At 74.1% G+C, this 49,655-nt stretch carries 36 protein-coding genes and 1 pseudogene (1 of these 37 cut by a window edge); 20 read left to right on the top strand and 17 right to left on the bottom strand.

Annotated features, from left to right (window positions below; all coding sequences use genetic code 11):
* A protein-coding gene (locus ACOBQU_RS32830; RefSeq protein WP_423632199.1) for a PTS sugar transporter subunit IIA crosses the window boundary here: on the top strand, positions 1-42 show its 3' portion. It extends 408 nt beyond the left edge of the window; the window shows 42 of its 450 coding nt (coding positions 409-450); its start codon lies off the left edge, out of view; the stop codon is at positions 40-42.
* A gap of 81 nt (positions 43-123) precedes the next feature.
* Entirely contained in the window at positions 124-1,794 is a 1,671-nt protein-coding gene (ptsP, locus tag ACOBQU_RS32825) for a phosphoenolpyruvate--protein phosphotransferase (RefSeq protein ID WP_423632197.1), read from the top strand.
* Positions 1,795-1,874: 80 nt separating this feature from the next.
* Here ptsP and ACOBQU_RS32820 read toward each other — a convergent pair whose 3' ends face one another.
* Both ACOBQU_RS32820 and ACOBQU_RS32815 read right to left on the bottom strand, forming a co-directional pair.
* Entirely contained in the window at positions 1,875-2,768 is an 894-nt protein-coding gene (locus tag ACOBQU_RS32820; RefSeq protein ID WP_423632195.1) for a hypothetical protein, read from the bottom strand.
* A gap of 78 nt (positions 2,769-2,846) precedes the next feature.
* Complete coding sequence (locus ACOBQU_RS32815) at positions 2,847-4,829, bottom strand: acetoacetate--CoA ligase (RefSeq protein WP_423632193.1); 1,983 nt, start codon at positions 4,827-4,829, stop codon at positions 2,847-2,849.
* A gap of 211 nt (positions 4,830-5,040) precedes the next feature.
* Here ACOBQU_RS32815 and ACOBQU_RS32810 point away from each other — a divergent pair, with 211 nt between their 5' ends.
* Positions 5,041-7,437, top strand: coding sequence for a TIM-barrel domain-containing protein (locus tag ACOBQU_RS32810; protein ID WP_423632191.1), 2,397 nt, complete (start codon positions 5,041-5,043; stop codon positions 7,435-7,437).
* A gap of 37 nt (positions 7,438-7,474) precedes the next feature.
* On the opposite strand, the gene ACOBQU_RS32805 is transcribed toward ACOBQU_RS32810, so the two are convergent.
* Entirely contained in the window at positions 7,475-8,008 is a 534-nt protein-coding gene (locus ACOBQU_RS32805) for an NUDIX domain-containing protein (protein ID WP_423632189.1), read from the bottom strand.
* Positions 8,009-8,079: 71 nt separating this feature from the next.
* Here ACOBQU_RS32805 and ACOBQU_RS32800 point away from each other — a divergent pair, with 71 nt between their 5' ends.
* The 5 genes from ACOBQU_RS32800 (at position 8,080) to glpK (ending at position 13,542) form a co-directional block, all read left to right on the top strand.
* Positions 8,080-8,904 (top strand): M15 family metallopeptidase, encoded by an 825-nt coding sequence (locus ACOBQU_RS32800; RefSeq protein ID WP_423632187.1) that lies wholly within the window; start codon positions 8,080-8,082, stop codon positions 8,902-8,904.
* Positions 8,905-9,022: 118 nt separating this feature from the next.
* Complete coding sequence (locus ACOBQU_RS32795) at positions 9,023-9,448, top strand: Zn-ribbon domain-containing OB-fold protein (protein ID WP_423634866.1); 426 nt, start codon at positions 9,023-9,025, stop codon at positions 9,446-9,448.
* The gene (locus tag ACOBQU_RS32790; protein WP_423632185.1) at positions 9,445-10,635 is read left to right on the top strand and encodes a lipid-transfer protein; all 1,191 of its coding nucleotides are present in this window, start codon (positions 9,445-9,447) and stop codon (positions 10,633-10,635) included. The genes ACOBQU_RS32795 and ACOBQU_RS32790 overlap by 4 nt, the downstream gene beginning before the upstream one ends.
* A 538-nt stretch (positions 10,636-11,173) precedes the next feature.
* Positions 11,174-11,926, top strand: a complete 753-nt coding sequence (locus ACOBQU_RS32785) for an MIP/aquaporin family protein (protein WP_423632183.1) — start codon at positions 11,174-11,176, stop codon at positions 11,924-11,926.
* A 62-nt stretch (positions 11,927-11,988) separates the two neighbouring features.
* Positions 11,989-13,542, top strand: a complete 1,554-nt coding sequence (gene glpK, locus ACOBQU_RS32780; RefSeq protein ID WP_423632181.1) for a glycerol kinase GlpK — start codon at positions 11,989-11,991, stop codon at positions 13,540-13,542.
* Positions 13,543-13,786: 244 nt separating this feature from the next.
* On the opposite strand, the gene ACOBQU_RS32775 is transcribed toward glpK, so the two are convergent.
* The 5 genes and pseudogenes from ACOBQU_RS32775 to ACOBQU_RS32755 all read right to left on the bottom strand — a co-directional run bounded on the left by ACOBQU_RS32775 (position 13,787) and on the right by ACOBQU_RS32755 (position 22,122).
* Positions 13,787-14,392 (bottom strand): GTP-binding protein, encoded by a 606-nt coding sequence (locus tag ACOBQU_RS32775; protein WP_423632179.1) that lies wholly within the window; start codon positions 14,390-14,392, stop codon positions 13,787-13,789.
* Positions 14,389-18,066 carry a hydantoinase B/oxoprolinase family protein gene (locus tag ACOBQU_RS32770; RefSeq protein ID WP_423632177.1) on the bottom strand — a complete coding sequence of 1,226 codons (3,678 nt, stop codon included), beginning with the start codon at positions 18,064-18,066 and terminating at the stop codon, positions 14,389-14,391. The genes ACOBQU_RS32775 and ACOBQU_RS32770 overlap by 4 nt, the downstream gene beginning before the upstream one ends.
* A 45-nt stretch (positions 18,067-18,111) precedes the next feature.
* Positions 18,112-18,452, bottom strand: a pseudogene (locus ACOBQU_RS32765) (DUF742 domain-containing protein).
* Between the two features lie 98 nt (positions 18,453-18,550).
* Entirely contained in the window at positions 18,551-18,991 is a 441-nt protein-coding gene (locus tag ACOBQU_RS32760) for a roadblock/LC7 domain-containing protein (RefSeq protein WP_423632175.1), read from the bottom strand.
* On the bottom strand, positions 18,988-22,122 hold the full coding sequence (locus ACOBQU_RS32755; protein ID WP_423632173.1) for a nitrate- and nitrite sensing domain-containing protein: 3,135 nt from the start codon (positions 22,120-22,122) through the stop codon (positions 18,988-18,990). Before ACOBQU_RS32755 ends, ACOBQU_RS32760 begins: the two co-directional genes overlap by 4 nt.
* Positions 22,123-22,373: 251 nt before the next feature.
* Here ACOBQU_RS32755 and ACOBQU_RS32750 point away from each other — a divergent pair, with 251 nt between their 5' ends.
* Together ACOBQU_RS32750 and ACOBQU_RS32745 are read left to right on the top strand one after the other, a co-directional pair.
* Positions 22,374-22,850 carry a hypothetical protein gene (locus tag ACOBQU_RS32750; protein WP_423632171.1) on the top strand — a complete coding sequence of 159 codons (477 nt, stop codon included), beginning with the start codon at positions 22,374-22,376 and terminating at the stop codon, positions 22,848-22,850.
* Between the two features lie 190 nt (positions 22,851-23,040).
* Positions 23,041-23,706 (top strand): hypothetical protein, encoded by a 666-nt coding sequence (locus ACOBQU_RS32745; protein WP_423634864.1) that lies wholly within the window; start codon positions 23,041-23,043, stop codon positions 23,704-23,706.
* On the opposite strand, the gene ACOBQU_RS32740 is transcribed toward ACOBQU_RS32745, so the two are convergent.
* Both ACOBQU_RS32740 and ACOBQU_RS32735 read right to left on the bottom strand, forming a co-directional pair.
* Positions 23,688-25,403, bottom strand: a complete 1,716-nt coding sequence (locus tag ACOBQU_RS32740; RefSeq protein WP_423632169.1) for an FAD-dependent oxidoreductase — start codon at positions 25,401-25,403, stop codon at positions 23,688-23,690. The genes ACOBQU_RS32745 and ACOBQU_RS32740 overlap by 19 nt on opposite strands.
* A complete protein-coding gene (locus ACOBQU_RS32735) occupies positions 25,400-25,819 on the bottom strand; it encodes a bifunctional 3-phenylpropionate/cinnamic acid dioxygenase ferredoxin subunit (protein WP_423632167.1) in 420 nt (139 codons plus the stop codon). Before ACOBQU_RS32735 ends, ACOBQU_RS32740 begins: the two co-directional genes overlap by 4 nt.
* A gap of 386 nt (positions 25,820-26,205) precedes the next feature.
* Between ACOBQU_RS32735 and ACOBQU_RS32730 the strand changes: the two genes are divergently transcribed.
* The 5 genes from ACOBQU_RS32730 to ACOBQU_RS32710 all read left to right on the top strand — a co-directional run bounded on the left by ACOBQU_RS32730 (position 26,206) and on the right by ACOBQU_RS32710 (position 33,752).
* A complete protein-coding gene (locus ACOBQU_RS32730) occupies positions 26,206-26,949 on the top strand; it encodes an IclR family transcriptional regulator (protein ID WP_423634862.1) in 744 nt (247 codons plus the stop codon).
* A 631-nt stretch (positions 26,950-27,580) separates the two neighbouring features.
* Positions 27,581-28,666, top strand: coding sequence for an S-(hydroxymethyl)mycothiol dehydrogenase (locus tag ACOBQU_RS32725; RefSeq protein ID WP_423632165.1), 1,086 nt, complete (start codon positions 27,581-27,583; stop codon positions 28,664-28,666).
* 116 nt (positions 28,667-28,782) lie between these two features.
* Positions 28,783-31,251: a GcvT family protein gene (locus ACOBQU_RS32720; protein ID WP_423634860.1), complete on the top strand. Its 2,469-nt coding sequence runs from the start codon at positions 28,783-28,785 to the stop codon at positions 31,249-31,251.
* Between the two features lie 129 nt (positions 31,252-31,380).
* Entirely contained in the window at positions 31,381-32,568 is a 1,188-nt protein-coding gene (gene solA, locus ACOBQU_RS32715) for an N-methyl-L-tryptophan oxidase (protein ID WP_423632163.1), read from the top strand.
* Between the two features lie 62 nt (positions 32,569-32,630).
* Positions 32,631-33,752: an aromatic ring-hydroxylating oxygenase subunit alpha gene (locus ACOBQU_RS32710; protein WP_423632161.1), complete on the top strand. Its 1,122-nt coding sequence runs from the start codon at positions 32,631-32,633 to the stop codon at positions 33,750-33,752.
* 103 nt (positions 33,753-33,855) lie between these two features.
* On the opposite strand, the gene ACOBQU_RS32705 is transcribed toward ACOBQU_RS32710, so the two are convergent.
* The 5 genes from ACOBQU_RS32705 to ACOBQU_RS32685 all read right to left on the bottom strand — a co-directional run bounded on the left by ACOBQU_RS32705 (position 33,856) and on the right by ACOBQU_RS32685 (position 42,161).
* Positions 33,856-38,559 (bottom strand): hypothetical protein, encoded by a 4,704-nt coding sequence (locus ACOBQU_RS32705; protein WP_423632159.1) that lies wholly within the window; start codon positions 38,557-38,559, stop codon positions 33,856-33,858.
* 71 nt (positions 38,560-38,630) lie between these two features.
* Positions 38,631-39,524: a hypothetical protein gene (locus tag ACOBQU_RS32700; protein WP_423632157.1), complete on the bottom strand. Its 894-nt coding sequence runs from the start codon at positions 39,522-39,524 to the stop codon at positions 38,631-38,633.
* The gene (locus ACOBQU_RS32695) at positions 39,521-39,715 is read right to left on the bottom strand and encodes a hypothetical protein (RefSeq protein ID WP_423632155.1); all 195 of its coding nucleotides are present in this window, start codon (positions 39,713-39,715) and stop codon (positions 39,521-39,523) included. Before ACOBQU_RS32695 ends, ACOBQU_RS32700 begins: the two co-directional genes overlap by 4 nt.
* Positions 39,715-41,241, bottom strand: coding sequence for a hypothetical protein (locus ACOBQU_RS32690; protein ID WP_423632153.1), 1,527 nt, complete (start codon positions 41,239-41,241; stop codon positions 39,715-39,717). The genes ACOBQU_RS32695 and ACOBQU_RS32690 overlap by 1 nt, the downstream gene beginning before the upstream one ends.
* A 215-nt stretch (positions 41,242-41,456) precedes the next feature.
* A complete protein-coding gene (locus tag ACOBQU_RS32685; RefSeq protein WP_423632151.1) occupies positions 41,457-42,161 on the bottom strand; it encodes a GntR family transcriptional regulator in 705 nt (234 codons plus the stop codon).
* A 310-nt stretch (positions 42,162-42,471) separates the two neighbouring features.
* Between ACOBQU_RS32685 and ACOBQU_RS32680 the strand changes: the two genes are divergently transcribed.
* The 5 genes from ACOBQU_RS32680 (at position 42,472) to ACOBQU_RS32660 (ending at position 46,903) form a co-directional block, all read left to right on the top strand.
* Positions 42,472-43,773, top strand: coding sequence for an MFS transporter (locus tag ACOBQU_RS32680; protein ID WP_423632149.1), 1,302 nt, complete (start codon positions 42,472-42,474; stop codon positions 43,771-43,773).
* Positions 43,770-44,552 carry a putative hydro-lyase gene (locus ACOBQU_RS32675; protein WP_423632147.1) on the top strand — a complete coding sequence of 261 codons (783 nt, stop codon included), beginning with the start codon at positions 43,770-43,772 and terminating at the stop codon, positions 44,550-44,552. The genes ACOBQU_RS32680 and ACOBQU_RS32675 overlap by 4 nt, the downstream gene beginning before the upstream one ends.
* Before the next feature lie 76 nt (positions 44,553-44,628).
* Positions 44,629-45,393 (top strand): LamB/YcsF family protein, encoded by a 765-nt coding sequence (locus ACOBQU_RS32670; RefSeq protein WP_423632145.1) that lies wholly within the window; start codon positions 44,629-44,631, stop codon positions 45,391-45,393.
* Between the two features lie 23 nt (positions 45,394-45,416).
* Positions 45,417-46,040 (top strand): 5-oxoprolinase subunit B family protein, encoded by a 624-nt coding sequence (locus tag ACOBQU_RS32665; RefSeq protein WP_423634858.1) that lies wholly within the window; start codon positions 45,417-45,419, stop codon positions 46,038-46,040.
* Positions 46,037-46,903, top strand: a complete 867-nt coding sequence (locus ACOBQU_RS32660) for a biotin-dependent carboxyltransferase family protein (protein ID WP_423632143.1) — start codon at positions 46,037-46,039, stop codon at positions 46,901-46,903. Before ACOBQU_RS32665 ends, ACOBQU_RS32660 begins: the two co-directional genes overlap by 4 nt.
* A 213-nt stretch (positions 46,904-47,116) precedes the next feature.
* On the opposite strand, the gene ACOBQU_RS32655 is transcribed toward ACOBQU_RS32660, so the two are convergent.
* A complete protein-coding gene (locus ACOBQU_RS32655; protein WP_423632141.1) occupies positions 47,117-47,974 on the bottom strand; it encodes an SGNH/GDSL hydrolase family protein in 858 nt (285 codons plus the stop codon).
* A complete protein-coding gene (locus tag ACOBQU_RS32650; protein ID WP_423632139.1) occupies positions 47,971-49,245 on the bottom strand; it encodes a glycosyltransferase in 1,275 nt (424 codons plus the stop codon). The genes ACOBQU_RS32655 and ACOBQU_RS32650 overlap by 4 nt, the downstream gene beginning before the upstream one ends.
* Positions 49,246-49,655: the final 410 nt, after the last annotated feature.

Raw genomic sequence — 49,655 nt, 5'->3', positions numbered from 1 at the left:
GGCGACGTGAAGGCTGGCGACGCGCTCTTCGCCTGGAAGTGACGTCGGCGCCGTCGGCGGTCGACGGCAGGTAGGACATCCACCGCGACGGCTGGGCCCGTCGCACTATCGGAGACGGGTGAAATGGAGACAACGCTGCGAGGCGTCGGCGTAAGCCACGGTGTGGCGATCGGCGAGGTTCGGCACATGGGAACGGCGGTGCTCGAACCGCCTGCCAAGCAGATTGCGGCGGAGGAGGCCGAGCGCGAACAGGGGCGCGCTCGCCAGGCCGTCGAGGCTGTGGCGGCCGACCTGATGGCGCGCGGCAACCTGGCCGGTGGCGAAGCCCAGGCGGTGCTCGAGGCCCAAGCGATGATCGCGCAGGACCCGGACCTCATCGCGGACGTGGACCGGCGGATCGCCGTCGGCAGCACCGCCGAGCGCGGCATCTACGACGCCTTCTCCCACTACCGCGAGCTGCTCGCGGGCGCGGGCGAGTACATGGCGGGTCGCGTCGCCGACCTCGACGACGTGCGGAATCGTATCGTCGCCCGCCTCCTGGGCGTCCCCATGCCGGGCGTGCCGGACAGCGACGAGCCGTACGTGCTGATCGCCCGTGACCTGGCTCCCGCCGACACCGCCCTGCTGGACCCGGCGCTCGTGCTCGGCTTCGTCACCGAAGAGGGCGGGCCGACCAGCCACAGCGCGATCCTGGCGCGGGCGCTCGGCGTGCCCGCCGTCGTCGCGCTGCCCGGCGCCGGTGAGCTCGCAGAGGGCACCGTCATCGCCGTGGACGGCAGCACCGGTGAGATCTTCGTGGACCCGACCCCGGAGAAGCGGGCCGAGCTGGAGGCCGCGGCCGCCGAGCGCAAGGCCGCGCTGGCCGCGTCGACCGGCCCCGGCGCCACCTCCGACGGGCACAAGGTGCCGCTGCTCGCGAACGTCGGCGGCCCCGCCGACGTACCGGCGGCGGTCGAGGCGGGCGCCGAGGGCGTCGGCCTGTTCCGCACCGAGTTCCTCTTCCTCGACGACAGCACCAAGGCGCCGAGCGAGGAGAAGCAGGTCGAGGCCTACCGCAAGGTTCTTGAGGCCTTCCCGGAGGGCCGGGTCGTCGTGCGCGTGCTCGACGCCGGTGCCGACAAGCCGCTGGACTTCCTCACCCCCGCCGACGAGCCGAACCCCGCCCTGGGCGTGCGGGGCCTGCGGTCGCTGCTTGAGCACCCGGAGGTGCTGCGCACGCAGCTGGCCGCGCTGGCCAAGGCCGCCGAGGGCCTGCCGGTCTACCTTGAGGTCATGGCGCCGATGGTCGCGGACCGCGCCGACGCCAAGGCGTTCGCCGACGCGTGCCGTGAGGCCGGTCTCCAGGCCAAGTTCGGCGCGATGGTGGAGATTCCCTCCGCCGCGCTGCGGGCGCGCTCGATCCTCCAGGAGGTCGAGTTCCTGTCGCTCGGCACCAACGACCTGGCGCAGTACACCTTCGCCGCCGACCGGCAGGTCGGTGCGGTGTCCCGGCTTCAGGACCCGTGGCAGCCGGCGCTGCTCGACCTGGTCGCGCTGTCGGCCGAGGCCGCCAAGGCCGAGGGCAAGAGCTGTGGCGTCTGCGGTGAGGCGGCGTCGGATCCGCTGCTCGCCTGTGTGCTGACCGGTCTGGGCGTCACCTCCCTCTCCATGGGTGCCGCGTCGATTCCTTACGTCCGGGCGACGCTCGGCAAGTACACGCTGGCTCAGTGCGAGCGTGCCGCGGCCGCCGCGCGGGCCGCGGACAGCGCCGAGGAAGCCCGTAAGGCCGCGCAGGCGGTGCTGTCCGGCGAGTGAGCCGGGCGGTGCCCGCGGCCTGAGCGGGCACGGCCGTTTCCGAGGGGCGCTCCACCATGCGTGGGGCGCCCCTCGAGTGTTCAGTGGTGGTGCCCCTGGTGGGGCTCTTCATCGTCGCCCAGGTCGGGTGCCGCGCAGTAGTCGACGCCTGACTCCGGGGCGATGAGGTCGCCTGACTGGGCGTCGGTGCAGTAGGCGTCGAAGACCTCCGCCGCGGTCAGCGGGTGCAGCCGCTCGCCTTCCAGGCGCCAGCCCCGCACGCGCTCCCCTTCGATGTCGCTGGTGCGCATCACGAGGCCGCCGTGGCCCTGGGTGGCGATGCCCACCGCGAGGACCGTGGTGAACTCCAGCGCTGCGCTCTCGTCCAGCTGGAAGCCGCCGTCCGCGTCGCAGGTGACGTGCAGCGCGGCGAGCAGTGTCTGGCCGTCGCTCGGGACGCTGCACACCAGGTGGCAGGTGGCGGAACCGGCCGTCCCGATCACGCGCATGAGCAGGTCCGACGCGCGGGCGAAGGCGGCGCGGCCGATGTCCACGCCGCACTCGGCGCAGGCGCCGATGCGGGCCAGGAGCATGGTCGCGTACTCCCAGGTGCTCTGGCGGACCGTCTGGTCGACGAGGTCGGGGACGAGGTCGGTGAGGTCCTGGCCCTCGTACGCGATGGTCGGGCCGGACGTGGCCAGCTCCGCGGTGAAGCGGGTGCGGCTGGAGGGCGCGTCCGGGTCGAGGCCCGCGTCGGCGCAGAAGTCCTCGTACTCCGTCGGGTCGAAGAGCGCGACGCTGGTGTGCCGTCCTTGTGCGGCGAGGGACTTGAGCAGGCCCTCGACCTGCTGGAGGTAGGTCACGTGGTCGTCGAAGGTGAAGGTGCGGTAGCGGCGCATCGCCGCGAAGTCCTCCTCGTCGGCCAGCAGGCCGATGGTTCCGGCGACTTCGCGGCGCAGGGCGCGTCGCATCGTGTCGTGCTGGTGGTGCCCCATGGTTCCCCCTGCGGTCAGTCGATCAGTGCTCACCCAACGTAACCGACGGCACTGACAACGACCGCGGAGCGTGAGGGGTCAGGCGCGCTCGCGGGCCAGGTTCGCGTAGAAGTGGAGCAGTTCGACGTTGTCGACCGAGCCCGCGTTGACGGCCTTGTCGAGCGGGGTGCCCTGGAGGAGGCGCTTGACGGGGACCTCGATGCGCTTGCCGGTGAGGGTGTGCGGGACGCCGGGGACCTCGATGACCTCGTCGGGCACGTGGCGCGGTGACAGCTGTTCGCGGATGGTGGACTTGATGCGGGCGCGCAGGTCGTCGTCGAGGGTGGCGCCGGGGGCGAGGTGGACGAAGAGCGGCATCCAGTAGCCGCCGTCGGGCTGTTCGACGCCGATGACCAGGGACTCGCGGATCTCGGGGAGGCGCTCGACGGCTTCGTAGATGTCGGCGGACCCCATGCGGACGCCCTGGCGGTTGAGCGTGGAGTCGGAGCGGCCGTGGATGACGACGGAGCCGCGCGCGGTGAGGGTGATCCAGTCGCCGTGGCGCCACACGCCGGGGTAGGTGTCGAAGTAGCTGTCGTGGTAGCGGCTGCCGTTCGGGTCGTTCCAGAAGTGGATCGGCATCGAGGGCATGGGGTTGGTGACGACGAGTTCGCCGACCTCGTCGACGAGGGGCTTGCCCTGGGGGTCCCAGGCCTGGAGGTCGGTGCCGAGGCAGGGGGCCTGGAGTTCCCCGATGTGGACGGGCAGCGTCGGCACGGCTCCCGCGAAACAGGAGCACACGTCGGTGCCGCCGCTGACGGAGGCGATCCACACGGGCCCGGTCGCCTCGGCGAACGCGTCGTGCAGCCAGCGGAATCCGTCGGGCGGCAGCGGTGAGCCGGTGGTGGCGACGCACCGCACGCGGGACAGGTCGAAGTCGCGCGCGGGGTGCACGTCCGCCTTGCGGCAGGCCATGACGTACGCGGCGGACGTCCCGAAGAGCGTGGCTCCGGTGCGTTCGGCGACGCGCCACTGGGCGCCGGTGTCGGGGTGGCCGGGGCTGCCGTCGTACAGGACGATCGTGGTGCCGGTGAGCAGGCCGGAGACGAGGAAGTTCCACATCATCCAGCCGGTCGAGGTGTACCAGAAGAACCGGTCGTCGGGGCCGAGGTCGCAGTGCAGCCCGGCCTGCTTGAGGTGTTCGACGAGGATGCCGCCCTGGGACTGGACGATGGCCTTGGGCAGACCCGTCGTACCGGAGGAGTAGAGCACCCACAGGGGGTGGTCGAAGGGCACCGCTTCGAAGAGGGGGGCCGTGTCCCCGGTGGTGAGGGCGGACCACTCCAGGGCGCCTTCGGGGGCGTCCGTGCCGAGCAGCGGGATGTGGACGACGGCGCGCAGGGTGGGCAGTTCGCGGCGCAGTTCGGCGACGGTGTCGCGGCGGTCGTGTTCCTTGCCTCCGTAGCGGTAGCCGTCGACGGTGAAGAGGACGACGGGTTCGACCTGCTGGAAGCGGTCGAGGACGCTGCGGGCGCCGAAGTCGGGGGCGCAGGACGTCCAGACGGCGCCGACGGCGGCGGTGGCGAGGAGCGCGACGACGGCCTGCGGGATGTTCGGCAGGTAGCCGCTGACGCGGTCTCCGGGGCGGACGCCCAAGTCGCGCAGTTCGGCCGCCAGGGAGCCGACCTGGCGGCGCAGCTCGGCCCAGGTGACGGAGGTGGGCTCGTGCGTCTCGTCGACGTGCAGGAGGGCCGGGTGGTCGGCGCGGGCGGGGTCCTCGGCGGCGCGCAGGGCGTGCTCCGCGTAGTTCAGCGTGGCGCCGGGGAACCACTCGGCGCCCGGCATGGAGCGGTCGCCGAGCACGCGTGTGTACGGGGTGTGGAAGCGCACGTCGAACCATTCGGTGACGGCTTTCCAGAAGGTGTCGAGTTCGTCGACGGACCAGCGGTGCAGCGCCGGGTAGCCGCCGGTGGCGGGGGCCCCGTGGTGCTCGGCCGCCCATGCCTGGAAGCGCGTGACCTGTGCGTCGGCGATCCGCTCCTGGTCCGGCTGCCAGAGCGGCGAGGGATTCGCTGAGGACATGGGGCTGCTCCTGGGCTGTACGCGTCGTGGGCGTCTGTCGTGCGCACGGGCTCGGTGTGCGCGTGACACGGCTGACAGGACGATGCCACGTGATCGACTTCCGCACCAGGGTGTGCCGCGCGGCGGCCGGGTGTGGTGCGGGTGGCCGCCTTGGGTGAACGGCAGTTGAACGCGGTACACCCGTCGCGTCTTCGGTGGCAGGGTGAGCAGCATGAACGGTCGTGACCTGGTGCGTTCGGTGAAGGCGGTCAACTTGTCGGACGCGGCTCTGAGGGTGCGCATGGTGCGTTCCGCGTGGCGTCGGCGGCGGGTCGACGCGGTGGGGCTGGCTCCCCGGGGTGCGGAGCGGGCGCGTACGCCGGGTCCGGTGACGATGGTCGAGCCGGGCCCCGGGGGCGGGGTGGTGCGGTTCGCGCGGTCGGAGCTGAGGGTGCGGGTCACGTCGGGCGGTGCCGTGTTCTGGGGCTGGGACGGGGCCGAGCCGGGGCCGTCGAGCGCGCTTGTGGGTGGCAGCCCCGAGGCGGATCCGCGGGCCGTTCTGGAGCCCGACAAGGAGGGCGGCTGGCGGGTGGTGGCGGAGCGGGCGACGGTGGTCGTCTCGCGGCTCGGGGCGGTGGAGCTGCGCACCCCCGGTGGGGTGATGCTGCGGCGCGACCTGCCGCCGCGCTGGTGGGAGCCGGTGGGGGGCGGTACGGCCCGTTGGGTGCAGCGCTCGCATGTGGCGGCGGACGCGCGGTTCTTCGGGCTGGGCGGGCGCGCCGCGGGACCACGGCTACGGAATGGCACGTACGTGTTGTGGAACACGGATCCGGGCGGTTCGTTCGGCCCCGGGGACGATCCGCTGTACATCACGATGCCGGTGCAGCTCGTGGTCGCCGACGGGGGCACGCACCTGGTGTTCCACGACAACACGTGGGACGGCACGGTGACCTTGCGGGAGGGCGAGGAGGGGGCGGGGTCGGGCCACGACCGGATGGGGTCGTGCGAGGTGCGCATGGAGGGCGGTCCGCTGCGGTGCTGGGCCATGGTGGGCGCCCCGGCGCGGGTCCTGCACTCCTGGGCGTCGCTCACGGGGGCGCCCGCGGTGCCGCCCACGTGGGCGCTGGGGCATCATCACGCGCGGTGGGGCTTCGGCAGCGAGCGGGAGGTGCGCCGGATCGTCGCGGGCTACCAGGAGCGCGGGCTGCCGCTGGACGCCGTCCATCTGGACATCGACCACTTCGACGCGCACCAGGTGTTCACGGTCGACCGGGAGCGGTTCCCCTCGCTGCCCAAGCTGGCGGCCGATCTACGGGGCGACGGGATCCGCCTGGTGTCGATCGTGGACCCGGCGGTGAAGGCGGAGCCGGGCAACGCCGTGTACGACAGCGGGACGGCGGCGGACGCGTTCGTGCGGGATGCGGCGGGTCGGGTCGTACGGGGCGTGGTGTGGCCCGGTGACGCGGTCTTCCCCGACTTCACGGCGGGGCGGGTGCGCAAGTGGTGGAGCGGTCAGTACGACGAGCGGCTCGCGCAGGGCTTCGCGGGCTTCTGGCACGACATGAACGAGCCGGTGTCGTTCGCCGCCTTCGGAGAGACGACGTTGCCCCTGTCGGCCCGGCACGCCCTGGACGGCCGGGGCGGTGACCACCGGGAGGCGCACAACGTGTACGCGCTCGGCATGGCGCGCGCGGGCTACGAGGGGATGCGTGAACTGCGGCCCGGGGAGCGCCCGTTCCTATTCTCGCGCTCCGGCTGGGCGGGAATGCAGCGCTACGGAGGGACGTGGTCGGGTGATGTGGCCACGGGGTGGCCGGGTTTGCGTGCCTCGCTCTCCCTGGTGCTCGGCCTCGGTCTGTGCGGGGTGCCGTACTCGGGTCCCGACGTGGGCGGCTTCGACGGCAGTCCCTCGCCCGAGCTGTATCTGCGCTGGTTCCAACTGGGCGCGTACCTGCCGCTGTTCCGTACGCACGCGGCGCTGCGGGCGGGGCGCAGGGAGCCGTGGGAGTTCGGTCCTGAGGTCCTGGAGCACGCGCGTGCGGCGCTGGTCGAGCGTCGGCGGCTGTTGCCGTACTTCGTGACGCTGGCGCATCTGGCGCGGCGTTCGGGGGCGCCGTACGTGCGGCCGCTGTGGTGGGGCAGTCCCGAGGACCGTGCGCTGCGGGACTGCGAGGACGCCTTCCTGCTCGGCGACTGCCTCCTGGTGGCTCCGGTGCTGTCCCAGGGGGTGACGCGCAGGGAGGTGCGGCTGCCTCCGGGGCGGTGGTACGACACGGTGACGGGCCGCGCCTACGAAGGGCCGGGGCAGGTCAGCGTGGATGCCCCGCTGTCCCGTATCCCCGTACTGGCGCGTGCCGGGTCGGTGCTGCCCGTGCGGGGTGCGGACGGGCGGCTCGCGCTCGACGTGTGGGCGCCCGGGCCGGGGCGCGCCGGTGGCGGCCTGGTGATCCCGGACCCGGGCGACGGATGGGACGAGCCGGAGCTCCAGCGCTTCGCGGTGCGCTGGAGCGACGGCCGGGTGCTGGTGGAGCGGGACGGCGAGGATGAGGCAGCGGTGGAGTACCCAGTGCGGGTGCTCGGGCTCGACGCGCCGGGGGCGCCCCGAGCGCCGGAGCAGGCCTCTCCGTAGTGACCGGGTACGCCCCGGTGACGCCGTCGCGGCGGAGTCAGATGTAGCGACCCTCGAACCAGGCCCGCACCACCGAGGTGTGCAGGGGGAAGGCGAGTTCGGCGGGCCGGTACAGCAGTTCCCAGCCTTCGGTCTCGTCCGTGGGCTGGGACTGGGGCAGGTCGGCAGCGGGGCGCTCGGGGAGCAGCCCGAACAGGAGCAGGTGCCCGTCGGGCGAGCTGAGGGCCTCGACGATGCGCACGTCGCGGCTCGCGGCGCTGATGCCGGTCTCTTCCTTGAGTTCCCTGGCGACGGCGTGCCGCCAGTCCTCCCCGTGGTCCACGTAGCCGCCCGGCAGGGCGGTGCCCCCGCGTGCGGGGGCGATGGAACGGGTCACGATGACGAGGGCGGTGCCCTTCGTGTCGTACACCGGCTGGAGGGCCACGGCTACGGGCAGCGGATTGCGGTAGGCCACGGTCGCGCAGGCGGCGCAGGTGCGGGGCCAGCCGGTCACGTGGTCCGCGTAGCGGGTGCCGCAGGTCGAGCAGTGGGAATCCGGTGCGGAGTTGGTGGAGTGTTCGGTTGGGGACACGCGGCGGACTGTAGCCGATCCGCGGGCGTCGGTCTTCCGCGGAGTGCCCGGTTGCTGATAGACGCACGGACATGACCGCATATGGACCCGCTCTGCGGAAGCTCGCCGTCGCCGCCGTCGCCCTGTTCGCGGTGGCCGCGGCCCCCTCGCCCGCCCAGGCGCGCCCCGAGCCCCGCGCTCCGGACGGCTTCGTCGCGTTGCGGGACGTGGATCCGACGATCATTCAGGAGATCCGGTACTTCACTCCGCACAACTTCGTGGGTGAGCGCGTGACCGGGTACCGCGCACCGATGTGCCTGCTCACCGAACCCGCGGCGAGGGCCCTGCGCAAGGCGCAGCGGACGCTGCTGCGCCGGGGGTACTCGCTGAAGGTGTACGACTGCTATCGGCCGCAGCGGGCGGTGGACCACTTCGTGCGCTGGGCCGAGGACCTGCGGGACGAGCGGATGAAGGAGGAGTTCTATCCGCGAGTCGACAAGTCGAGGCTGTTCGAGGACGGGTACATCGCCGAGAAGTCCGGTCACAGCCGTGGCTCGACGGTCGACTTGACGATCGTGAGGCTTCCGGCCCCGCCCACTCGCCCGTACGTCCCTGGTGAGCCCCTCACGCCGTGCTACGCGCCCCAGGAGGAGCGGTTCCCGGACAACTCCGTGGACATGGGCACGGGGTACGACTGTTTCGACACGCTCTCCCACACCGACGATCCCCGGATCACCGGGGTGCAGCGCGCTCACCGCGATCTCCTGCGCGGCGCACTGGTCAAGTTTGGCTTCGTCAATCTTCCTGAGGAGTGGTGGCACTTCACGTACAAGCCTGAGCCGTTCCCGGACACGTACTTCGACTTCCCTGTGTCGCGGCGCTCCCTGCCCCACTTCCAAGTCGAGGGACTCCGGTAAGTCAAGGGCCTTACGGGGAGCGGCCTGGGGCTGACGCCGTGCCGCTTCCCGTGCCACACTCCTGACGTACCGTCAGATCCAGTGGGCTGGAGGAGCCTTGTCGCGGACGCGTACACCTGTGGTGGCCGACTGGTTCGCCGGGGAGGGAGACGGCTTCCGGCTGCTGGGCACGCGGTGCGCGCGGTGCGCCGCGGTCTTCTTCCCGCGTGAGGACGGCTTCTGCCGCAATCCCGGGTGCGGGGGTGACGAACTCCTGGAGGTGCCCCTGTCGCGGCGTGGGCGGGTGTGGTCCTACACCGACGGTCGCTACCGCCCGCCCCCGCCCTATGTGTCCGACCCGGAACTCCCCTGGCGCCCCTACACGTTGATCGCCGCGGAGCTGGAGGCCGAGCGCATGGTGGTGCTCGGCCAGGCGGCCCCAGGGGTGACCGTCGCCGACCTTGAGGTGGGCATGGAGGTGGAGGTCGTCCCAGGCGTGCTCCATGAGGACGAGAAGACGGTCTGGACGACCTGGCACTGGCGGCCCCTGGGGGTGAGGGCATGACGGACGACGTGGCGGTGCTGGGCGTGGGCCTGCACCCCTGGGGCAAGTGGGGGCGCGGTTTCGTCGCGTACGGGGTGGCGGCGGCCCGCGCCGCGCTGACGGACGCCGGTGTCGACTGGCGGGACGTGGACACGATCGTCGGCGCGGACACGGTCCGCGGCGGCTATCCGGGGTACGTGGCCGGGGCGACGTTCGCGAAGGCCCTGGGCTGGCAGGGCGCGCGCGTGGCGAGCGTGTATGCGGCGTGCGCCTCCGGAGCGCAGGCGATCCAGACGGCCCGCGCGCACCTCCTCGCGGGGCTCGCCGAGGTCGTTCTGGTCGTCGGCGCCGACGCGGCCCCGAAGGGGTTCTTCCGGCCCGCGGGAGGCGATCGCCCGGAAGACCCGGACTGGCTCCGCTTCCGCGTCCTCGGCGCCACGAATCCCGCGTACTTCGCGATCTACGCCCGCCGCCGGATGGCCGTGCACGGGGACACGCTGGAGGACTTCGCCCAGGTCAAGGTGAAGAACGCGGCCGCGGGGGCGCTCAATCCGTACGCGCGCTACCGCACGGCCGTCACCCCCGACGAGGTGGCTGCCTCGGCCGTGGTCGCCGACCCGCTGCGGCTGCTCGACATCTGCGCGACCTCGGACGGCGGGGCGGCGCTCGTGCTGTCCACCGTGGAGTACGCCCGGCGGCACGGAGCCGCCCACCCGGTGCGCATCCGCGCGGTGTCCACCGTCACACCGACGTACCCGAACGCGGTCCTGGACCTCCCGGACATCGCCACCGACTCGGCCGCCGCCGTGTCACCCAGTGACCGGACCTTCCGGGCGTCGGTCCCGCACACCGCGTACGAGGAGGCGGGCATCGGCCCGGACGACCTCTCCTTGGCGGAGGTGTACGACCTGTCGACGGCCCTGGAGCTCCAGTGGTACGAGGACCTGGGCCTGTGCGACGAGGGCGAGGGCGCCAAGCTGCTGCGCTCCGGGGCCACGGCGCTCGGCGGGCGCGTCCCCGTGAACGCCAGCGGCGGACTCGCCTCCTTCGGAGAGGCCGTCCCGGCCCAGGCCCTCGCCCAAGTGTGCGAGCTGACCTGGCAGTTGCGGGGCACGGCGGGCGCGCGCCAGGTCGAGGGGGCGCGCGTCGGCATTACCGCGAACCAGGGGCTCTTCGGACACGGATCCTCGGTGATCGCGGTGCGGTGAGACGGCGGGGGCAGCCCCTCGGCAGGTGAGGTAGGGCGGCACGGCGCACAGTGGCGCTCGGCGGGCGCGTGCGCGGGCGCGCCCTCAGGCAGGGTGGGGCGGCGCGCCTCCAGACGGAGAGAGCGCCCCCAGCCGAGTGCGGCGGCGCGCCCTGAGACGGGTGGGCGGCGTGCCCGAGACGAGTGGGGCGCTCGGCGGGGGAAGGCGTCGCACCGGTTAACCCGTGGTGTCGGCGACCTTGACGCTCCATCACCGCCGGTGAACACTTCCCGGTGTCAGTCGGCATCGCCGCTCGTCGGCTCCCTGCCGCTCAGGGCCCGTGTGCTCCCCAGGCTCTGCCCACAAGGGCCTGTTCAACGGGTCATCCCCCCATGGGCGATGCGACTGTGACGGCACGCTGACCGCCGGGGCCCAACGGGGCGCGGGAGCCCCTCGCCGCCGGTGGACGCCGCCGTCCGTGACCGGGCAGCAGTCGTGGAAACGCACCCTGCACGGAGTTCCGGGGCCGCTCGCCCCGGGCGAGGGCCTAGGAGCCGCCATGCATGCGAACGGGGACATCTTCGTCGGTGAGGTCATCGGCACCGCCATCCTGATTCTCTTCGGCGCCGGAGTGTGCGCCGCCGTCACGCTCAACCACTCGAAGGCCAAGGCGTCCGGGTGGCTCGTCATCGCCTTCGGCTGGGGCTTCGGTGTGATGGCGGGCGCGTACACCGCGGCGCCGCTGTCCGGCGGGCACCTCAACCCCGCCGTCACCCTCGGCATCGCCATCGACACCGGCGAGTGGAGCAAGGTCTGGCTCTACCTGGCGGGCCAGATGGTCGGCGCGATGCTGGGCGCCGTCCTCGCCTACCTCACGTACTTCGCGCAGTTCCACGCCAACGTGCCGGGCGGTGTCAGGGGCGGCGCGGGGACCGGGGAACCCACGCCGACGCTCGGCATCTTCTCCACCATCCCCGAGATCCGGAACCCGGTCGCCAACCTGCTGACCGAGGTCATCGGGACCATCGGCCTGGTGCTGCCCATCCTGGCGTTCGGGCTCACCAAGGGCCTCGGCGAGTCCGGCACCCAGACCCTGATCGTCGCCTTCCTGGTCGTCGGCATCGGCCTGTCGCTCGGCGGCCCGACCGGGTACGCCATCAACCCGGCCCGCGATCTCGGCCCGCGCATCGTGCACCAGTTCCTGCCGATCCCCAACAAGGGCACGTCAGACTGGAGTTACGCCTGGGTGCCGGTGGCCGGACCGCTGATCGGCGGCGCCCTCGCGGGCCTGATCTACAACGCAGCCTTCTGAGCCCCTGCCCCCTTGGGACTCTGCGCCCTGAGCCCTCTGAAGCCTTCCGAGCGGGAGTAGCCATGACGGACAGCTCCGAGAAATTCGTCGCCGCGATCGACCAGGGCACCACTTCGAGCCGCTGCATCATCTTCGACCGGGACGGCGCCGTCGTCGCCGTCGACCAGCGCGAGCACCGGCAGATCTTCCCCAAGCCCGGCTGGGTGGAGCACGACGCCATGGAGATCTGGTCCAAGGTGCAGGCCGTGGTGGCCGGTGCCCTCGCCAAGGCCGGGCTGCGGGCGGACCAGCTCAGCGCCCTCGGCATCACCAACCAGCGGGAGACGACGGTCCTGTGGGACCGCTCCACGGGCAAGCCCGTGCACAACGCCATCGTCTGGCAGGACACGCGTACGTCGGCGCTCTGCACCGAACTGGGCGGTGCCGACGGGAAGGACCGGTTCCGCGAGCGGACGGGCCTGCCCCTGGCGAGCTACTTCTCCGGCCCCAAGGCGGCCTGGCTGCTCGACAACGTCCCCGGACTCAGGGCCCGCGCCGAGCGCGGCGACATCGCCTTCGGCACCATCGACTCCTGGCTCATCTGGAACCTCACCGGCGGCACCGACGGCGGCGTCCACGTCACGGACGTCACCAACGCCGGGCGCACCATGCTGATGAACCTGGAGACCCTCCAGTGGGACCCGTCGATCCTGTCGGTGATGAACGTCCCGGAGGCGGTCCTCCCGGAGATCAGGTCGTCGGCCGAGGTGTACGGCACGGCTGTCGGGCAGCTCTCCGGAGTGCCGGTGGCATCCGCGCTCGGCGACCAGCAGGCCGCGGTCTTCGGCCAGGCCTGCTACGACACGGGCACCGCCAAGAACACCTACGGAACGGGCAGCTTCCTGCTGCTCAACACGGGGAACAGGCCCGTGCCTTCGAAGAGCGGGCTGCTCACCACGATGGGCTACAAGATCGGCACAGAGGCGCCCGTCTACTGCCTGGAGGGGTCCATCGCGATCACCGGAGCCCTGGTGCAGTGGTTCCGCGACCAGCTGGGCATCATCCGCAGCGCCGACGAGATTGAGACGCTCGCGGCCAGCGTGGACGACAACGGCGGCGCGTACATCGTGCCCGCGTTCTCCGGCCTGTTCGCCCCGTACTGGCGCTCCGACGCCCGCGGCGTCGTCACCGGGCTCACGCGGTACGTCACCAAGGCGCACCTGGCGCGTGCCGTCCTGGAGGCGACGAGCTGGCAGACCCGTGAGGTCGTGGACGCCATGTACCAGGACTCCGGGGTGCGGATCACCACCTTGAAGGTGGACGGCGGGATGACCAAGAACAATCTGCTGATGCAGCACCAGGCCGATGTGCTCGGCGTGCCCGTGATCCGCCCGAGGATCGCCGAGACGACGTGCCTGGGCGCCGCGTACGCCGCGGGGCTCGCCACGGGCGTGTGGCACGACCTGGACGAGCTGAAGGGCCACTGGCAGCGCGACGCCGAGTGGACGCCCCGCATGGGGCAGCAGGAGCGCGACCGCGAGTACCGCAACTGGCGCAAGGCGGTGGATCGCAGCTTGGGCTGGCACGAGGAGGAGGGCAGCGCCGCCTCGGACTCCGGCGACGGCGACCCCGGCTGAGCGGGCATGGCGCAGCCGAAGGGCGGCACGCGCGCGTGGTAGTGGCCGATGGCACGTGCGGGTGCGATGAGGCCGCGGCTCGTACCCCGGTCGGCGAGGGTACGGGCCGCGCGCCGCAAACGTGCGGGCCTCGCGCCGCAGGGGCGCGGCCTCGCGCCAACAGTGAAGGACGAACGGACGGCGCTCGCGCGGGTCGCACGCGCCGGGTGGTGCGCGTCGGCTCCGGCGCGGCCGGTCGGGTGCCTCAGGTGGTGACCGGTTCCCGGGCGGCGGAGCCGATCGCCATGGCGTGCTCGACGACGTCGATGAGGACCTCCTTGACGGAGTCCTTCTCCCGGGCGTCGCACAGCACCAAGGGGGTGGCGCTGTCGAGGTCCAGGGCCTGGCGCACCTCGTCTTCGGGGTAGCGGGTCGCGCCTTCGAAGCAGTTGACGCCGACGACGAAGGGTATGGAGCGGCGTTCGAAGTAGTCGACGGCGGCGAAGCAGTCCTCCAGGCGACGGGTGTCGGCGAGGACCACGGCGCCGAGCGCGCCGGTCGCCAGCTCGTCCCACAGGAACCAGAAGCGGTCCTGGCCGGGTGTGCCGAAGAGGTACAGCACCAGGTCGTCGCGGAGCGTGATCCGGCCGAAGTCCATGGCCACGGTGGTGGTGTGCTTGCCCGGCACGGCGTTGATGTCGTCGATCGGACGGCCCGCCTCGCTGAGCGTCTCCTCCGTGCGCAGCGGCCGGATCTCGCTGACCGCGCCGACGAGCGTCGTCTTGCCCACGCCGAAGCCGCCCGCCACCAGGATCTTCAGCGTGACCGGCTCGACGGGGGCCGCTCCGCGCTCAGAACGCTTGAAGATCATTGCTCTCTACTCCTGAGTCCGTCATCTGGGGTATCGCGTGCGTCGGCCGGGCGGCGCCCGTACCCGCCGCCTCCGGGGGTTTCGATCACGAGGACGTCGCCGGGACCCGCGTCTACGGAGTCGCTGCCGTCGAGCCGCGTGACGGTTCCGTCGGCGCGCTCCAGGCGGCCCGAGCCGAGCGCGCCGGGCTCGCCGCCCGCCATGCCGTAGGGCGGCACCCTGCGGTGCTGGGACAGTGTGGAGACGGTCATGGGCTCGCGGAAGCGGATGCGGCGTACCGCGCCGTCCCCGCCGCGCCAGCGGCCGTCGCCGCCGCTGCCGCGCCGTACCGCGAACTCCTCCAGGAGGACGGGCAGCCGCCACTCCAGGACTTCGGGGTCGGTGAGGCGCGAGTTGGTCATGTGGGTCTGGACGACGGACGCCCCGTGGAACCCGTCGCCCGCTCCGGAGCCGGAGGCCACGGTCTCGTAGTACTGGTACCGGTCGTTGCCGAAGGTGACGTTGTTCATCGTGCCGGAGCCCTCCGCCTGCACGCCGAGCGCCGCGTACAGGGCGCCGGTGATGGCCTGCGAGGTCTCCACGTTGCCCGCGACGACGGCCGCGGGCGGCTGGGGCGACAGGAACGTGCCGGGCGGCACGATCACGCGCAGGGGGCGCAGACAGCCGTCGTTCAGGGGGATGTCGTCGTCCACCAGGGTGCGGAAGACGTACAGGACGGCGGCGTTGACCACGGCGAACGGCGCGTTGAAGTTGCTGTCCAGTTGGGCGGAGGTGCCGGTGAAGTCCACGGTGGCGGTGCGCTGTTCGCGGTCCACGGTGACGCGGACGCGGATGGTGGCGCCCGAGTCGGTCTCGTACGCGTACGCCCCGTCCTCCAGGGCGTCGATGACGCGCCGTACCGCGTCCTCGGCGTTGTCCTGGACGTGTCGCATGTAGGCCTGGACGACGTCGAGGCCGAAGGTGTCGATCATGCGGGCGACCTCGTCGACGCCCTTCTGGTTGGCGGCGATCTGGGCGCGCAGGTCGGCGAGGTTGGTGGCGGGGTTGCGGGAGGGGTAGCGGGTCTCGGTCAGCAGCCGCAGGGTCTCGGCCTCGCGGAAGCGGCCCGCCTCCACCAGGAGCCAGTTGTCGAAGAGGATGCCCTCCTCGTCGATGGTGCGGCTGTGCGCGGGCATGGAGCCCGGCGCGATGCCGCCGATCTCCGCGTGGTGGCCGCGCGACGCTACGTAGAACAGGATCCGCTCCCCCGGGGTGTCGAAGACCGGGGTGATGACGGTGACGTCGGGGAGGTGCGTGCCTCCGTGGTAGGGGTCGTTGACCGCGTAGGCGTCGCCGGGTCGCATGGCGTCGCCGCGGCGGCGGATGACCTCCTTGACGCTGGTGCCCATGGACCCCAGGTGGACGGGGATGTGGGGGGCGTTGGCGACGAGGTTGCCGTCCGGGTCGAACAGGGCGCAGGAGAAGTCGAGCCGCTCCTTGATGTTGACCGACTGGGCGGTGGACTCCAGGCGGGCGCCCATCTGTTCGGCGATGGACATGAACAGGTTGTTGAAGACTTCGAGCAGGACCGGGTCGGCCCGGGTGTCCGCGCGGGAACTCGGGGGCTCCTCGACCCGTTCCATGACCAGGTGCCCGTCGTCGGTCATGGCCGCCCGCCAGCCGTCGTCCACGACGGTCGTGGCGCTGGCCTCCGTGATGATCGCGGGCCCGGTGACGGTCTCGCCGGGCGGCAGGTCCTCGCGGCGGTGCAGCGGCACGTCGCGCCAGGCGCCCCCGGTGTGCAGGCGCACGGTCCGCGCGGCGCCACGGGAGGCGGCGCCGCCGAGCACCGACAGGTCGGGGGGCTCGGTGCGGCCGGTGGCCTCCACGGAGAGGGCTTCGACGATGACGGGGCGGTCCAGGGTGAACGAGTAGGTGGCGCGGTGGCGCTCTTCGAAGGCGCGGGTCATGGCGTCCGGCTCGGTGAGCTCCACGGTGAGGGTCGTGTCGGTGCCGTCGTAGCGCAGTTGGGCGCGGCGCGTGACCTCGATGCGGTCGGCGGGCACGTCCTCGTCGAGGAGTTCGGCGGTGGCCGCCGCCTCCAGGTCGTCGGCGGTCTTGCGGACGCGGGCCATCGAGGACGCCTCCAGGGGCGCCTCCACGGACTGCTCGCGCATCGCCGTGGTGTCGGCGAGCCCGATGCCGAGGGCGGAAAGGACCCCGGCCATGGGGGGTACGAGGACGGTGCGGATGCCGAGTGAGTCCGCGACCATGCAGGCGTGCTGCCCGCCCGCGCCGCCGAACGTCGTCAGGGCGTAGCGCGTGACGTCGTGGCCCTTCTGGACGGAGATCCGCTTGACGGCGGCGGCGATGTTGGCGACGGCGATCTGGAGGTAGCCCTCGGCGACCTGCTCCGGGGTGCGGTCGTCGCCGGTGGCGTCGGTGATCTCGCGGGCGAGGGCGGCGAAGCGGTCGCGGACGAGCGCGTCGTCGAGGGGCTGGTCGCCGTCGGGGCCGAACACCGCGGGGAAGTGGGCGGCCTGGATGCGCCCCAGGGCGACGTTGGCGTCGGTGACGGTCAGCGGGCCGCTGCCCCGGTAGCAGGCCGGGCCCGGGTCGGCGCCCGCAGAGTCGGGGCCCACGCGGTAGCGGCTGCCGTCGAAGTGCAGCACGGAGCCGCCGCCCGCGGCGACGGTGTGGATGTCGAGCATCGGGGCGCGCAGCCGCACGCCCGCGATCCGCGTGGTGAAGACCCGCTCGTACTCCCCCGCGTAGTGCGACACGTCGGTGGACGTGCCGCCCATGTCGAAGCCGATGACCCGGTCGAACCCGGCGAGCTTCGACATGCGGGCCATGCCGACGATGCCGCCCGCGGGCCCGGACAGGATGGCGTCCTTGCCGCGGAACTGCCCGGCTTCGGCGAGCCCGCCGTTGGACTGCATGAACATCAGCCGCACGCCCCGGAGTTCGTCGGCGACGTGCTGGACGTAGCGGCGCAGGACGGGCGAGAGGTAGGCGTCGACGACGGCGGTGTCGCCGCGGGGGACGAGCTTCATCAGGGGGCTGACCTCGCTGGACAGCGAGATCTGCGGATAGCCCAGGCGGCGAGCGAGGGCGCCGACGGCCCGCTCGTGGGCGGGGTGGAGATGGCTGTGCAGACAGACGACGGCGACGGCGCGGATCCCGGCGTCATAGGCCTCCCGCAGCGGTCCGGCCAGCGCCTCCAGGTCGGGCGCGCGCAGGACTTCCCCATCCGCGGCGACGCGCTCGTCAACTTCGACTACTCGGGCGTACAGGTCCTCGGGCAGGGTGATGTGGCGGGCGAAGATCCGCGGGCGGTTCTGGTAGGCGATGCGCAGGGCGTCGCGGAAGCCTCGGGTGATGACCAGCACCGTGGGTTCGCCCTTGCGTTCCAGGAGGGCGTTGGTGGCGACGGTGGTGCCCATGCGGACGGCGTCGATGGGGACGGTGCCCAGCTTCGCGCGGAGGTCGTCGCGGTCGCCCGGGTCGAGGTCGTCGGGGTCCAGGGCGCCCGCGTCGGCCAGGAGCTGGGCGATGCCCGCGACCGCCGCGTCGGCGTAGCGCGCGGGGTTGTCCGACAGGAGCTTGTGGGTGAGGAGACGGCCGTCCGGGTGGCGCGCGACGACGTCGGTGAACGTGCCTCCCCTGTCGACCCAGAACTGCCAGCCTGTCACGTCTCAATCCCCGCTTCCGCGCTGTTCAGAGCTGTTGAGAGCTGTCTAGAGCGCCCGGAGGCCGTCGATCACGTCGCGCAGAATACTCTCGTCCGGCAGCTCGGCGGGGGTACGGGACGGGTCACGTGCACCAGTCGGTCGTGGACGAGGTCCCCGATCAGGACGCGGACGACACCGATCGGAAGGTCGAGTTCCGCGGCGAGTTCCGCGACGGACTGCGGGCTGTCCCGGCACAGGTCGACGATGTCCACGTGCTCCGGTGACAGGGTCTGGTCGGCCTCCGTGTCGTCGACGCGGGACTCCGCCACCACGACCGCGATCAGGTCGAGGCGGTGCTGGCCCGGGCTGGTGGTGCGGCCGCGCGTCATGGCGTACGGACGCACCACCGGTCCGGCGTCGTCGTCGAACCAGCGGTGCGCAGACTGGGAAGCCTGGGCGGACTGGGGGGCCTGGGGGACCGACCGTCGTCGCTCATGACCTCCCACTACCCTCCCGTGGGCAGGTCGGTGCGCGGCGCCGAACCCAGGTGCACACCCACCCTCTTGACCAGCAGCGTCATCTCGTACGCCACCAGACCGACGTCGGAGTCCGCGTCCGCGAGGACGGCGAGGCAGCTGCCGTCGCCCGCCGCCGTGACGAACAGGAACGCGTCGTCGAGCTCGACGACCGTCTGCCTGACCTTGCCCGCGTCGAAGTGGCGCCCCACGCCCTTGGCGAGGCTGTGGAAGCCGGACGCGACGGCGGCCAGGTGCTCGCTGTCCTCACGGGTCAGGTTCTTGGACACGCCCGTGGGCAGGCCGTCTCCGGAGAGCACGAGCGCTTTGCGGATGCTGCCGACACGCTCCACCAGGTCGTCGAGGAGCCAGTTCAGCTCGCCCGGCGCCCCGGTCGTGGTGGCGCGTGTGTCGGCCTTCGGTGCGGTCATCGACCGTCCCCCTCAGATGTCGTTCCTGGTGCTGTGCCGTCGGGGGCGCTGTCGCCCGCGGCATTCTCTTCACGTCCCCGCTGCCAGCCGCGCTGGAGCGAGGCCATGCGACTGCGTACCTCGTCGGCGTCGCGCTCCTCGGGCCCGCCGGGCGCGGCCGGGGCTCCGCCGCGCTCCGTGCGGCTCGCGGGGCCCTCCTTGAGCTGCGGGGCGAGGCTCGCCTGCCGGACCCGGCGCGGCAGGCCGCCGAGGGTGGGCGCGGGGTCCTGCGCCGCCGGGCGGGACGGCGTGCCGATGCTGCCTGCGGCCCGGTCCATGGGTTCTGTGTCCGTCCTTGCCGCCCGGTCCGCACCAGGCGCTGGTTCCGTGCGGGTGGTGGGCCGGGGCGCGTCCGTCGCCGGGCGGCGCCTGGGCAGGAGCGGCGGTTCGGACGGGGATCCGGTCCCGGTCGGGCCGGTCCCGGTCGGGCCGGGCGCGGGCGCGTCGGGCCACGTGGTGTCGGTCCGTGGGCGGCGCGGCAGGTCGAAGCCCGCGCGGTCGCTCGCGCCGAGGGTGCCGGGGGCGCCGGCGCCGAGGCCGCGCTTGTCGGGTCCGCCGCGCGTGGGAGGCGGGGTCCTGCGGGTGTCGAGGGCCGACGGGCCCGTGAGGCGGGTCTCCCGTGCGGGGCCTCGGCCGGGGCGTCCGCCGCCGGTGTCGCGCGAGCCACGGCCGTCGTCGCTCGCCGTGTCCCGGGCGTTCACGGAGTCGGTGTCGTCGGAGCTTCGGGGGCGGGTGGGGCCGACGCGACGGCCGTGCGAGGAGACGAGCTTCGGGGCGCGGCGGCGGGGCAGCGGCATCGCGTCCCCGGGGGTGAAGTCGTCGTCTACGGAGACGTCGATGTCCGGGACGGCGTGGCCCGCGGGGTCGCCGGTGCGGGCGGGCTCGCCGACGCCCGGTTCGCGGGTGTCGCGCGCCTGCTGGTGCTGTTCGCCCGCGCCTTCGGAGCTGCGGCGGCGCGGCCGGAACAGCCCGCCGCGCTCGCTGTCCTCGTCCTCCAGCGCTCCGGGGAAGGTGTCGAGGCCCGCCATGCCCACCGGGGCCTCAAGCTCGACGGGGCCGTCCAGGAGCGACGCGGGCAGGCCGGGCAGTTCGGCGGGCACGTGTGCGAGGGCGGTGGCGCGGTCGCCCCTGGTGTCGCCGCCCACGGACGTCGCGGGCCCGGGCCGGTCGAGACGGAAGCCGACGCCTCCGGTGTCGGGCACGTCGTCGGTGAGCAGCGACTCCGGGATGAAGACGACGGCGGTGGTGCCTCCGTACGGAGAGGGCTGCAGGGACACGCGCACGCGCTGGCGCTGGGCGAGGCGGCTGACCACGAACAGGCCGAGCCGGTCGGTGTCGGACAGTTCGAACTCGGGTGTCTCGGCGAGGCGCAGGTTGGCGTCCAGGAGCGCCTCGGAGGCCATGCCGAGGCCCCGGTCGTGGATCTCCAGGGTGAAGCCGTTGGCGACGTGCTCGCCGAGGACCTGCACCGCGGTGTGCGGGGGCGAGAACACCGTGGCGTTCTCCAGGAGTTCGGCGAGGAGGTGGGTGAGGTCGGCGACGGCCGGGCCGGTGACGGCGATGCGCGGCAGCCGACGCACCTCGATGCGCTCGTAGTCCTCGACCTCGGCGACGGCGGCGCGGACGACGTCCATCAGCTGGACGGGCTTGCGCCACTGCCGGGAGGGCGCCGCTCCGGAGAGGATGACCAGGCCCTCGGCGTGCCGCCGCATGCGGGTGGTCAGGTGGTCGAGGCGGAACAGGTCGGCGAGCTCGTCGGAGTCCTCGGTCCTGCGCTCCATGGTGTCGAGGAGCGTGAGCTGCTTGTGCAGCAGCACCTGGCTGCGGCGGGCGAGGTTCACGAACACTTCGGAGACGCCGCGCCGCAGGTCGGCCTGTTTCACCGTGGCCTCCACGGCCGCGCGCTGAAGGGTGTTGAGCGCCTGGCCGACCTGCCCGATCTCGTCCTTCTCGTAGCTCAGGCGGGGCGCCTCGGTCTCCACGTCGACCTGCTCGCCCGCCGCGAGGCGCCGCAGCAGGCCCGGGAGCCGGACGCCCGACGCCTCGTGGGCCTCCAGGCGCAGTCGGCGCAGGTCGCGGATGAGGCCGCGGCCGATGCGTACGGACAGGAAGACGGAGACGAGGACCGCGAGGAGGCCGACCACGCCCGCCACGGCCAGTTGCACGATCACGCTGACGGCCTCCGGGCGGGCCCGGTCGCGCAGTCGCTCGATGGCGGCGTCGTTGCGCTCCTCCAGGCCGAGGAGGACCTTGCCGGACTCCCGGTTCCAGTCGGACGACGTGACCGCGCGCGGGGTGCCGGGGCCGGACTCCACCAGGGTGCGCTCGGCGTCGCGCAGGCGGGCCGTCTCCGCGCCGTTCCAGTAGCGCTCGTAGCGGGCACGCTCGTCGTCGGGGAGCTGCGCGAGGCTGGTGTCCAGAAGCAGGGTGCGCTGCGCCATCAGGTCGGCGACCTGGCGGATCTCGCTCTTGGTGACCGTGCGTACGAGCAGGGCCGAGCCGAGCAACGCGTCCTCGCGGGCGAGGAGTTCGCGGGCCTGGTCGACGCCGACGAGCGCGCGGCTCTGCGCGGTGATGCTCACGTCGTCGAGCGCGTTGAGCGTGGTGAGGAAGCCGTAGCAGGGGTCGATCAGGCGCGTGTACATCTTCAGCGCCTTCTCGCGGCTGATGGTGCCCTGCTCGACGGTGCGGCGCAGCGCGTCAATGCTGTCGAAGGCGTCCAGGACGACGGCCAGGCGGTCCGCCGAGCGGCCGTCGAGGACGTCGCGGGAGTCGGAGCTGGCGGCCTTGGACTTCACCTTGGCGACCATCTCGTCGGTGGCCCTGCGGGCGCTGCGCAGCTCGGCCAGCGCGTCCGAGGCGCGGGGGTCCGCGAGGTAGGCGAGGGTCTGGCGCCGCTCCTCCTGGACGACGTGCGCCGTGTCCTGGATGGGCTTGGCGAGGTCGTCGATGATGTACGCGGTGTCGATGAGCTTGTTGGCCTCGCGCCCGGTGAGGAAGGTGGCGAAGCCCCAGATCGCCGTGAGGGACACCAGCGGCACGAGCAGCAATGCCACGATCTTCCGGCGGATTGACTTCCCGCGAAAGCGCATGGCCTCCCCCAGATCGGGCCCCTCGCGGCCGCGCGTCGACCGGGGGCACGCATGTGCGTCAACAAACGGCGCGAGCCTACTACTGACACAGGAGCAACTCGAAGGCGCGTCCGGGTGCTTTTCAGCCGTGACGCGAAAGCTGCGTCCGGCGTTGTCCGCCCATTGCGGGAGATTGTCTCCCGCAGAGGGAACGGGCCGGACCGACTCATCGTCCGTGCGTGTGGCGCCAGTTGGCCGGAAGTGTTCGCCGCGTGCCGCAGATCACCGCGGAGTTCGCCGCGCGGTGCGCCATGGAGTACGTCGTGGAGTTCGCCGTGGAGTACGCCGTGAAGCCAGCCGGATCGTTCGCCGTGGAGTTCGCCAGGGAGTTCGTCATGGCGTTCACCGTGGGCGGACGCGTTGTCGGTCGCCGTGGGAATCTTCGACGGGGTTCGTTCGTCGATCTGTACGAGCGGGTTGAGCAAGTTGGGCGGGTCGAGCGGCTTGAGCGGGTCGAGCGGCTTGGGTGGATTGAGCAGTACGGGCAATACGAGCAGTACGAGCGAGGCGAGACGGGTGCGGGGAGGGGTGGACGCGCGGTGGCGACCGAGGCAGCGCGGCGGGGGCACCTCGGCCACACCGAGCGGCCAGACGCGATACCGCCGATTCGCTTTGCGCGAAGCCAGGTTGAATACGGAGAGTGGAGAGTGGCACACGCAGCGCGGGAGCACCTCAGCGACACGGAATAAAGCACAGCAAAAAGGGCAGCAAGGAGGGAGTCGGCCATGAGGGCTCCCGGCATCCGCGACGCGACGCACGACAGCGGGGGAGGGACGAGGGATGGGCACGACTGAGCGCCACGGGACACCCGTGGCGCGCGTGACGGACACGGATCGACGGGCTCGGGACCAACGCGGGCGGACGGGTGCGGAGTTGGCGATACGAAGCGGGGACAAGGAGACGCGCGCGGCCAGCGGCGCCTCTCGCGGGGCCGGGGCAACCGGGGACAACGGCCAAGTCGGGGCCGCCGGTCGCACCGCGGGCGCCCACAGGGGCGCTGGGGCCGCCGGGACCGCTGAGCGCAGCGGAGCCACGGGGGGCGCCCGGGCCGCACGGGTCACCGAGACCGCCGGTCGTACCAGGGGCACCAGAGGCACGGGCGCCGACGGGGCCGCGTGGGCCATCGGCCAGGAGGATTCCGTGTACGAGCAGCAGAGGCGCCCCTTGTGGGTCGAGGAGCCCGCGGGCCGACCGCGGCTCCCGGACCCGGTGCGCACGGCGGCCGTCCGGGCCGTGCTCATCGTCGCGCTGACGCTCACGCAGGCGATGACGGCGTTCTTCTGCGCGCTGGCCGAGTCCTGGCTGGCCTTCCCGATGATCCTCAGCAGCGTGGCCAGCACGGTTGTGGCCACGTGGGGCGTCCTTGACGTATGGGTCACCCGCCAGGTGTGGAACCAGCGCAACGGCGTCGTCTCAGCGCCCAGCAGCACGGCACGCCAACTGCGCCGTGAGCGGCGCCGGGCCCGCCGCCAAGCCCGTGCGGCCGCCCGCACGAAGGAAGGCATACGGGGGCGGGGCGGGGCCCGTCAGCTGTCCCACTCCTGACGCGTGCCCCGTCCCGCCGCCCTCGCGCCACGGCCGCCGCCTGACCTCCTGCCCCTGCGGGGATCCAGGCCTCCGCCCTCTTGAGTCCGGCCCCCGGCCCTGGGCTCCCGGCCCCGGCTCACGAGCCCGCCCGGTCCGGCACGAGCCTGCGCCGTCCGGGAGCCCAACGCCCCCCTGACCTCGTACGGTTCAGCCCGCCCGCCCGGCGACCGGTCACCGCCTCCGGCGACAGCCGCGTGACGAGCCCGCAGTTCACGCCATACGCGGAGGAACGGGCGCGGGAGGTCGACCGCCAAGGCAGCCGTCGGTCTCCCCTCGTGTTCGTACACGGCGAGGAAGGCACCCTCACCGGGGTCGCCCTCCACCACGCGGACGGTGGCGTCGGGATGGCGGTGCCCGGCGAACTGGATGCGGGAGCCGTACTGGTCGGACCAGAAGTAGGGCAGTGCGGTGACGGACTCGACGGTGTGCCCGGCGAGCAAGTTCCGTACGGCGACGCGGGGTTGTTCGGTGGCGCTGGTCCAGTGCTCGGCCCGGGCGCCGTTGACGCGGGCGACGTCGCCGACAGCGACCACCTGCGGCAGCGGGGTGACGCAGCCCTCGTCGCACAGGACGCCGTCGCGCAGTGGGAGCCCGGAGTTCGCGAGCCAGGCGGTGTTGGGCAGCGCGCCGATGCCGACGACGACCACGTCGGCGGGGAGGAGACGGCCGTCGGCCAACTCGACGGCGGTGACACGGCCTGGCGCTTCGGGGCGGTCCGGCGCTCCCGAGTTGGCGGGAAGGAGTGCCGGACCGGCGCCGGTGCGAGGGGGTGTCGAACCTGTGCCGGGGAGCAGGGGTGCCGGGTCTGCGCTGATGCGAAGGGGTGCCGGATCTGCGTCGGGCAGCAGAGGTGCCGGACCGGCGCCGGAGTACGGAAGCGTCGTGTCTGCGCCAAGGGAGCCAAGGGGTGTGCGCACGGCGTCCGCGCCAAGGGGGCCAAGGGGTGTGCGCCCGGCGTCCGCGCCAGGGTGCGGGCTCGTCCCACCCGTGGTGGAGCGCAGGCGCGCCACGCTCGTGCCGGTGAGCAGCCGGGCTCCGCCCCGGCGGTGCAGGTCGGCGCAGAAGGCGGCCATGTCCGGGCCGAGTTGCGGGACGAGGGGTAGCGGTGCGGCCTCGACGACGGTGACGTGGTGGCCGAGCGCCACGCAGGAGGAGGCGGTTTCCGCTCCGATGAAGCCGCCGCCGATGATCACGACGCGCCGCGTGCCGTTGGTCAGTTCGCCGCGCAGGGCGCGGGCATCGTCGAGGGTGCGCAGGGTGTGCACGCCCGCGTAGCGCGGCCCGGGCAGCGGGCGGGCCGTGGCGCCGGTCGCGATGACCACGCCGTCAGTGGGGACCCTGCGGCCGTCCGAGAGGAGGACGGCGCGGTCGCGTGGGTCGAGCGCGGACGCGGCGACGCCGAGCCGCCACTCGGCGTCGAGGGCAGCCATCTCCTCCCCGTCGGTCAGGGCGAGCGAGGCCTCCGGACTGGCGCCGGTGAGGAAGCCCTTGGACAGGGGCGGGCGGTCGTACGGAGCGTGGGGCTCCGCGCCGACGACCACCAGGCGGCCGTCGTAGCCCTGGGCGCGCAGTTCGCGGGCCGCGTGGAGACCGGCGAGGGACGCGCCCACTACGGTGACGGTGGCGAGTCCGCCCGCACTCCCCCGGCCCGTCATGCGGCGGAGCCGCCCGCTACCGAGCCCGGGGTGCCCGCAGTGCCCACGGTGGAGCCCGTCATGGCAGCCGCGGCGCCCGTGTCGCGCGCCGCCGCTGGCGCGTCCGTGAGCGCGAGGTGGACGTGGATCACCCCGTCCACGACGGTCACCCGATGGGTACGCACCGGGCGGCGCGCGGGCAGGCACGCCGGTTGCCCGGTCCGCAGGTCGAACGACGCGGCGTGCAGCGGGCATTCGACGAAGCAGCCTTCGAGCCAGCCGTCGGAGAGGGACGCGTCCTGGTGGCTGCAGGTGTCGTCGACGGCGTACAGCGCACCGTCGGCGTTGAACACCGCCACGGGCGGTGTGGTGTCGAGACGGACGGCTTCGCCCGCGGGGAGGTCTTCGAGGCGGCAGACGGGAATCGCGGGAATCATGGGCCCCCCTCTGGAGTGTCGCGTGGGATGTCTCGTGGAATGCCCGGCCCGTTCCGAGGCCGTTTCGGGCGGGACTCTTCGGTAACATGAAGTTTCATATGGCGCACCAGAGAGTGCTATGCGCAACAGAATCCGGTGGGAAGGCCATCGCGTCAAGGGCTTCCCTGGTACGCGGCTTCAACCGGCCGCCGAGTGGTGAGAGTTGAGATATGACCCGCACGCGGAAACAGCCTGACCAGAACGGGGAGCCGCACAGCACCACACCCCAGAAGGCGCCCGGGGTCCCCCCTCGGGAAGCGCCGGGGAGAGCCCCGGCGAAGCGCTCGGCGCCCGCGAAGGCCGCCGGGTCCCGGGCGGCGCAGGCCACCAGGGGCGCCGCCTCCGCGGTGCAGTCCGTGGACCGGGCCGTGAGCGTCCTGGAGATCCTGGCCCGGCACGGCGAGGCCGGTGTCACGGAGATCGCGGACGAGCTGGGCGTGCACAAGTCGACGGCGTTCCGGCTGCTCGGGGTGCTGGAGAACCGCGGGCTCGTCGGGCAGGCCAAGGACCGCGGCAAGTACTTCCTGGGGGCGGGCGTGCTGCGTCTCGCGGGGGCCGCGGCGGTGCGCATGGACATCTCGCAGGAGGGCGGTCCCGTCTGCCGGGAGCTCGCGGACGAGCTGGGCGAGACGGTCAATATCGCGGTCCTCGACGACGACGCGGCCGTCAACATCATGCAGGCCCGCGGCCCCGCGTCCGTGACCGCCCAGAACTGGCTCGGCAGACGCACCCCGCTGCACGCCACGTCCAGCGGCAAGGTGCTGCTGGCCCACCTGCCCACGCCCCTGCGCGAGGGTCTGGTCGCCCGTACGCTGCCCCGCTTCACGGAGCACACGGTCACCGGCACGGTGGCGCTGCGCACCGAGCTCGGGACCGTCACGGAGCGGGGCTACGCGACCGCGTTCGAGGAGCTGGAGGTGGGCCTCGCCGCCGTCGCGGCGCCGGTGCGCGGGCACGACGGCAAGGTGATCGGGGCGCTGAGCGCGTCCGGACCGGTCTACCGGCTGACCGAGGACCGGCTCACGGAGATCGCCAAGCGCACGGTCGCGGCGGCCGTCGAGCTGTCGCGGCGGATGGGGTACGGGTTCTGACGCCCTGACAGGCGCGAGCAGGCGCTGACCCGCGCAGACAGCCGTGCCGGGCGCCGACAGAGGCAGTATCGACCGCGCCGACACGGCGCACACCGACCGGCACACGAGCGCGAGCAGCGAGCAGCGAGCAGGGGACGCTGGGCCCGGATGTCCCGGCCCAGCGCCCTCTCACACCTGATCCAGCACCCTCTCCCGCCTCATCTCGCACCCTCTGGCGCTTCGCGCTCCCGTGCGTTCCGCACTCCCCGCTCCCTCACGGCCGCCCACGCCCCGCGTGCCTCACGCGCTCCCTCACGGCCGCCCACGCCCCGCGTGCCTCACGCGCTCCCTCACGGCCGCCCACGCCCCGCGTGCCTCACGCGCTCCAGCAACCCTGTTCACCCCGCGCTTCCCACCCGTCCCGCCGCATTGCCAAGCCGCAGGCATGGCCCGTCCCCTCAGCTTCTCGCGGGCTCCGCCCGCGCCCCGGCTCCGCCCGCTCCGCCCCCTTGACGGGCCCTTGATGCCGCTCGCACGATGTCTCCGATAGCGCAACCGATCGTGGAGTACGCAACAACAGTCCGCGCTTGCGCGTCGCTGCACCCGTCACGCCGTCGCGCCGTAGCGCAACGTTCCGCAGAGGAGCCTGGCCGTGCCACACGAGGTCCGTGGCGTCGTCGCCGCGAAGAAGGGCGCACCCGTCGAGGTGCAGACGATCGTCGTGCCGGATCCCGGACCGGGAGAGGCACTTGTCTCCGTGCAGGCCTGCGGGGTCTGCCACACGGACCTGCACTACCGGGAGGGGGCGGTCGGCGACGGCTTCCCGTTCCTGCTGGGGCACGAGGCCGCGGGCACCGTCGAGGCGGTCGGCCCCGACGTCGACGGGCTGCGGCCGGGCGACTATGTGATCCTCGCGTGGCGCGCCCCGTGCGGCGCCTGCCGGTCCTGCGTGCGCGGCCGCCCCTGGTACTGCTTCGACTCGCGCAACGCGGCCCAGCCGATGACGCTCCTGGACGGCACGCCGCTCACGGCGGCGCTCGGCATCGGCGCGTTCGCGCAGCTGACGCTGGTCGCCGCGGGCCAGGCCGTGAAGGTCGACCCGGCGGCCCGCCCGGAGGCCGCGGGCCTGATCGGCTGCGGTGTGATGGCCGGGTACGGGGCCGCGGTGAACACGGGGAACGTGGGCCGCGGCGACACCGTCGCCGTCATCGGCTGCGGCGGCGTCGGATGCGCCGCGATCGCCGGGGCCTCGCTCGCCGGGGCGCGGCGCGTCATCGCCGTCGACATCGACGACGCGAAGCTCGACGGCGCCACGCGGTTCGGCGCCACGCACACCGTCAACTCCCGTGGCACGGACGCCGTCGAGGCCGTGCGGGGCCTCACCGGCGGCTTCGGGGTCGACGTCGCCATCGACGCGGTCGGCCTCCCCGAGACGTACCGGCAGGCCCTCCACATGCGCGACCACGCGGGCGTGCTCGTGCAGGTCGGCGTGCCCGACCCGGCCATGACCGTCGAGCTGCCGCTGATCGACCTGTTCTCCCGCGGCGGGGCCCTCAAGTCCTCCTGGTACGGGGACTGTCTGCCCTCCCGGGACTTCCCCATCCTCGTCGACCAGTACCTCAGCCGCAGGCTGGACCTCGGTGCCTTCGTGACCGAGAAGATCGCGCTGGACGAGGTCGAGGAGGCCTTCGCGGCCATGCGGCGCGGTGAGGTGCTGAGGTCGGTGGTGGTCCTGTGACCGCCGCGCCCGAACCGGGACACGCCCCCGGCACGCGCGACGCCCCGCGACCGAGCCCCCACGCGAGCGGCCCCCGCACCGGCGGCCCCGGTCCCGGCGGCCCCCGCGTCGTCGTCATCGGCGCCGGAATCGTCGGCTGCTCCCTGGCCGACGAGCTGACCGCCCGCGGCTGGAGCGACGTGACCGTTCTCGAACAGGGGCCGCTGCCCGCGCCCGGCGGCTCCACCTCGCACGCGCCGGGGCTCGTCTTCCAGACCAGCCCGTGTCGGACGCTGAGCGCGTTCGCCGCATACACCGTGCGGAAGTTCACCGAGCTGCGCGTCGACGGTCTGCCCTGCTTCCACGCGGTGGGCGGCCTGGAGCTGGCCACCACCGCGGAGCGCTGGGCCGATCTGCACCGCAAGGCGGGGCTCGCCGCGTCCTGGGGCATCCGCGCCGAACTCGTCGGCCCCGGCCGCTGCAAGGAGCTGTGGCCGCTGCTCGACACCGGCCAGGTGCTCGGCGGTCTGCACACCCCGGACGACGGCCTCGCACGCGCCGTCCCGGCCTGCCGCGCGCAGATCGCACGGGCCGCGCGCCGCGGCGCCCGCTTCCTCGACCGGCACACCGTGACCGGAATCGAGCAGGCCGGTGGCCGCGTCACCGGCGTGATCACGGACCGGGGGAGCTTCCCCGCCGACCACATCGTGTCCGCGGCGGGCTTCTGGGGGCCGGTGATCGGCTCCATGGCGGGCGTGGACGTGCCCCTGCTGCCGCTCGCCCACCAGTACGCCACCACCCGGCCGCTGCCCGCGCTCCAGGACACGGGCGCCCCCAGCAGCGGCCCTCGTGCTCCCCGTGCCGAGGCCACTCGGCCCATCCTGCGCTTCCAGGACCGCGACCTGTACTTCCGGGAGCACACCGACCGCCTGGGCATCGGCTCGTACGCCCATCGACCGCTGCCCGTCGACCCGTTCGCCGTCCCCGCGTACGAGGAGGCCGTCGCGGCCGGGCGTGCCGTGCCCGCGATGCCCTCGGCGTACCCCTTCACCGAGGAGGACTTCGGCCCGAGCTGGCAGGACACCTGCGAACTGCTGCCCGCGCTCAAGGAGTCGGCGGTCGACGAGGGCTTCAACGGCGTGTTCTCCTTCACTCCCGACGGTATGCCGCTGCTCGGCGAGTCACCCGAGCTGCGCGGCTTCTGGCTGGCCGAGGCCGTGTGGGTCACGCACTCCGCGGGCGCGGCGAGCGCCGTCGCCGAGTGGATGGTGCGTGGCCGCCCCTCCACGGACGTCCACGGCTGCGACCTGACACGCTTCGAGGACGCGCAGCGCTCCCCCGCGTATGTCGCGGAGCGCGGCGCCCGGCAGTTCGTCGAGGTGTACGACGTGATCCACCCGGCGCAGCCCATCGCGGGGCCGCGTCCCTTGCGCGTCAGTCCCTTCCACGCCCGCCAGCGGGAGCTGGGCGCCCACTTCATGGAGGGCGGCGGCTGGGAGCGCCCGCACTGGTACGAGGCCAACGCGCCGCTCGCCAAGGGCCTCGGCCTGCCCGAGCGGGACGCCTGGTCCACGCGCCACTGGTCGCCGATCGCCGCGGCCGAAGCGAGGGCGACACGCGAGCGGGTCGCCCTGTACGACATGACGCCGCTGCGCCGACTGGAGGTCACAGGCCCCGGCGCCCTGGCCTTCCTTCAGCGCATGACCACCAACAACCTTCGCAAGAAGCCCGGTTCGGTCACCTACACCCTCCTTCTCGACGAGGCGGGCGGCATCCGCTCCGACCTGACCGTGGCACGCCTCGCCCCGCACCGCTTCCAGGTCGGCGCCAACTCCCCCGCCGATCTCCACTGGCTACGTTCGCACGCGCCGCACGACGTGCACATCAGGGAGATCACCCAAGGGACGTGCTGCGTCGGTGTGTGGGGGCCGCTGGCCCGCGCGCTGGTCCAGCCGCTGACGCGCGACGACTTCTCGCACGAGGCGTTCGGCTACTTCAAGGCCCGCGAGACCCACATCGGCCACGTCCCGGTGACGGCGCTGCGCCTGAGCTACGTCGGCGAACTCGGCTGGGAGCTGTACACCAGCGCCGACCTCGGACAGTGCCTGTGGGACACGCTGTGGGAGGCGGGGCGGCACCTCGGCGTGATCGCGGCCGGGCGGTCCGCGTTCGCGAGCCTGCGCCTGGAGAAGGGCTACCGCGCCTGGGGCCAGGACATGACCACCGAACACGACCCGTACGAGGCGGGGCTCGGCTTCGCCGTCCGCCTGGACAAGGGCGACTTCGTGGGGCGCGCGGCCCTCCAGGAACGCGGCCCGCGCACCCGCGCGCTCACCCCGCTGCTCCTCGACGACCCGGCCGCCGTGGTCCTCGGCGCCGAACCGGTGTACGTCGACGCCACCCGCGACGGCACCGGCGACGCCCCCGCCGGATACGTCACCAGCGCCGCGTACGGCTACACGCTGGGCCGCTGCGTCGCGTACGCCTGGCTGCCGCCGCTGCCCGCCGGGACCGGCGCCCACATCGCGTACTTCGGAGAGCGACTGCCCGCGACGGTCGCCGAGGAACCCCTCTTCGACCCCGGCATGACCCGTATCCGATGCTGAAGGCTCCGCAGAACGCGCCGTGACGAGCCGTCGCCCGGCACAGGGCGCCGTCCGTCCGCGCCCCGCCGCGGCTGATCACGCAGTCCCCCGCGCTCCCTGGAGGGCGCTTTTCACACCCCGGAGGCCCCGATGTCGCCCACCACCCCCTCGTACGACGTGATCGTCATCGGTCTGGGCGGCATGGGCAGCGCCGCCGCGCACCACCTCTCGGCGCGCGGCGCCCGCGTCCTCGGCCTGGAGAAGTTCGGCCCCGTACACCAGCGCGGCTCCAGCCACGGCGGCTCGCGGGTCACGCGCCAGTCGTACTTCGAGGACCCCGCGTACGTCCCGCTCCTGCTGCGCGCCTACGAGCTGTACGACAAGCTGGAGCGCGACACCGGGCGCGAGATCGCCCTCCTGTGCGGCGGCCTCATGGTCGGGCTCCCGGAGGGGCGGGTGGTCTCCGGAGCGCGGCTGTCCGCGGAGACCTGGGGCCTTCCGCACCAGATGCTCGACGCCCGGGAGATCCGCCGCCGCTTCCCGACGCTGACGCCGCGCGACGAAGAGGTGGCGCTGTACGAGGAGCGGGCGGGCCTCGTCCGGCCGGAGAACACCGTCGCCGCGCACCTCCAGCTGGCCACGCGCCAGGGCGCCGAGCTGCGCTTCGAAGAGCCGGTCGTCCGCTGGGAGCCGTTCCGGGGCGGGGTGCGGGTGCACACTCCGGAGGACACGTACACCGCGGGGCAGCTGGTGATCTGCCCGGGTGCGTGGGCGCCGGGGCTGCTGGCGGACCTCGGGGTTCCGTTCACCATCGAGCGGCAGGTCATGTACTGGTTCCAGCCGACCGGCGGGGTCGGCCCGTTCCTGCCGGAGCGGCATCCGATCTACGTCTGGGAGGACGCGGAGGGCGTCCACGTCTACGGCTTCCCGGCGATCGACGGCCCCGAACGCGGAGCGAAGGTGGCCTTCTTCCGCAAGGGTTCGGTATGCACTCCGGAGAGCATCGACCGCACCGTACACCCGGAGGAGGTCGCGGCGATGGCCGCGCACATGGCGCGGCACATACCGCTGCTGCCCGGGCGTCTGCTGAAGGCAGCCACCTGCATGTACACCACCACGCCCGACGAGCACTTCGTCATCACCCGCCATCCGGCGCACCCGGAGTCGGTGACGGTGGCGTGCGGGTTCTCCGGGCACGGCTTCAAGTTCGTGCCGGTGGTCGGGGAGATCCTCGCCGACCTGGCGCTCGACGGCGCCACCGCCCACCCCATCGAGCTGTTCGACCCGCGCAGGATCACCGGCCCCCTCAACCCGGCGCCCGCCGCGGCGCCCGCGTGAGGACCCCCGAGGCCCCCCCGAGGAAACCCTGAGGAACCCTGAGGACCCCAAGGAGTGCGCACGTGACCACCCAGGTCTCCGCGAGCCTCGTCGCGACGCTGCCCGGTCGCGCCTACACCGACCCCGACGTGTTCCGGCGGGAGCAGGAGAACGTCTTTGAAGCGCTGTGGACCTGCGCGGTGCGCTCCGCCGACCTCGACCGCCCCGGCGCGTACCGCACGGTCGAGATCGGCCGCGAGAGCGTCCTGATCACCCGCGCCCGCGACGGCGGCCTTCGCGCCTTCCTCAACGTGTGCCGCCACCGGGGCGCCCGCCTGTGCACGGACGCCGCGGGCGAGGTCCGGCGCGGCCTGCAGTGCCCGTACCACGCCTGGACGTACGGCCTGGACGGCAGGCTCGTCGCCGCGCCGAACCTCAGCGGGATGCCCGACGTCGACCGCTCCGCGTACGGCCTGGTCGCGGTGGCGCTGCGGGAGTGGCTGGGCTACGCCTGGGTGTGCCTCGCCGAGGAACCGCCCTCCTTCGAAGAGACCGTGATCGGCGAAGCCGTCGAGCGGCTCGGCGACCCGGCCGCCGTCGAGCGCTACCGCGTCCACGACCTGGCGCTCGGGCGGCGGGTGCGCTACGACGTGCGCGCCAACTGGAAGCTGATCGTCGAGAACTTCATGGAGTGCTACCACTGCGCCACCATCCACCCCGAACTGACCGACGTCCTGCCGGAGTTCGCGAACGGCTTCGCCGCGCAGTACTACGTGGGGCACGGGGCGGCGTTCGGCGAGGAGGTGAGCGGTTTCACCGTGGACGGCAGCGCGGGCTTCGGCCGCCTCCCGGAGGTCGCCGACGACCAGGACCGCCGCTACTACGCGGTCACCGTCAAGCCGACGGTGTTCGTGAACCTCGTACCGGACCATGTGATCCTGCACCGGATGTTCCCGCGCGCGGCGGACCGCACGGTCGTCGAGTGCGACTGGCTGTACGCGCCCGAGGTCGTCGCCTCCGGAGCGGACCTGTCGAAGTCGGTGGAGCTGTTCCACCGCGTCAACGAGCAGGACTTCGCGGCGTGCGAGCGCACCCAGCCCGCGATGACCTCACGCGCCTACCGGGACGGCGGGGTGCTCGTGCCGACCGAGCACCACATCGGCGCCTTCCACGCGTGGGTCACCGGGCGGCTCGGCGCCGTCTGACAGTCGCACGTCTGACAGTCACACGTCTGACGGGCGCACCGTCTGACGGGCGCACCGAGCCGTCGGCCCGGCCTGCCCCGCCCGGACCGACCCGCCCTGCCGCTCAGCCCGCGACCGGCTTCTTGAACATGCGTGTCGCCGTGATCTCGCCGTGCACCGTCTCCTCGGCCGGGGCCTGCTGCGCCTGGGGCAGGCCGGGGCGCAGGTGCTCCTCGACGCTGATGTACTTCAGGCCCGCACGCAGGTCGGCGTCGTTGCGCAGCCGGATGACCAGCGGGAACTCGGCGAGCGCCGTCGTGTCGAACAGGCCGGTGGTGTACAGCAGCTGGACGCCGAGGGCGTCGGACACCGCGCGCTGGAGCTCCAGGAGGTAGGTGGCGTTGGCGCGGCCGATGGGGTTGTCGAGGAACAGCGTGCCCGCGTGGCGGTGCTTGTCGCGGCCCCGGTCGTTCGACCGCAGGGCGGCCATCGTGCAGTACAGGGCGATGGCGGCGGTCAGCAGCTGGCCGCCGGAGAACACGTCGCCCATCTGCCCGACGGGGACGCGCTCGGCGCGGAGCACCGCGTCGGGCTTGAGGATCTCCACGGCGACGCCGCGCGGCTCCAGGGCGGCCTGAACTCCCCTGAGCAGCAGGGACATGCCGTCCCTTCGCAGGTCGGAGTTCTTCTTCACGGCCGCGCGGGTCGCGTCGTCGATGACCTCGCCGAGCCGCTCGGTGAGCGTGGCCTGGTCGGGCTCTTCGAAGCGGATGCGCAGGAATTCCTGGCCGGACCACTCGCCGAGGCCCTCGGGGAGCCGGGACAGGCGCTGGGCGGACCTCAGGGTCGCGAGCGCCGACTCGACGAGGCCGCGCAGCCGGTCGACGATGCTGTCGCGGTTGCGCTCCAGCTGCTCCAGCTCGTCGGTGAGCACGCGCAGGCGGGGCGCGAAGGCGTCCGCCCACTTCTTGGCGTGCTCGGGGAGCGCGGCGGCGGGCAGCTCCCGGATCTGCTGGCGGGCGGGCGTGCGGACCTGTTCGTAGCGCGTGGAGTTGGCGTGCCGCACCAGGACGTCGCTGGCCTCGCGGACGGCCGCCTCCGCGGCGGACAGGTCAGCGGCGCACCCGCGCAGCGAGCGGCGGGCCTCGGCGGCGGCCTGGCGGGCCTCTTCGAGGGTGCCGGGGTGCGGCTCGGGCTGCTCCTCGTCCTCCGCGTCGTGGTGCTCGCGGAGCAGGTCGCGCAGGAGTGCGGCCGTCTCGTCGAAGCCGCTGGCCGCGTCTTCGGTGGTGCGGTGGGCGCGCAGGAGGGCGGCGTGCGCCTCCTTGGCCTGGGTCAGCGCCTCCGTGCGCTCGGCCAGCTCGGTGGTGGCGGTGCGCAGGAGTGCCTGGGCGTGCTCGGCGTCGGTGGGCACCAGGTCGTCGGGCAGGTCCGTGTGCGCGTCGCCGTCCTCGGGGGCATGCCGCTCGGCCTCGCCGCGCAGGCGGCCGAGCTGCTCGCTGGCGGCGGACGCGCGGGACTCGATGAGCTGGACCTGCGCCTCGGCGCGGGCGGCGGCGGCCTGCCGGGAGGGTCCGTCGGCGCCGTCGGTGCCCTCCAGGAGCTGGGCGGCACGGGTGCGGACCTTGTTGCTGAGCCGGTCCAGTTCGGCGAGCGCGGCGGACTCGTCGCTCTCGGCGCGGGCCTGCTCGGCGCGCAGGTCGGCGCCGACGCCCACCTTCTCGTAGAGCTGGGAGGCCGCGCGGTAGGCCTCGCGGAGCGCGGGCAGCGACGGCTTCGGAGCGTCCGGCGTCTCCGTAGAACCCGGTGTCTCCGTAGAGCCCGGGGCGTCCGGGGAGTCCGGGGTCTCCAGGGATACGTCCTCGGGGGCGCCCGCGATCTCGGCGCGCTCGGCGCGCAGGGCGCGCGCGGTCCGGCGCGCGTCGTCAGCCGCGCGCTGGGCGGCGCGCCGGTCCTCGTCGGCGGCGCGGGCCCGGTCCAGGCAGGCCTGGGCGCGGGCCTCGTACTCCACGGCGTCGTCGGCCAGCTCGCGCAGGGTCGTCTGCCAACCGGCGCGCTCGCGCAGGCGGAACGCGAGCCCGGCGAGGGCGTCGGCGGCGCGCCGGGCCTTCTGGGCGGCCTCCTGCCGCTCGTCCCGCACCCGGGTGGCGTCGCCCGCGGCCTCGTCGGCCTCGGCGCGCGCGGCCCGGGCCTCGGCCAGCTCGGCCTCGGTCTCCTCGGCGAACCGGCGGGCCTCGCGCGCGGCGGAGGCCAACTCTTCGAGGCGCCCGGCCGGGCACCCGGAGCGCCAGGACGCGAGCCGGGCGGCCAGCTCCCGGTCCTTGGCGAGGCGCTGGGCGAGGGCGCGGATCTCGTCGTCGCGCCGCGTGGCGCGGGCGCGCAGGGCCTGGCGCTCCTCGTCGGCCGCGTGCTCGTCGTGCATGGCCGGGTTCGGCGGTACGAGGAACACGTCGCCGTCCGGCGCGGACTCACCGGGGGTCGGGGCGAGCAGCGCGGCGGCGGTGCCGACGGCGACCGTGGAGCGCGGCAGGAGCGCGGCGCCGGTGAGCGCCTCGCGGGCGCGGGCGTGGGTGTCGGGGTCGGTGATGATGACGCCGTCGACCAGCTCGGGGCGGGCCGCGAGCACCCGCGCGTGGTCGGCCGGGTCGACGGCCTGCGCCAGATAGCGCCAGCCGGGCAGCGCGGGGATGCCGTGCTCACCCAGGAACTCGACGGTGGCGAGGACGTCGGGCCCGGGCGGCAGGAGCCCGCCGTCACCCAGCGCCCCCAGGATGCGGGCGTCGTCGGCGGCGGCCGTCCTCAGCTCGAACAGCTGCCGCTCGGCGGCGGCCACGCCCTCCTCCAGCAGGCCGCGCAGGTCGTCGGCCGCGCGGTCGAGGTCCTCCGCGGTGAGCGCGGCTCCGGAGCGGCCGGACGCGGCATCGCCGTCTCCTTCGGCCCCGTCCTCGCCGTCCGCGTGCCGGGGCTGCGGTACGCCGCCGGGGGCGCCCGGCAGGCCGAGGAGTTCCGCGAGGCGCTCGTCCCGGGCGAGGGACTCGGCGGCGCGGCGCTCCGCCTCGTACGCCTGCTCGGCGGCCGTCGCGGCGTCCGCGGCGCGGGCCGCGGTCAGCTCGGCGCGGGACTCCGCGGCGGCGGCCTCCTTGGCGTGCTCCGTGGCCCGGCGGGCGGTCTCGCGGGCGGTGTCCCAGGCGGCGACGGCTGTCTTCTCGGCGTCGCTCGCGGCGAGCGCGGCGCGCGCCGGGTCGGCGTCCGGGGCGCTGTCGTCGAGCCAGCCCGCGCGGACGGCCTCGGCGGTCTCCTGCTCGACCTCGGCCAGGCGCTGGCGCAGGTGCCCGGCCTCGCTGCGGGCGCGCTGGGCCTCCGTGGCGGCGGCGGTGGCGTCGCGGTGGGCGGCCTCGCCGGTCTCCTGGAGGGTGGCGGAGCGCTCCTCCTCCTCGTTGGCGTGCGCCTCGGCGTCCTCGGCCGCCGTGTGCAGCGCGCGCACGAGGTCGGCGGCGGCCTTGGCGCGGGCGGCGAGCGCGGGGGCGGCGTCCCGCTCGGCCTCGCGGATCGCGGCGGCCACGCGCGCGGAGCGGTCGGCGGCGGCGCGGTGGCGCAGGACGGCCTCGGCGGCCTGCCAGGCGGCGTGCAGGGTGCGGGCGTCGGCCAGCTCGCGGCGCTGGGCGGCGGCGGCCTTCTCGGCGACGGTCAGCGCCAGCGAGGCGTGCCGGTAGGCCAGTTCGGCGGAGATCAGGGCGGCGCGCTCGCGGGTGCGCTCAGCCTCCGTGACCGTGTGGGCGGCGGCCGTGACCTGCTCGGCCAGCTCCGCCGCGCGGCCGCGCTCCTCGACGGCGCGGGCGGACAGGCGGCGGGCGAGGGTGCGGGTGCGCCGCTCGGCGCCCGCGTGCACATCGCGCGCCCGGGCCCGGGTCTCGGCGGCGTCCACGATGCGGCCGAGGAGGTCCACGGAGCCCGCGGTGAAGTCCCGCTCGGCGATCAGCTCGGCGCGGCGGCCCAGCTTGTTGCCGAAGCCGTGGACGAGGTCGGCGAGACCGTCCGTGTCGCGCGTGTCGGTGACGGCGCGCAGCAGCAGGTCGGTGAAGTCGGAGTCCTTCTTGACCGCGAACAGGCCCGCTGCCTCGCCCTCGTCGGCGTTCATCTCGCGCTGGTAGCGGAAGAGCTCGGGGTCGAGGCCGAGGTCGCCCAGGTGCTCGTTCCAGCGGTCGTGGATCTCCTCCCAGTGCACTTCGAGGTGCGGGTACGCCTTGCCCGCCTCGGTGAGGGCGTCGCGGAAGCCCTTCATGGTGCGGCGGCGGCCCTGCGCGCCCGAGGCGCCCTCCACGGGGGGCCGCACGGCGGTGGACTCGGCCACGGGCAGCGAGTCCAGGCTCATGCCGGGGCCGGGCCTGAAGGAGTACCAGGCCTCGGCGAACTTCCGCGGGTCGTTGGAGACCTGGCGGCCGCGCCACTCGCTGACCTTGCCGACGACGACGCACTCGCCGGTCAGGGTGTGCTGCCACTCCAGGGCGACGTGCCCGCAGTCGTCGGCGAGCAGGAACTTGCGCAGCACGCCGGAGCTGGCGCCGCCCAGGGTGTTGCGGTGGCCCGGCAGCATCACCGAGAAGATCAGCTTGAGCAGGACGGACTTGCCGCCGCCGTTCTCCAGGAAGAGCACGCCCGCGGGCGCGGGCCTGCGCGGCGGGCCGACGGGCTCCTCTTCGAAGAACTCCGCCTGCGCGGGCGCGGGGTCGGGCACCACGTCGCCCACGCCGCGCAGGTCGAGGACGGTGTCGGCGTAGCGCGCACCGGCAGGTCCGATGGAGTAGAGGCGGACCCGGGACAGCTCGTACATGGCGGCGGACTCTCGTCGTCAGTCGGTAACTCGTGCGGAACGGCCGGGGTGGGGCACCCCGGCCCTCGGGGTCAGGAGTGGAACGGCAGGCCCGCGTCGGCCGCCAGCTCCAGGTCGTCGGTGTCGTCGGGGGGCAGCAGCGTGGCGGAGCCGTCCGTCACCGGGACGACGCCGAGTTCGAGCAGCTCGGTGAGGGCGGCGCTGCCCGCCATGTCGCGCACCTGGAGCTGGTAGCGCGCGGTCGTGCGGTACGTCCCTCCGGAGTCGTCGCCCGTGCGCTGGAGGAAGCCGGAGTCGGTGAGGAAGGCGACGGCCTTGCCGACGATGCCGGTGGTCGAACCGGCGAGCCTGCGCGCGTCCTTGGTGGCGCCGGTTGCGCTGCGGCGCGCCCAGACGCGCCAGGCGGCCTCCAGGCCGGGGGCGTCCGTGGCCGGGTCCGTGTTCTCGCCCTGTTCCTCGGCGCGCTCCTCCAGGCGGCGGCAGGCCTGGCGGACGAACGCGTCGACGCCGTTGACCGTGACCCGGCCCACGTACCCGTCGTCGGCGAGGTCCTCGGGGCGGGGGAAGGCCAGGGCCGCGACGGCGAGGTGGGCGAGGCCGTGCAGGAAGCGGTCGGTGGAGTCGGCGGCGGCGCGGCGGGCGTAGTCGCCCATGCGGACGGCGAACACGGAGTCCTCGGCGGCGGTGACGGCCATGCCCGCGCGCGGGGACACCTCCAGGACGACCAGGCCGAGGCCGGTGGCGACGGCGTCGGCGAGGCGGGCGAAGGGCGGGTCCTCGCGGTAGCGGCGCAGCAGGTCGCCGTACTCCTGGTCGCGGGCGGGCTGGAGCTTGGGCTGGAGGCCGAAGGCGACCAGGCGGGCGGCGTCGGCGGCGTCGGCCGGGGTGACGGCGGCCTGCGCGGCCGGGGCCGCCGTGGAGTCCGGCTCGCCCCACGCGGCGTGCTCTGCGGGGTGGTCGGTCACGGCTGGGGCTCCTTGCTGCGGTCGGTCGGCGGTGTCGTGCCGCGGTCGGTCGGCGGTGTCGGTCGTACGGAGACGGGGGTGCCCGTGTGTCCCGTGTCTACGGAGGGAACGCCCTTGTGCACGGGGTGCACAGGGTGCACGGGGCGTACAGGGCGTACGGGCCCCTGGAGGCACTCGCGGGTGGTGGGCATCAGGCGGCCTCCGTCCGGTCGGCCGCCATGCCCGCGGCGTCGAGCAGCGCCGTGCCCACGATGAGGTCGGCGCCGCCGAACTCCGGGTCGTCGAGTTCGGTGCCGTCGTCCACGGCGAAGAGCAGCTGCTGCTCGCCCTGGCGGTAGGCCGTGCCGACGGGCGGGCTCGCGGCGTGCACCGCCAGGAGGGCGACCAGATAGGGCAGTTCGGGGTCCCGGCGGCGGGCGTCGGCGAGCAGGCCGGACAGGCGGCGCGGGGCGTCGGGCGGCAGGGCCAGCAGCTCCTGGGCGCTGGCCAGCTGCTCCTCGCTGAACCGGCTGTCGTCGGGCGTGGCGATGAGGTCCGGCTCGGGCATCTCCGCGCCCAGGTGCTCCCGCTCCATGGGGGGCGTGAGCAGTATGTCCACCAGGTCGCCGACGCGGACGGACACAGGCGTGCGCAGGCCCGTGCCGTGGGCGAAGAAGGCGTCCGTGACGCGCAGGGCCTGCTCGGCGGGGAGCGGCAGGACGGGGGCGACGAGCTGGCCGTACAGGTCGAGGCCCGCGCGGGCGGTGGGGGTCGCGAAGGCCTGCCGGTCCTGCTCGGCGCGGAACAGCGGGCCCGCTTCGAGGAGGCGGGACTGGAGCTGGGTGTGGCGGCGGATGCAGTCCTTGACGATGTCGACCAGCTCGGCGGCGCGGCGCTTCTGCTCGGGGTCCTCGGACTCGTCGCGGGCCTTGCGGATGTTGGTCAGGATCGCGTTCTCGTGGCGGTACCGGTCGGCCACGTGGTCGAGGGCCTCGGCGATCATGTCGGGGACGGCCTTGAGCCAGTCCACCGCGCGCACGTTGCGCCGGGTGGCGTCGAGGGCCTTGCGGAGGGATTCCGAGTACTGCACGGTGCGGTAGCGGGCCTGCTCGGCGGCGAGCTGGGCGTCGGCGAGGCGGCCGCGGCTGATCAGCACCTCCAGCTTGACCTCGGCGGCGATCTGGGCGCTGGTGACGTCCGTGTCGAGGGCGCCGACGAGGACGTTGACCGCCTCGTCCGTGGTGCGCAGGAAGACTCCGCCGCCGTACCCGGGGACCTCCTCGATGAGCTTGAAGTCGTAGTCCCGCCGGACGTAGGCGCCGTCCGGGCCGAACGTGCCGTACACCGCGCGGAAGCCGCGGTCCACGCTGCCCACGTTGATCAGGTTCTCCAGGACCCAGCGGGCCACGCGCTCGTGCTCGGCGGCCGGGCGGTGCGGGGCCTGGGCGGCGACGCGGGGCAGCAGGCGGGTCACGATCTGCTCGTGGTCGGCGCCCGTGTCGAAGTCCATGTTCAGCGTGACCAGGTCGATGGCGGAGAGGGCCACCTCCGCCATCGCGTACACCGAGTACTCCCCCGCCAGGTTGGCCTTGCGGGCGTCCAGGTCGTGCAGCGGGGCCGTGCACGCGAGGGCGCGCAGGCGGCGGGCCAGGCCCTCGTCGGCGGCCGGGCCCGGCGCGGGCCGCGGCCCCGCGCTGAGCTGGGACGGAGCGGTGTCCGATACGGCAGGCGAAGTCACGGTGCACAGACTAGGTCCTCGGTCTGACAACGGTCGAAACGACGCAGATGCCCCCGGGCGCCACGGCGGGTGCCGCGCGGCGCCCGACCCCGCTCGGGAGCCGCCCGCGCCGGGCCCGCTCCCGGCGCTCGCCCCCTCCCGGCGCTCGCCCCCTCCGGGCGCTCAGCCCGCTCCGGGCGCTCAGCCCGTCCCGGTGCTCGACCCGCCGTCGCCGCTCAGCCCGTCCCGGGGCCGCCCTCCGCCATCCGCCGGGCGTAGGTGTCCACCAGGCCGCGCCGCGAGTCGTCCAGGTACACGGCGAGCAGCCGCTCGGCGCCGGGGCGGTCGCCGTCCTGGAGGGCGGCGAGGATCTGCTGGTTGCGGGTGAGGTAGGGCTCGTGCAGGCGGCGCGGGTCGTCCACCACGTGGAAGGCCAGGCGCAGTTCGGCCAGGACGCTGCGCATCAGCTCGTCGGTGCGGGCGCTGCCCGCGAGGGCGACGAGTTCCTGGTGGAAGTGGATGTTGGCGGTCGAGACGCCCTTCCAGTCGCGGGCGCGGGCGGAGGCGCGACCCTCGGCGACGGCCGCGGCGAGCGCGTCCACGGCGTACGGAGGCTCGCCCAGCTCGCGGACGACGGCGCACTCGACCAGGCGCCGGACGCGGTAGATGTCCGCCACGTCGTCGACGGTCAGGACCCGTACGAAGACGCCCCGGTTCAGCTCGTGCACGAGCAGGCGCTCGTGGGTGAGCAGCCGGAAGGCCTCCCGCAGGGTGTTGCGCGAGACGCCGAGCGCGCCGCCGATGCTGTCCTCCGACAGCCGCGAGCCGGGCGGGAAGTAGCCCTCGGCGATACGGCTCCGCAGGATGTCCGCGACCCGCTCCGCGGTGCTGGTGCGGCCCAGCAGCGCGCGGTCGTCGGCGAGACCGGTCAGTTCAGCCATGCTCCACCTTCGCCCTCCCGCCCCCGTCGGCCATGCCCGGATTCAACCGCAGAGCCAAGAACGAGACAACATGGGTATTGAGGGATCGTTCAACGATCCTCTACGTTGTCCGGCAAGCGGCTCCCGCTCCCCCGCCGGACGCCGCCATGCTCGGCCCGTCAGCTGCCCGTCAACTGCCCGCCAGTTGCCCTCACTCGCCCCCCAGTCGCCCGTCAGCAGCACCCGCGGCGCTCGCGGACCGCCCCGGCACCGCTCGGCACCACTCACCACCTGCGCCCTCCAGCACCGCCAACCCCTCTGCGAGGTGCCCATGAGCACGACTCCACCACCCGCTCCGATATCGCTGGACGACAAGGGGGACGACGCCCGAACCCCCGAAGACGGCGGCGCGTTCGGCTGGCTGCGCGCGCTGGGCCCCCGCGGCCGCCGCGCCTTCGCCGGAGCCTTCGGCGGGTACGCGCTCGACTCCTACGACTACTTCACGCTGCCGCTGAGCATGGTCGCCCTGAAGGCGTACTTCGACCTGGACAGCGGCCAGACCGGCCTGTTCACCACCGTCACCCTGGTGGTCTCCGCGGTGGGCGGCGCCCTCGCGGGCATCGTCGCGGACCGCATCGGCCGCGTGAAGGCCCTGATGATCACGGTCATCACGTACGCGGTGTTCACCGTGGCGTGCGGCTTCGCCCCCAACTACGAGACGCTGCTGGTCTTCCGCGCCCTCCAGGGGCTCGGCTTCGGCGGCGAGTGGGCGGTCGGCGCGATCCTGGTCGCCGAGTACGCGAGCGCCAAGCACCGGGGCCGCACCCTGGGGGCGATCCAGAGCTCCTGGGCCGTGGGCTGGGGACTCGCCGTGCTCGTCTACACCCTGGTGTTCGAGTTCCTCGACGACGACGTCGCCTGGCGCGTGATGTTCTTCACCGGGGCGCTGCCCGCGCTGCTCGTGATCTACGTACGCCGCCACGTGCACGACGCCCCCGGAGCGACGGCCGCACGGGAGCAGAGCGCCGAGAAGGGGTCGTTCACGGCCATCTTCAAACCGGACCTGCTGCGCACCACCCTCTTCGCGGTGCTGCTCTCCACCGGAGTGCAGGGCGGCTACTACACGCTCGCCACCTGGGTGCCCACCTACCTCAAGGACGACCGCGACCTGACGGTCGTCGGCACCGGCGGCTACCTCACGTTCCTGATCTCCGGAGCGTTCATCGGCTACCTGGCGGGCGGCTACCTCACCGACAAGCTGGGCCGCAAGCGGAACATCACCCTGTTCGCCTTCCTGTCGGCGGCCTGCATCGCCGCGTACACGAACATCCCGGACGGCGCGAACGGCCTGCTCCTGGTGCTCGGCTTCCCCCTGGGCTTCTGCATGTCGGCCATCTTCAGCGGCTTCGGGTCCTTCCTGAGCGAGCTGTACCCGGCCGCCGTACGCGGTACGGGGCAGGGGTTCACGTACAACACCGGCCGCGCTGTGGGGGCGGTCTTCCCCACCACCGTCGGGTTCCTCGCGGACAGTTGGGGCGTGGGCGGCGCCCTGATCTTCGGAGCGTTCGGTTACGCGCTCGCCGTGGTCGCCCTCTTCGGCCTTCCGGAGACGCGGGGGAAGGAGCTCGTGTGAACACCCTCGCCCTGAGCCCTCAGGACGCCCGTGCCCGCTTCCGGGACGGTCTGAGCGCGCCGACCGCGGGCTGGGCCGCGGGGCACACCCAGGCCAACCTGATCTCCGTGCCCGCCGACTGGGCGTACGACATGCTGCTGTTCTGCCAGCGCAACCCCAAGCCGTGCCCCGTCCTGGACGTCACCGACGCGGGCTCCTGGACCACGCCGCTCGCCCCGGGCGCCGACCTGCGCACGGACCTGCCGCGCTACCGGGTGTGGGAGCACGGCGAGCTGGTCGACGAGCCCACGGACGTCCGCGCGCACTGGCGGGACGACCTGGTGTCCTTCCTCATCGGGTGCAGCTTCACCTTCGAGTGGGCGCTGTCCGCCGCGGGGGTGCCGCTGCGCCACGTGGAGCAGGGCCGCAATGTCTCCATGTACGTCACCGACCGCCAGTGCCGCCCCGCGGGGCGGCTGCGCGGCCCCTTGGTGGTGTCGATGCGCCCGGTGCCGCCGCGGCACCTCCAGGCGGCGATCCGGGAGAGTTCCCTGCTGCCCGCGGTGCACGGCTCCCCGGTGCACTGCGGTGACCCCGCCGGGCTCGGCATCGCCGACCTCGGGGCACCCGACTTCGGCGACCCGGTGGCCGTCGAGCCCGACGACATCCCGGTGTTCTGGGCGTGCGGGGTGACACCGCAGGCCGCCGTGATGGCCTCGCGGCCGCCGTTCGCGCTCACGCACGCGCCGGGCCTGATGTTCATCACCGACGCCCGCGACGAGCAGTACCGCGTGGCCTGACCGACACCCCACCAGCGACTGACCGGCACCACGGGCCCCAGGGCGGGCCCGGCAAGGACACGGGAGCGACACGTACATGACCTGGGCCTCGATCGACCTGAACGCCGACCTCGGCGAGGGCTTCGGCCGCTGGCGGCTCACCGAAGACGAGGAGCTGCTCTCCGTGGTCACCAGCGCCAACGTGGCATGCGGCTTCCACGCGGGCGACGCGGCCACCATGCGGCGTGTGTGCGAGCGCGCGGCCGAGCGGGGCGTACGGATCGGCGCCCAGGTCTCCTACCGCGATCTGGCGGGCTTCGGGCGGCGCGCGATGGACGTGCCGCCCGACGAGCTGGCGGCCGAAGTGGCGTACCAGATCGGGGCCCTCGAGGTGTTCGCGCGCGCGGCGGGCACCCGCGTGGCGTACGTGAAGCCGCACGGGGCGCTGTACAACCGGGTGGTCCACGACGGCGAACAGGCCGGTGCCGTCGTCGACGGCGTGCTCCTCGCCGACGACCATCTCCCCGTGCTCGGCCTGCCCGGATCACGTCTCCTGGAGGCGGCGGAGAAGGCCGGGCTCCCCGTGGTCACCGAGGCGTTCGCGGACCGCGCCTACACCGACGAGGGCACGCTGGTGCCGCGCGGCACCGAGGGCGCGGTGATCACGGAGGCCGACCGCGTCGCCGAGCGGTCCGTGGGGCTCGCCCGGCACGGCAGCGTGGTCAGCCACTCCGGAGAGCGGATCGCAGTCCGCGCGCGATCCCTGTGCCTGCACGGCGACACCCCAGGGGCGGTGGACCTCGCCCGTCAGGTCCGCGCGCGCCTGGAGGCGGCGGGCGTGCGGGTGGAGGCGTTCGCGTGAGCGTCTCCACCGAGCGTCCGCCTCTGAAGGTGCTGCCCATGGGCGACCGGGCGCTGCTCGTCGAGCTGGCCGACGGGGCGGCCGCCGCGGCCCTGCACGCCGAGCTGCTGCGCCGCCGCGCGGACGGCGAGCTGGCGGTCCGCGAGATCGTGCCAGCGGCCCGCACGGTGCTCCTGGACGGCCTCCGCGGCCCCGACGAAGCGCGGCGGCTCGCCGCGCGCCTGCGCTCCTGGGAGATCCCGCCGCTGCCGCCGCGCGCCGAGGACGTCCTGGAGATCCCGGTGCGCTACGACGGCCCGGACTTGGAGGAGGTCGCGGCCCTGTGGGGGGTGAGCGCGCGGGAGGTGCCGGAGGTGCACGCGGCGGCCGAGTTCCGCGTCGCCTTCTGCGGGTTCGCTCCCGGCTTCGCCTATCTGACGGGCCTCGACGGCCTGCCGGACGTGCCGCGCAGGGCCACGCCCCGCACGACCGTGCCCGCGGGCTCCGTCGGCCTCGCCGGGCCGTACACCGGCGTGTATCCGCGCCCGTCGCCCGGCGGCTGGCAGTTGATCGGCTCTACGGAGGCGGTGCTGTGGGACCACGCACGCGTACCGGCGGCGCTCCTCGCCCCGGGCGCCCGGGTCCGCTTCGTTCCGGAGGCCCGATGACCGACCGTGCCGTCGCCGTCGTACGGGCCGGGGCGCTGACCACCGTGCAGGACGAGGGGCGGCTGGGCCACGCGCACCTCGGGGTGCCCCACTCCGGCGCGCTGGACCGGCCCGCCGCCGCCCTGGTGAACCGCCTCGTCGGCAACTCCGAAGACGCGGCCGTCCTGGAGACCACCCTCAACGGCTGCGCCCTGCGGCCGCGTTGCCCGGTCACTGTCGCCGTGGGCGGAGCCCCGTGCCCGGTGACGGTGGCCGGGCGGCCCGTCGCCTGGGGAGCGGCGGTACGGGTGCCTGCCGGGGCCCTCCTGGAGGTGGGTGCCGCCACCTGGGGCGTACGCAGCTACGTCGCGCTCGGCGGCGGCGTGGCCGTCGACCCGGTGCTCGGCAGCCGCTCCACCGACCTGCTCTCCGGGTTGGGGCCGCCGCCCCTGGTGGACGGTGCCGTGCTGCCGCTCGGCGAGCCACCGGCCGGTCCCGCGCGCGTGGACGTGGTGCCGCAGCCCGCGCCCCCGCACGAGTTGGTGCTGCGCCTCGCGCCGGGCCCCCGCGTGGACTGGTTCACCGGCGCCGCCCTGCGCACCCTCACCACGCGCGCGTACCGGGTGTCGGCGGCCAGCAACCGCATCGGGCTGCGCACGGAGGGCCCGCCCCTGGAGCGGGCCGTGCACGGTGAGCTGCCCAGCGAGGGGATGGTGCGGGGCGCGGTCCAAGTGCCGCCGGACGGCAGGCCCGTGGTGTTCCTCGCCGACCACCCGACCACCGGCGGCTACCCCGTGGTGGGGGTGGTGCGCCGGTCGGACCTCGCGGCGGCGGCACAGGCGGCTCCGGGGACGCCGGTGCGGTTCGTGGCGGCGTGGCGCTGACGTGACGCGCGCCGGGTCGGCCGGTGCCGGTGAGGGCGTACGGCACCTGTCGGGCCGGACTGGTACGGCACGTGTCGGGCCGGACCGGTACGGCACCCGACGCGCTGGGATGGTACGGCTCTGAGCGCGCTCAGTCGGCACGGCTCCCCGTAGCGCCGGACCGGCGCCCCCCACATCCCCCCAGCGCGGCCCCCAGCGCCGCCCAGTGGCCGCTCACGCCGCCTCCGCGTGCCGCTCCGCGGCCGTCGCCCCGTCCAGCGCCACCGCGGCCGCCCGTGCGGCCCGCGCGTCCAGGCCGCCGCTCGTGCCGCACACCCAGTGCCGTACCTCCGTAGCCGCGAGGCCGACCAGCTGGGGCAGCAGGTCGGTGCAGCGGCGGGCGACCCATCCGGTGCCCGCCGTGGCCAGCCACCACAGGCTCTCCGTGGGGGTGGGTCCTGGCTCCTCGGGGGCGTGGCCGGGCGCGGGCCCGGACGCGAGGCCCTCGGCGGCGAGGAGGGCGTGGAAGCGCGCGGCCAGCACCCGGTGCCCCCGCTCTCCTGGGTGCAGCCGGTCCACGCTCCACAGGGCGCGGTCGCGGACCCACTCCTCGCCCGCGACATGCAGGTGCAGGGCGCCGTGCCGTGCGGACAGGGCGTGGACGACCGTGTTGACGCCGCGCTGCCGCCGGGCCAGCGGGCGGCGCAGCGGGCCCGGGAGCCCGAGCATCGCCCCGGGGTCGGGCAGGCAGGCGGTGAGCAGCACCGCGCCGCCCGCCCGCAGCGCTCCGTAGACCTCGTCGAGGCGCGCGGCGACGGCGTGGAGGTCGAAGGTGCGGCGCAGCGTGTCGTTGACGCCGACGACGACGGACGCGAGGTCGGGCCGCAGGGCGAGGGCGGCGGGTGCCTGGTGGCGCAGGACGTCGTGGGTCTGGGCGCCGTTGGCCGCCAGGTTGTGGAACCGCACACGGTGGCCGGGCGCCCCGAGGGAGGCGGCGAGCAGCGCGGCCCAGCCCCGCCACCCGCCCGCCACGCGGTCCCCGACCCCGGCGGTGAGCGAGTCGCCGAGCGCCACGTAGGTGAGGGTGGTCATCCGCCACCACCGTGCCGCCTGGCGGCGTCCGGGGCCCGGCGCCCGCTGTCGCCGCCCGGCGCTTCGGAGAGGGGCCCCGCGCCGCCACCTGCGGGCACCGCGCCCGGCGGCACGTCGTGCGCGGCCAGGAACGCCGCCACCGCCGTGTCCCAGCCGAAGCGCTCCGCCCGCAGGCGTGCCGCCCGGCGGCGCGCCGCCTCGGGCCTGGCCAGCACGGTCTGGACGGCGTCCGCGAAGGCCTCCGGAGCGTCGGCGGCCACCGCGCCCGCGCCGCCGACGACCTCCGGCAGCGCGGAGGAGGCGCTGGCCACCACAGGCGTGCCGCACGCCAGCGCTTCGAGGGCGGCGAGCCCGAACGTCTCGCAGGGCCCGGGGGCCAGGCACACGTCGGCGGTGGCCTGGAGGGCGCCGAGCGCCGCCCGGTCCGCGACGTGTCCCAGGAACCTCACGGGCAACCGCCGCTCCCACGCCCGCTGTTCGAGCCGTCCCCGCAGTGGCCCATCCCCGGCGACGACTAGCACCGCGGGCACACCGCGCGCACGCAGCGCCGCCAGCGCGTCGAGTGCCGTGCCGGGCCGCTTCTCTACGGAGAGGCGGGAGCACATCAGGAGGAGGACGTCCGTGTCCCGCGCGTACCGGTCGCGCACGCGCGGGTCGCGGAGCCCGGGGTGCCGGTCGCGCAGGTCGACGCCCAAGGGGGCGCGGACGACGTTGGCCGCGCCAATCCGCAGGAACTCGCGCTCCGCCCAAGCGGTGGTGCACACGACCCGCGCGTAGGCGTGCGCGGTACGGGTGTTGAGCGCGTCCGCGGCGCGCCGTGCCAGGTCCGGCGGCAGCCCCCAGGTGCGCAGGACAGCGTCCGCCCCTTCGTGGGAGACCATCACCGCCGGGATCCGGGCGTGCCGCGCCCACGCGCCGGTCCAGCGCAGGGTGGTGCGGTCGGACACTTCGAGGCGGTCGGGCGCGATGCGCTCCAGGAGGCGGGTCAGGGCGCGCCGGTCGGTGAGGACGCGGTAGCCGCCGGTGCCCGGTACGACGGGGCCTGGCAGGGTCACGATGCGCCCCTGCTCGGTGTCGCGCACCCCGGCCCGCTCGCCGGGCACGATCAGGACGGGCTCGTGTCCGGCGGCCAGATAGCCGCGCCCGAGTTCCCGCAGCGCGGTGCGCAGGCCGCCCGACGAAGGCGTGACGAAGTTGGCGAGCCGCACGATCCGCAGCGGGCCGGTGTCCCGTACGGCCCGCAGGGGACCGGTGTCCCGTACGGCCCGCAAGGGACCGGTGCCCCCTAGGGCCCGCAGCGCGCCCCTGTCCCGCGCGCTCCGCGGCACGCCGGTGCCCTGCCCGGCGGCCCCCGACGGGCCCGCGTTCCGGGCACCCCTGAGCGGCCCGGCGCGCCAGGCCGTCCGCTGCCGTGCGGGGGCGGGCGCCAGCGCCGGGTGCCGGGCCGCCGGGCCCGCCTCCGGGGCGCCCGTTCCCCGCCGTCCGCCACGTCACGTACCACCGCGCTCAGCTCGACGCCAGGCGGCGCCCCTTCGCCCTCCGTGCCGTCCGCCACCGGGCCCGCTCCCAGGGGCCCCGTCACAGGGGCGACGCCCGCCCCGGGGCTCGGCTCCACGCCGCGCGCGCCCGCCTCCGCCTCCCGCGGTCGCCACAGCCGTCCGACGCCTCCCGTGCCCCAGGG

The sequence above is a fragment of the Streptomyces sp. G45 genome (assembly GCF_049542095.1).
Classification (GTDB): Bacteria; Actinomycetota; Actinomycetes; order Streptomycetales; family Streptomycetaceae; genus Streptomyces.
The sequence above is the reverse complement of the archived record's forward strand: the minus strand, read 5'-3'. Positions and strand labels throughout refer to the sequence as shown.

Excerpts from the sequence above, each read along its gene's own strand:
- ptsP (WP_423632197.1), top strand. The coding sequence starts at position 124 with ATGGAGACAACGCTGCGAGGCGTCGGCGTAAGCCACGGTGTGGCGATC.
- ACOBQU_RS32820 (WP_423632195.1), bottom strand. The coding sequence starts at position 2,768 with ATGGGGCACCACCAGCACGACACGATGCGACGCGCCCTGCGCCGCGAA.
- ACOBQU_RS32815 (WP_423632193.1), bottom strand. The coding sequence starts at position 4,829 with ATGTCCTCAGCGAATCCCTCGCCGCTCTGGCAGCCGGACCAGGAGCGG.
- ACOBQU_RS32810 (WP_423632191.1), top strand. The coding sequence starts at position 5,041 with ATGAACGGTCGTGACCTGGTGCGTTCGGTGAAGGCGGTCAACTTGTCG.
- ACOBQU_RS32800 (WP_423632187.1), top strand. The coding sequence starts at position 8,080 with ATGACCGCATATGGACCCGCTCTGCGGAAGCTCGCCGTCGCCGCCGTC.
- ACOBQU_RS32790 (WP_423632185.1), top strand. The coding sequence starts at position 9,445 with ATGACGGACGACGTGGCGGTGCTGGGCGTGGGCCTGCACCCCTGGGGC.
- ACOBQU_RS32785 (WP_423632183.1), top strand. The coding sequence starts at position 11,174 with ATGCATGCGAACGGGGACATCTTCGTCGGTGAGGTCATCGGCACCGCC.
- glpK (WP_423632181.1), top strand. The coding sequence starts at position 11,989 with ATGACGGACAGCTCCGAGAAATTCGTCGCCGCGATCGACCAGGGCACC.
- ACOBQU_RS32775 (WP_423632179.1), bottom strand. The coding sequence starts at position 14,392 with ATGATCTTCAAGCGTTCTGAGCGCGGAGCGGCCCCCGTCGAGCCGGTC.
- ACOBQU_RS32760 (WP_423632175.1), bottom strand. The coding sequence starts at position 18,991 with ATGACCGCACCGAAGGCCGACACACGCGCCACCACGACCGGGGCGCCG.
- ACOBQU_RS32755 (WP_423632173.1), bottom strand. The coding sequence starts at position 22,122 with ATGCGCTTTCGCGGGAAGTCAATCCGCCGGAAGATCGTGGCATTGCTG.
- ACOBQU_RS32740 (WP_423632169.1), bottom strand. The coding sequence starts at position 25,403 with ATGACGGGCCGGGGGAGTGCGGGCGGACTCGCCACCGTCACCGTAGTG.
- ACOBQU_RS32735 (WP_423632167.1), bottom strand. The coding sequence starts at position 25,819 with ATGATTCCCGCGATTCCCGTCTGCCGCCTCGAAGACCTCCCCGCGGGC.
- solA (WP_423632163.1), top strand. The coding sequence starts at position 31,381 with ATGTCGCCCACCACCCCCTCGTACGACGTGATCGTCATCGGTCTGGGC.
- ACOBQU_RS32705 (WP_423632159.1), bottom strand. The coding sequence starts at position 38,559 with ATGTACGAGCTGTCCCGGGTCCGCCTCTACTCCATCGGACCTGCCGGT.
- ACOBQU_RS32695 (WP_423632155.1), bottom strand. The coding sequence starts at position 39,715 with ATGCCCACCACCCGCGAGTGCCTCCAGGGGCCCGTACGCCCTGTACGC.
- ACOBQU_RS32685 (WP_423632151.1), bottom strand. The coding sequence starts at position 42,161 with ATGGCTGAACTGACCGGTCTCGCCGACGACCGCGCGCTGCTGGGCCGC.
- ACOBQU_RS32680 (WP_423632149.1), top strand. The coding sequence starts at position 42,472 with ATGAGCACGACTCCACCACCCGCTCCGATATCGCTGGACGACAAGGGG.
- ACOBQU_RS32670 (WP_423632145.1), top strand. The coding sequence starts at position 44,629 with ATGACCTGGGCCTCGATCGACCTGAACGCCGACCTCGGCGAGGGCTTC.
- ACOBQU_RS32660 (WP_423632143.1), top strand. The coding sequence starts at position 46,037 with ATGACCGACCGTGCCGTCGCCGTCGTACGGGCCGGGGCGCTGACCACC.
- ACOBQU_RS32655 (WP_423632141.1), bottom strand. The coding sequence starts at position 47,974 with ATGACCACCCTCACCTACGTGGCGCTCGGCGACTCGCTCACCGCCGGG.